The 57,671-nt window shown below is 53.0% G+C and carries 55 protein-coding genes and 4 tRNA genes (1 of these 59 running past the window's edge); 43 read left to right on the top strand and 16 right to left on the bottom strand.

The annotated features are described in order from the left end of the window. The 10 genes from rffA to OGX66_RS05195 all read left to right on the top strand — a co-directional run. Positions 1-441 carry the end of a dTDP-4-amino-4,6-dideoxygalactose transaminase gene (gene rffA / locus OGX66_RS05240; protein WP_044714765.1) on the top strand. The gene continues 690 nt to the left of window position 1, outside the view, so only the last 441 of its 1,131 coding nucleotides appear in the window; the start codon falls outside the window, past its left edge; it ends in the stop codon at positions 439-441. A gap of 1 nt (position 442) precedes the next feature. After that, positions 443-1,693, top strand: coding sequence for a lipid III flippase WzxE (gene wzxE, locus OGX66_RS05235; protein WP_044714764.1), 1,251 nt, complete (start codon positions 443-445; stop codon positions 1,691-1,693). Beyond that, positions 1,690-2,769 (top strand): TDP-N-acetylfucosamine:lipid II N-acetylfucosaminyltransferase, encoded by a 1,080-nt coding sequence (locus OGX66_RS05230; RefSeq protein ID WP_044714762.1) that lies wholly within the window; start codon positions 1,690-1,692, stop codon positions 2,767-2,769. Before wzxE ends, OGX66_RS05230 begins: the two co-directional genes overlap by 4 nt. Continuing rightward, complete coding sequence (gene wzyE, locus OGX66_RS05225; protein ID WP_044702225.1) at positions 2,766-4,121, top strand: ECA oligosaccharide polymerase; 1,356 nt, start codon at positions 2,766-2,768, stop codon at positions 4,119-4,121. The genes OGX66_RS05230 and wzyE overlap by 4 nt, the downstream gene beginning before the upstream one ends. Then, a complete protein-coding gene (gene wecG, locus OGX66_RS05220; RefSeq protein WP_088902905.1) occupies positions 4,121-4,861 on the top strand; it encodes a lipopolysaccharide N-acetylmannosaminouronosyltransferase in 741 nt (246 codons plus the stop codon). Before wzyE ends, wecG begins: the two co-directional genes overlap by 1 nt. Positions 4,862-5,138: 277 nt before the next feature. Then, positions 5,139-6,524: a bifunctional threonine/serine APC transporter ThrP gene (gene thrP / locus OGX66_RS05215; RefSeq protein ID WP_003017961.1), complete on the top strand. Its 1,386-nt coding sequence runs from the start codon at positions 5,139-5,141 to the stop codon at positions 6,522-6,524. A 102-nt stretch (positions 6,525-6,626) separates the two neighbouring features. After that, a tRNA-Arg gene (locus OGX66_RS05210) sits at positions 6,627-6,703 on the top strand. A gap of 56 nt (positions 6,704-6,759) precedes the next feature. Beyond that, positions 6,760-6,835, top strand: a tRNA-His gene (locus OGX66_RS05205). Positions 6,836-6,855: 20 nt separating this feature from the next. After that, positions 6,856-6,941 (top strand) — tRNA-Leu (locus tag OGX66_RS05200). Positions 6,942-6,982: 41 nt separating this feature from the next. Beyond that, positions 6,983-7,059 (top strand) — tRNA-Pro (locus tag OGX66_RS05195). 455 nt (positions 7,060-7,514) lie between these two features. Here OGX66_RS05195 and hemY read toward each other — a convergent pair. From hemY to hemC, 4 genes are read right to left on the bottom strand one after another with little or no spacing between them, the layout of a single operon-like run. Further along, on the bottom strand, positions 7,515-8,714 hold the full coding sequence (gene hemY / locus OGX66_RS05190) for a protoheme IX biogenesis protein HemY (RefSeq protein ID WP_088902904.1): 1,200 nt from the start codon (positions 8,712-8,714) through the stop codon (positions 7,515-7,517). Positions 8,715-8,716: 2 nt separating this feature from the next. Further along, positions 8,717-9,892: a uroporphyrinogen-III C-methyltransferase gene (hemX, locus tag OGX66_RS05185; protein WP_088902903.1), complete on the bottom strand. Its 1,176-nt coding sequence runs from the start codon at positions 9,890-9,892 to the stop codon at positions 8,717-8,719. Between the two features lie 21 nt (positions 9,893-9,913). Beyond that, on the bottom strand, positions 9,914-10,654 hold the full coding sequence (gene hemD / locus OGX66_RS05180) for a uroporphyrinogen-III synthase (protein ID WP_044714757.1): 741 nt from the start codon (positions 10,652-10,654) through the stop codon (positions 9,914-9,916). Next, the gene (hemC, locus tag OGX66_RS05175) at positions 10,651-11,592 is read right to left on the bottom strand and encodes a hydroxymethylbilane synthase (RefSeq protein ID WP_136346122.1); all 942 of its coding nucleotides are present in this window, start codon (positions 11,590-11,592) and stop codon (positions 10,651-10,653) included. Before hemC ends, hemD begins: the two co-directional genes overlap by 4 nt. Positions 11,593-11,983: 391 nt before the next feature. Here hemC and cyaA point away from each other — a divergent pair, with 391 nt between their 5' ends. Further along, a complete protein-coding gene (cyaA, locus tag OGX66_RS05170; RefSeq protein WP_286510982.1) occupies positions 11,984-14,530 on the top strand; it encodes a class I adenylate cyclase in 2,547 nt (848 codons plus the stop codon). Positions 14,531-14,624: 94 nt separating this feature from the next. Here cyaA and cyaY read toward each other — a convergent pair whose 3' ends face one another. Then, positions 14,625-14,945 (bottom strand): iron donor protein CyaY, encoded by a 321-nt coding sequence (gene cyaY, locus OGX66_RS05165; protein WP_003828967.1) that lies wholly within the window; start codon positions 14,943-14,945, stop codon positions 14,625-14,627. Between the two features lie 138 nt (positions 14,946-15,083). On the opposite strand from cyaY, the gene lptM reads away from it, so the two are divergent. From lptM to corA, 8 genes are all read left to right on the top strand, one after another. After that, positions 15,084-15,287: an LPS translocon maturation chaperone LptM gene (gene lptM / locus OGX66_RS05160; RefSeq protein ID WP_003017937.1), complete on the top strand. Its 204-nt coding sequence runs from the start codon at positions 15,084-15,086 to the stop codon at positions 15,285-15,287. Positions 15,288-15,336: 49 nt separating this feature from the next. Continuing rightward, entirely contained in the window at positions 15,337-16,161 is an 825-nt protein-coding gene (gene dapF, locus OGX66_RS05155; RefSeq protein WP_003841207.1) for a diaminopimelate epimerase, read from the top strand. Further along, positions 16,158-16,865 carry a DUF484 domain-containing protein gene (locus OGX66_RS05150; protein ID WP_003841208.1) on the top strand — a complete coding sequence of 236 codons (708 nt, stop codon included), beginning with the start codon at positions 16,158-16,160 and terminating at the stop codon, positions 16,863-16,865. Before dapF ends, OGX66_RS05150 begins: the two co-directional genes overlap by 4 nt. Then, positions 16,862-17,764 carry a tyrosine recombinase XerC gene (xerC, locus tag OGX66_RS05145; protein ID WP_003841210.1) on the top strand — a complete coding sequence of 301 codons (903 nt, stop codon included), beginning with the start codon at positions 16,862-16,864 and terminating at the stop codon, positions 17,762-17,764. The genes OGX66_RS05150 and xerC overlap by 4 nt, the downstream gene beginning before the upstream one ends. Next, a complete protein-coding gene (yigB, locus tag OGX66_RS05140) occupies positions 17,764-18,480 on the top strand; it encodes a 5-amino-6-(5-phospho-D-ribitylamino)uracil phosphatase YigB (RefSeq protein WP_003017925.1) in 717 nt (238 codons plus the stop codon). Before xerC ends, yigB begins: the two co-directional genes overlap by 1 nt. A 64-nt stretch (positions 18,481-18,544) precedes the next feature. Next, positions 18,545-20,707, top strand: a complete 2,163-nt coding sequence (uvrD, locus tag OGX66_RS05135; RefSeq protein WP_003017922.1) for a DNA helicase II — start codon at positions 18,545-18,547, stop codon at positions 20,705-20,707. A gap of 148 nt (positions 20,708-20,855) precedes the next feature. Then, a complete protein-coding gene (ysgD, locus tag OGX66_RS05130; protein ID WP_212723238.1) occupies positions 20,856-20,912 on the top strand; it encodes a YsgD/CorL family protein in 57 nt (18 codons plus the stop codon). Between the two features lie 153 nt (positions 20,913-21,065). Continuing rightward, positions 21,066-22,016 carry a magnesium/cobalt transporter CorA gene (gene corA / locus OGX66_RS05125; RefSeq protein ID WP_003017920.1) on the top strand — a complete coding sequence of 317 codons (951 nt, stop codon included), beginning with the start codon at positions 21,066-21,068 and terminating at the stop codon, positions 22,014-22,016. Between the two features lie 73 nt (positions 22,017-22,089). Here corA and rarD read toward each other — a convergent pair whose 3' ends face one another. Next, positions 22,090-22,983, bottom strand: coding sequence for an EamA family transporter RarD (rarD, locus tag OGX66_RS05120; protein ID WP_003841213.1), 894 nt, complete (start codon positions 22,981-22,983; stop codon positions 22,090-22,092). Positions 22,984-23,034: 51 nt separating this feature from the next. Beyond that, positions 23,035-23,502, bottom strand: a complete 468-nt coding sequence (yigI, locus tag OGX66_RS05115) for an acyl-CoA thioesterase YigI (RefSeq protein WP_003017917.1) — start codon at positions 23,500-23,502, stop codon at positions 23,035-23,037. Positions 23,503-23,667: 165 nt separating this feature from the next. Here yigI and pldA point away from each other — a divergent pair, with 165 nt between their 5' ends. The 3 genes from pldA (at position 23,668) to rhtC (ending at position 27,139) form a co-directional block, all read left to right on the top strand. Beyond that, complete coding sequence (gene pldA, locus OGX66_RS05110) at positions 23,668-24,537, top strand: phospholipase A (RefSeq protein ID WP_003017916.1); 870 nt, start codon at positions 23,668-23,670, stop codon at positions 24,535-24,537. Positions 24,538-24,625: 88 nt separating this feature from the next. Continuing rightward, positions 24,626-26,455 carry an ATP-dependent DNA helicase RecQ gene (gene recQ, locus OGX66_RS05105; protein WP_061549309.1) on the top strand — a complete coding sequence of 610 codons (1,830 nt, stop codon included), beginning with the start codon at positions 24,626-24,628 and terminating at the stop codon, positions 26,453-26,455. Positions 26,456-26,518: 63 nt separating this feature from the next. Continuing rightward, a complete protein-coding gene (gene rhtC, locus OGX66_RS05100) occupies positions 26,519-27,139 on the top strand; it encodes a threonine export protein RhtC (RefSeq protein ID WP_003828942.1) in 621 nt (206 codons plus the stop codon). A gap of 44 nt (positions 27,140-27,183) precedes the next feature. Here the strand turns inward: rhtC and rhtB are convergent, their stop codons facing one another. Further along, a complete protein-coding gene (rhtB, locus tag OGX66_RS05095) occupies positions 27,184-27,804 on the bottom strand; it encodes a homoserine/homoserine lactone efflux protein (protein ID WP_003828938.1) in 621 nt (206 codons plus the stop codon). A gap of 110 nt (positions 27,805-27,914) precedes the next feature. Here rhtB and pldB point away from each other — a divergent pair, with 110 nt between their 5' ends. The 3 genes from pldB (at position 27,915) to OGX66_RS05080 (ending at position 30,722) form a co-directional block, all read left to right on the top strand. Next, complete coding sequence (gene pldB / locus OGX66_RS05090) at positions 27,915-28,931, top strand: lysophospholipase L2 (protein WP_003017911.1); 1,017 nt, start codon at positions 27,915-27,917, stop codon at positions 28,929-28,931. Between the two features lie 15 nt (positions 28,932-28,946). Then, positions 28,947-29,747, top strand: a complete 801-nt coding sequence (gene yigL / locus OGX66_RS05085) for a sugar/pyridoxal phosphate phosphatase YigL (protein WP_003017910.1) — start codon at positions 28,947-28,949, stop codon at positions 29,745-29,747. Between the two features lie 75 nt (positions 29,748-29,822). Beyond that, the gene (locus OGX66_RS05080; RefSeq protein ID WP_003844634.1) at positions 29,823-30,722 is read left to right on the top strand and encodes a carboxylate/amino acid/amine transporter; all 900 of its coding nucleotides are present in this window, start codon (positions 29,823-29,825) and stop codon (positions 30,720-30,722) included. On the opposite strand, the gene metR is transcribed toward OGX66_RS05080, so the two are convergent. Further along, a complete protein-coding gene (gene metR / locus OGX66_RS05075; RefSeq protein WP_003841224.1) occupies positions 30,610-31,563 on the bottom strand; it encodes an HTH-type transcriptional regulator MetR in 954 nt (317 codons plus the stop codon). The two genes, OGX66_RS05080 and metR, sit on opposite strands and share 113 nt — an antisense overlap. Positions 31,564-31,680: 117 nt before the next feature. Between metR and metE the strand changes: the two genes are divergently transcribed. Further along, positions 31,681-33,942: a 5-methyltetrahydropteroyltriglutamate--homocysteine S-methyltransferase gene (metE, locus tag OGX66_RS05070; RefSeq protein ID WP_270939452.1), complete on the top strand. Its 2,262-nt coding sequence runs from the start codon at positions 31,681-31,683 to the stop codon at positions 33,940-33,942. Between the two features lie 37 nt (positions 33,943-33,979). Here the strand turns inward: metE and OGX66_RS05065 are convergent, their stop codons facing one another. The 4 genes from OGX66_RS05065 to OGX66_RS05050 all read right to left on the bottom strand — a co-directional run bounded on the left by OGX66_RS05065 (position 33,980) and on the right by OGX66_RS05050 (position 36,565). Beyond that, positions 33,980-34,351 carry a hypothetical protein gene (locus OGX66_RS05065; protein ID WP_088902900.1) on the bottom strand — a complete coding sequence of 124 codons (372 nt, stop codon included), beginning with the start codon at positions 34,349-34,351 and terminating at the stop codon, positions 33,980-33,982. Positions 34,352-34,353: 2 nt separating this feature from the next. Next, positions 34,354-34,995: a hypothetical protein gene (locus OGX66_RS05060; protein WP_223232911.1), complete on the bottom strand. Its 642-nt coding sequence runs from the start codon at positions 34,993-34,995 to the stop codon at positions 34,354-34,356. Continuing rightward, positions 34,959-35,540, bottom strand: coding sequence for a hypothetical protein (locus OGX66_RS05055; protein WP_223232912.1), 582 nt, complete (start codon positions 35,538-35,540; stop codon positions 34,959-34,961). The genes OGX66_RS05060 and OGX66_RS05055 overlap by 37 nt, the downstream gene beginning before the upstream one ends. Before the next feature lie 215 nt (positions 35,541-35,755). After that, a complete protein-coding gene (locus tag OGX66_RS05050; protein ID WP_049002230.1) occupies positions 35,756-36,565 on the bottom strand; it encodes a dienelactone hydrolase family protein in 810 nt (269 codons plus the stop codon). Positions 36,566-36,830: 265 nt separating this feature from the next. Here OGX66_RS05050 and udp point away from each other — a divergent pair, with 265 nt between their 5' ends. From udp to tatD, 9 genes are all read left to right on the top strand, one after another. Next, on the top strand, positions 36,831-37,592 hold the full coding sequence (udp, locus tag OGX66_RS05045; protein WP_003017903.1) for a uridine phosphorylase: 762 nt from the start codon (positions 36,831-36,833) through the stop codon (positions 37,590-37,592). Positions 37,593-37,732: 140 nt separating this feature from the next. Then, positions 37,733-39,163, top strand: a complete 1,431-nt coding sequence (rmuC, locus tag OGX66_RS05040) for a DNA recombination protein RmuC (protein WP_003017901.1) — start codon at positions 37,733-37,735, stop codon at positions 39,161-39,163. Between the two features lie 94 nt (positions 39,164-39,257). Next, positions 39,258-40,013 carry a bifunctional demethylmenaquinone methyltransferase/2-methoxy-6-polyprenyl-1,4-benzoquinol methylase UbiE gene (ubiE, locus tag OGX66_RS05035; protein ID WP_003017897.1) on the top strand — a complete coding sequence of 252 codons (756 nt, stop codon included), beginning with the start codon at positions 39,258-39,260 and terminating at the stop codon, positions 40,011-40,013. Between the two features lie 13 nt (positions 40,014-40,026). Further along, positions 40,027-40,632, top strand: a complete 606-nt coding sequence (ubiJ, locus tag OGX66_RS05030; protein WP_088902899.1) for a ubiquinone biosynthesis protein UbiJ — start codon at positions 40,027-40,029, stop codon at positions 40,630-40,632. Beyond that, a complete protein-coding gene (gene ubiB / locus OGX66_RS05025; protein WP_088902898.1) occupies positions 40,629-42,269 on the top strand; it encodes a ubiquinone biosynthesis regulatory protein kinase UbiB in 1,641 nt (546 codons plus the stop codon). Before ubiJ ends, ubiB begins: the two co-directional genes overlap by 4 nt. Before the next feature lie 78 nt (positions 42,270-42,347). After that, positions 42,348-42,602, top strand: coding sequence for a Sec-independent protein translocase subunit TatA (gene tatA / locus OGX66_RS05020; protein ID WP_088902897.1), 255 nt, complete (start codon positions 42,348-42,350; stop codon positions 42,600-42,602). A gap of 3 nt (positions 42,603-42,605) precedes the next feature. Beyond that, complete coding sequence (gene tatB, locus OGX66_RS05015; RefSeq protein WP_003841235.1) at positions 42,606-43,154, top strand: Sec-independent protein translocase protein TatB; 549 nt, start codon at positions 42,606-42,608, stop codon at positions 43,152-43,154. Between the two features lie 2 nt (positions 43,155-43,156). Beyond that, positions 43,157-43,948, top strand: coding sequence for a Sec-independent protein translocase subunit TatC (gene tatC / locus OGX66_RS05010; RefSeq protein ID WP_003017884.1), 792 nt, complete (start codon positions 43,157-43,159; stop codon positions 43,946-43,948). Between the two features lie 41 nt (positions 43,949-43,989). Continuing rightward, positions 43,990-44,772: a 3'-5' ssDNA/RNA exonuclease TatD gene (gene tatD, locus OGX66_RS05005; RefSeq protein ID WP_088902896.1), complete on the top strand. Its 783-nt coding sequence runs from the start codon at positions 43,990-43,992 to the stop codon at positions 44,770-44,772. A gap of 5 nt (positions 44,773-44,777) precedes the next feature. Here tatD and rfaH read toward each other — a convergent pair whose 3' ends face one another. Further along, a complete protein-coding gene (gene rfaH, locus OGX66_RS05000; RefSeq protein WP_003017881.1) occupies positions 44,778-45,266 on the bottom strand; it encodes a transcription/translation regulatory transformer protein RfaH in 489 nt (162 codons plus the stop codon). Positions 45,267-45,470: 204 nt separating this feature from the next. Between rfaH and ubiD the strand changes: the two genes are divergently transcribed. The 4 genes from ubiD to OGX66_RS04980 all read left to right on the top strand — a co-directional run bounded on the left by ubiD (position 45,471) and on the right by OGX66_RS04980 (position 49,836). Then, on the top strand, positions 45,471-46,964 hold the full coding sequence (gene ubiD, locus OGX66_RS04995; protein WP_003841240.1) for a 4-hydroxy-3-polyprenylbenzoate decarboxylase: 1,494 nt from the start codon (positions 45,471-45,473) through the stop codon (positions 46,962-46,964). 40 nt (positions 46,965-47,004) lie between these two features. Continuing rightward, complete coding sequence (fre, locus tag OGX66_RS04990; protein WP_003017873.1) at positions 47,005-47,706, top strand: NAD(P)H-flavin reductase; 702 nt, start codon at positions 47,005-47,007, stop codon at positions 47,704-47,706. A 227-nt stretch (positions 47,707-47,933) separates the two neighbouring features. Next, on the top strand, positions 47,934-48,848 hold the full coding sequence (locus tag OGX66_RS04985; RefSeq protein WP_088902895.1) for an ROK family protein: 915 nt from the start codon (positions 47,934-47,936) through the stop codon (positions 48,846-48,848). Positions 48,849-48,855: 7 nt separating this feature from the next. Next, the gene (locus OGX66_RS04980) at positions 48,856-49,836 is read left to right on the top strand and encodes a LacI family DNA-binding transcriptional regulator (RefSeq protein ID WP_103798250.1); all 981 of its coding nucleotides are present in this window, start codon (positions 48,856-48,858) and stop codon (positions 49,834-49,836) included. Between the two features lie 178 nt (positions 49,837-50,014). Here OGX66_RS04980 and fadA read toward each other — a convergent pair whose 3' ends face one another. After that, positions 50,015-51,178 (bottom strand): acetyl-CoA C-acyltransferase FadA, encoded by a 1,164-nt coding sequence (fadA, locus tag OGX66_RS04975; RefSeq protein ID WP_088902893.1) that lies wholly within the window; start codon positions 51,176-51,178, stop codon positions 50,015-50,017. A gap of 9 nt (positions 51,179-51,187) precedes the next feature. Continuing rightward, positions 51,188-53,377, bottom strand: a complete 2,190-nt coding sequence (gene fadB / locus OGX66_RS04970; RefSeq protein ID WP_003017855.1) for a fatty acid oxidation complex subunit alpha FadB — start codon at positions 53,375-53,377, stop codon at positions 51,188-51,190. 189 nt (positions 53,378-53,566) lie between these two features. On the opposite strand from fadB, the gene pepQ reads away from it, so the two are divergent. The 4 genes from pepQ to hemG are packed head-to-tail and all read left to right on the top strand — an operon-like array spanning position 53,567 to position 57,559. Further along, positions 53,567-54,898 (top strand): Xaa-Pro dipeptidase, encoded by a 1,332-nt coding sequence (gene pepQ, locus OGX66_RS04965; protein WP_003841250.1) that lies wholly within the window; start codon positions 53,567-53,569, stop codon positions 54,896-54,898. After that, the gene (locus tag OGX66_RS04960) at positions 54,898-55,512 is read left to right on the top strand and encodes an IMPACT family protein (RefSeq protein ID WP_003841252.1); all 615 of its coding nucleotides are present in this window, start codon (positions 54,898-54,900) and stop codon (positions 55,510-55,512) included. Before pepQ ends, OGX66_RS04960 begins: the two co-directional genes overlap by 1 nt. A 38-nt stretch (positions 55,513-55,550) precedes the next feature. Further along, positions 55,551-57,002: a Trk system potassium transporter TrkH gene (gene trkH, locus OGX66_RS04955; protein ID WP_003017848.1), complete on the top strand. Its 1,452-nt coding sequence runs from the start codon at positions 55,551-55,553 to the stop codon at positions 57,000-57,002. Between the two features lie 11 nt (positions 57,003-57,013). After that, positions 57,014-57,559, top strand: a complete 546-nt coding sequence (gene hemG / locus OGX66_RS04950) for a menaquinone-dependent protoporphyrinogen IX dehydrogenase (protein WP_003017846.1) — start codon at positions 57,014-57,016, stop codon at positions 57,557-57,559. The last annotated feature ends 112 nt before the right edge of the window (positions 57,560-57,671 follow it).

The following is a 57,671-nucleotide window of genomic DNA, read 5'->3' as shown; positions in this document are numbered from 1 at the left end:
TCCAGCTATTTGATGTCCGATCTACAGGCCGCCTATCTGTGGGCGCAACTGGAAGCGGCGGACCGCATTAACCAGCAGCGTCTGGCGCTGTGGCAGAACTACTATGATGCTCTTGAACCGCTGGCGCGTGCCGGACGTATCGAGCTGCCTTCTGTACCGGAAGACTGCGTGCAAAACGCCCATATGTTTTACATCAAGCTGCGCGATATCGACGATCGCACGGCGTTGATTAACTTCCTGAAAGAAGCCGAAATTATGGCGGTGTTCCACTATATCCCGCTGCATGATTGCCCGGCTGGCGACAAATTCGGCGTATTTGCCGGTGTTGATCGTTACACCACCAAAGAGAGCGAGCGTTTGCTGCGTTTACCGCTGTTCTACAACCTGTCGCCGGTCAACCAGCGAACGGTAATTTCGACCTTACTCAACTACTTCGCCTGAAATGTCGCTTGCTAAAGCGTCCTTATGGACGGCAGCCAGTACGCTGGTAAAAATTGGTGCGGGTTTGCTGGTCGTGAAGCTGCTGGCGGTGTCGTTTGGCCCGGCAGGCGTGGGGCAGGCGGGTAACTTCCGCCAGATGGTCACCGTGCTTGGTGTCCTGGCGGGGGCCGGCATTTTCAACGGCGTCACGAAATATGTTGCGCAGCACCATGACGATCCGAACCGGCTCCGCAAGGTCGTCGGTACATCTTCCGCGATGGTGCTGGGATTCTCTACGCTGATGGCGGTGATTTTTCTGCTGGCGGCCGCACCAATCAGTCAGGGATTGTTTGGTCATACTCATTATCAGGGGCTGGTAAGACTGGTTGCGCTGGTGCAGATGGGCATTGCCTGGGCGAATCTGCTGCTGGCGTTGATGAAGGGGTTTCGCGATGCGGCGGGTAACGCGCTGGCGCTGATTGTGGGTAGTCTGGTGGGCGTAGTGGCTTATTATGGCTGTTATCGCCTGGGAGGGTATGAAGGCGCTTTGCTGGGTCTGGCGTTAGTGCCCGCGTTGGTCGTTATCCCCGCCGCTATTATGCTGATTAAGCGTGGGGCGATTCCGCTGCATTACCTGAAACCCTCGTGGGATAACGGTCTGGCTGGACAGCTAAGCAAGTTTACGCTGATGGCGCTGATTACCTCCGTAACGTTGCCTGTGGCATACGTGATGATGCGAAACCTGCTGGCGGCGCAGTACAGTTGGGATGATGTGGGGATTTGGCAGGGGGTAAGCAGTATCTCTGATGCTTATCTGCAATTCATTACCGCTTCATTCAGTGTTTACTTGCTGCCGACGTTGTCGCGACTGACTGAAAAGCGCGACATTACGCGCGAGGTGGTTAAGTCGCTGAAGTTCGTGTTACCAGCAGTTGCCGCCGCGAGCTTTACCGTTTGGCTACTGCGTGACTTTGCTATCTGGCTGCTTTTCTCCGCAAAATTCACCGCCATGCGCGATCTGTTTGCCTGGCAACTGGTTGGCGATGTACTAAAAGTTGGGGCGTATGTCTTTGGGTATCTGGTGATCGCGAAAGCGTCGCTGCGGTTTTATATTTTGGCTGAAATTAGCCAGTTCATGTTATTGACGATGTTTGCTCACTGGCTGATCCCTGCACATGGTGCGCTGGGAGCGGCACAGGCTTATATGGCAACGTACATCGTCTATTTTTCACTTTGTTGTGGCGTGTTTTTACTCTGGCGTAGGCGGGCATGACTGTACTGATTCACGTTCTGGGATCGGATATCCCTCACCATAACCAAACCGTGTTGCGGTTTTTCAACGACTCGCTTGCCGCGACGAGCGAGCACGCGCGCACGTTTATGGTTGCCGGTCAGGATGCGGGATTCAGTGAGAGCTGCCCGGCGTTATCGCTGAGTTTTTACAGCGGGAAAAAAGCGTTAGCCGAAGCAGTTATCGCGAAAGCAAAAGCGAATCGCCAACAGCGATTCTTCTTCCACGGTCAGTTCAACACCAGCCTGTGGTTGGCGCTGCTGGGCGGGGGAATTAAACCGACGCAGTTTTACTGGCATATCTGGGGTGCTGATTTATACGAAGTCTCCAGTGGGCTGAAATTCCGCCTGTTTTACCCGATTCGCCGCATGGCGCAGAATCGCGTGGGCTGCGTGTTTGCCACACGGGGCGATTTACGTTATTTCGCCGAGCAACATCCGCATGTACGGGGTGAGTTGCTCTATTTCCCAACGCGAATGGATCCTTCACTCAATAACATGAGCAATGATTGTCAGCGCAGCGGCAAGATGACGGTGCTGGTTGGCAACTCTGGCGATCGCAGCAATGAGCATGTTGCCGCGCTGCGTGCTGTCCATCAGCAGTTCGGCGACACGGTGAACGTGATTGTGCCGATGGGTTATCCCGCCAATAATGAGGCCTATATCGACGAGGTTCGCCAGGCCGGTATGGCATTATTTAGCGCTGATAATCTGCAAATTTTAAGTGAAAAGCTGGAATTTGATGCCTATCTAACATTATTGCGGCAATGCGATTTGGGTTACTTTATTTTTGCCCGACAGCAGGGGATCGGTACCCTGTGTTTGCTGATCCAGGCGGGTATCCCGTGCGTGCTCAACCGTGAAAATCCCTTCTGGCAGGATATGGTGGAACAGAATCTTCCGGTGTTATTTACCACGGATGATCTCAATGAAGGCGTCGTACGTGAAGCGCAGCGCCAGTTGGCATCGGTAGATAAAAACACGATTACCTTCTTTAGCCCGAATTATCTGCAGCCGTGGTATAACGCGCTGCGCATTGCTTCAGGAGAAACCGTATGAGCCTGATGCAATTCAGCGGTCTGCTGGTAGTCTGGCTGCTCTCCACCTTGTTTATCGCCACGCTGACCTGGTTTGAGTTCCGCCGCGTACGTTTTAACTTCAATGTTTTCTTCTCATTGTTGTTCTTGCTGACGTTCTTCTTCGGATTCCCGTTAACCAGCATCCTGGTGTTCCGCTTTGATGTGGCAGTGGCTCCGCCGGAGATCCTGCTGCAGGCCTTGCTGTCAGCAGCCTGTTTCTATGCCGTCTACTACGTGACGTATAAAACGCGATTGCGTAAGCGAGTAGAGGGTAAGCCGCGTAGGCCGCTGTTTACCATCAATCGCGTTGAAGCCCATTTGACCTGGGTTATCCTGATGGCGATTGCGCTGGTGAGCGTGGGCGTCTTCTTTATGCACAACGGATTCCTGCTGTTCAGACTGCAATCCTATAGCCAGATTTTTTCCAGCGAAGTCTCTGGGGTCGCTCTGAAGCGTTTCTTCTACTTCTTCATTCCGGCCATGCTGGTGGTTTATTTCCTGCGTCAGGACAGCAGAGCGTGGTTGTTCTTCCTGGTGAGCACCGTCGCGTTTGGTTTGCTGACCTATATGATTGTGGGCGGGACGCGCGCCAATATCATCATTGCGTTTGCCATTTTCTTGTTTATCGGCATTATTCGCGGCTGGATTTCGCTGTGGATGTTGGTCGCCGCAGGCGTGCTGGGTATTGTCGGGATGTTCTGGCTGGCCTTGAAGCGCTACGGAATGAGCGTTAGCGGCGATGAGGCGTTCTATACGTTCCTGTACCTTACGCGCGACACCTTCTCGCCGTGGGAGAACCTGGCGCTGTTGCTGCAGAATTACCACAATATTGAGTTCCAGGGGCTGGCGCCGATTGTTCGTGACTTCTATGTCTTTATCCCTTCCTGGCTGTGGCCTGGGCGGCCGAGTATTGTACTCAACTCAGCGAACTACTTTACCTGGGAAGTGTTGAACAACCACTCGGGACTGGCGATTTCGCCGACGTTAATTGGTTCACTGGTGGTGATGGGCGGGGCGCTTTTTATACCATTAGGCGCGATTGTCGTTGGACTCATTATCAAGTGGTTCGACTGGCTGTATGAGCTAGGTAACCAAGAAACCAACCGCTATAAGGCGGCGATTTTGCACAGTTTCTGTTTTGGCGCCATTTTCAATATGATCGTGTTGGCACGTGAAGGGCTGGATTCGTTTGTCTCGCGAGTGGTCTTTTTCCTCGTGATTTTTGGCGTTTGCCTACTGATGGCAAAACTGCTGTTTTGGCTATTCGATAGCGCAGGACTCATCCATAAACGAATCAAGTCGCTGCCCCGGACACAAATTGAAGGATCGTAATGACAGATAACACAACTGCGCCGCTTTATTCGCTGCGCGGATTACAACTGATTGGCTGGCGCGATATGCAACATGCGCTGAATTACCTGTTTGCCGAAGGACACCTCAGGTCAGGAACGCTGGTGGCTATCAACGCTGAGAAAATGCTGACAGCAGAAGATAATCCTGAAGTGAGGGAGCTGATCAACGCCGCGGAGTTCAAATATGCGGATGGGATTAGCGTGGTGCGTTCGGTGCGCAAAAAATTCCCACAGGCGCAGGTTTCACGTGTGGCCGGTGCTGACCTTTGGGAAGCGCTGATGGCGCGAGCCGGGCAAAACGGAACGCCTGTTTTCCTGGTTGGTGGCAAGCCTGAAGTTCTGGCGCAAACAGAGGCAAAACTACGTGCAAAGTGGCGTGTGAACATTGTGGGTAGCCAGGATGGTTATTTTACCTCAGAGCAGCGTCAGGCGTTATTTGAGCGTATTCACGCCAGCGGCGCGCAAATTGTGACGGTGGCGATGGGTTCGCCGAAACAAGAGATCTTTATGCGTGATTGCCGCAAGACTCACCCCGACGCGCTGTATATGGGCGTGGGTGGCACCTACGACGTCTTTACCGGTCACGTTAAGCGTGCGCCTAAAATCTGGCAAAATCTGGGGCTGGAGTGGCTGTATCGCTTATTGTCGCAACCGAGCCGTATTACTCGACAACTTCGCTTATTACGCTATCTACGCTGGCACTATACCGGCAACCTCTGACGCCCTCTCTCCTCTGATAAGTAGCGTGATCTGCTAATTACGCTACTTATTCACAACATAATCGCTGCTTTCTCGCACAATATATTCATTTTTTGAATGCTTTAATTGCCATTTAAGCGATTTTAGGAAACCATTCGCAACAATCATTTCAGTGCCGTGGAGTTTTGACGCCAACTGCTAAGCGGTCGGTGTCGTATAGCCTGTTATGACATAACAAGATGTACCCATAACGAGAACCGGTAATACCGGACAGCATGCAAACACAACAAGAGGATTTATGGCCGAGAACAAACCTGAGCTACAGCGTGGGCTGGAGGCTCGTCACATCGAATTAATTGCCCTCGGGGGCACTATTGGCGTCGGGCTGTTTATGGGGGCCGCCAGTACCCTGAAATGGGCGGGACCTTCGGTTCTGCTGGCGTATATCGTCGCCGGGCTGTTCGTATTTTTCATTATGCGTTCTATGGGGGAGATGTTATTCCTCGAGCCGGTTGCCGGTTCATTCGCTGTTTACGCTCACCGTTATATGAGCCCCTTCTTTGGCTATCTCACCGCCTGGTCATACTGGTTTATGTGGATGGCGGTGGGGATCTCAGAGATTACCGCCATCGGGGTGTACGTCCAGTTCTGGTTCCCGGAAATGGCGCAATGGATACCCGCACTGATCGCGGTCGGACTGGTTGCATTGGCGAACCTCGCCGCAGTTCGCTTGTATGGTGAAATTGAGTTCTGGTTTGCCATGATCAAAGTGACCACCATCATTGTGATGATCGTCATTGGGTTAGGGGTGATTTTCTTCGGTTTTGGTAATGGCGGTCAGGCGATCGGCTTTGGCAACCTGACCGAACACGGCGGTTTCTTTGCCGGTGGTTGGAAGGGCTTCCTGACAGCATTGTGTATTGTCGTGGCTTCTTACCAGGGCGTGGAGCTGATTGGCATTACTGCAGGTGAAGCGAAGAACCCACAGGTCACGCTGCGTAGCGCGGTAGGTAAAGTGCTGTGGCGTATCCTGATTTTCTACGTTGGCGCAATTTTTGTTATCGTCACTATTTTCCCGTGGAACGAGATTGGCAGCAACGGCAGTCCGTTTGTTCTCACCTTTGCCAAGATTGGTATTACCGCCGCGGCGGGGATTATTAACTTTGTGGTCCTGACGGCGGCGCTGTCGGGTTGTAACAGTGGCATGTACAGCTGTGGGCGTATGCTCTACGCGCTGGCCAAGAATCGCCAGCTCCCCGCCGCTGTTGGGAAAGTTTCTCGCCATGGCGTACCGGTTGCCGGCGTGGCCATTTCTATCGCGATCCTGCTGATTGGTTCGTGCCTGAACTACATCATTCCCAATCCGCAGCGCGTGTTTGTTTATGTCTATAGCGCCAGCGTGTTGCCGGGGATGGTGCCGTGGTTTGTGATCCTGATAAGTCAGCTGCGTTTCCGTCAGGCGCATAAAGCGGCGATTGCCAGTCATCCATTCCGCTCCATTCTGTTCCCGTGGGCGAATTATTTGACGATGGCGTTCCTGATTTGCGTATTAATTGGCATGTACTTTAATGAAGATACCCGAATGTCGCTTTTTGTTGGCATGGGTTTCTTGTTGGCCGTGACGTTCATTTATAAGGTTTTTGGTCTGAATCGTCATGGCACAGCCCATAAATTGCGGGAATAAGCGACAAAACGCACAAACCATGACCAAACGATAATTTATTTTAAAAAAGCACTAGACAGAAGACCGAGACCTCCGTAATATCCAGCCCCGCAACGGCGCTAAGCGCCCGTAGCTCAGCTGGATAGAGCGCTGCCCTCCGGAGGCAGAGGTCTCAGGTTCGAATCCTGTCGGGCGCACCATTTAGTAGGGTGCCAGAGCTGCGGTGGTTTTAATACCGCGTAAAAGATTTGCAGTGGTGGCTATAGCTCAGTTGGTAGAGCCCTGGATTGTGATTCCAGTTGTCGTGGGTTCGAATCCCATTAGCCACCCCATTAATTTAAAGTTGTGAAATGCGAAGGTGGCGGAATTGGTAGACGCGCTAGCTTCAGGTGTTAGTGTCCTTAGGATGTGGGGGTTCGAGTCCCCCCCCTCGCACCACGACTTAAAGAATTGAACTAAAAATTCAAAAAGCAGTAAAACGGCGAGTAGCGCAGCTTGGTAGCGCAACTGGTTTGGGACCAGTGGGTCGGAGGTTCGAATCCTCTCTCGCCGACCAATTTTGAACCCCGCTTCGGCGGGGTTTTTTGTTTTCTGATTTTCCCTTCTCAGCCTTTATTCCCGCGAATTACCTGATGTCTTAAAAAGTCCGAATACCTGGTTTTTGCAGTGCAATCGTGGCATGCCTTGTGCAATAATATGCGGGTAGATGCTCATTCCATCTCTTATGTTCGCCCTCTGGCCTCATAAACTCAGGAATGATGCAGAGCCATTTACGGTGCTTATCGTCCACAGACAGATGTCGCGTAGCCTCATCAAACACCATGGACATAACGTTGAGTGAAGCACCCATTTATGTTGTCATACAGACCTGTTTAACGCCTGCTCCTTACCGAGCGGGCGTTTTTTTATGCATACACAAAATCCTTCGAGCTGCTTCTCGAATGATTTTGTGTATACGAGATGAAAAATATGTAGGCCCGGTAAGCGAAAGCGCCACCGGGCATTCAGGAGTTACTGCGGGGGATTGTTGTTCTGCAACGTCAACATCAGGCCATCACGACGCATGGTGGCGGCTTCTTCCGGTTGATGCAGTCTGTCCAGCGCGTCAGCAAGCCAGGCGTAGTCATAGGCATCCGGGCGCTGTTTGAGAGCGGCACGGAAGGCGAGCGTGGCTTCCTGCCATTCCCCATGCTTCATTAACGACTGACCCAGCGTACTCCACAGCAACGGGCGATCGCCCACGGCTTTAATCTGCTGGCGCAACACTTTCTCTATCTGCTCCGGATTATTGGTTTTCAGACGCGGGATCGGTAGCACCAGGCGGTCATCGTACTGACGTTTCAAACCATCAATGATGACCTGCTGCGCCGTATCGTGATCGTCACACTCAATCAGATGTTCAGCCATTGCTACCTGCAAAGCAACCTGATGACGAGTTTTACGGTTCTGGTTTTTCCACCATGCACGCAGCCCCTCGCTGCCCTGATCGGCGCGGACCTGATCCATCAAGCCAACCCATGCCTGTTGTTCCAGCATAGCGTGGTGCTCGTCATCACCCACATGCGCTTTTGCCATGGATGGGATGATATCCAGCAAGGAACTCCATGCGCCGGTGCGAATGTAGGCCTGCTCAGCCAGACGCAGCACCTCCGGATGACGTGGCGTTACTTCCAGCAGTTTGTCTACGCTGTGGCGTGCGGCGTGATTTTCATTACGCGCCAGTTGCAGGCGAACGCGAGCGATTTCTACCGGGATCGTATCATTTCCCGCCAGTTCGGCAGCACGCTCAAGGTGTTGGTTGGCGCGAGCTTCGTCACCGCGCTGCTGAGCCGCTTCTGCCGCCAGCAGGTAATTCACTACTGGCTGTTCTGCATGATCGGCATTTTTCGACATCAGCTTCTCAACCTGCTGATAGTCACCTTCTGCCAGTTTGAGCAGCGCCTGTTCGGTCTGCTTACGGGCGCGACGACGTTTACGACCCACAAACCACCCACGGGTATGTGCGCCAGTGCGGAAAATTCGGCGCAACAGCCATTCAATCGCAAACAGGACGACCATGGCGACGATCAGTATGATCACCAGGCCCGTCACACTGGTTTCGATATTGTAGTTATCCGTCTGGATCAACACGTAGCCCTGATGACCGGCTATCATCGGACCGACGACGATCCCGGCGATCAACAGCACAAAGAGCAACAATACTTTTAGCATCATTATTCTCCTTGCGGCGCGGTTGCCGGAGCGTCTGTCGAAGGCGCTGGCGCTGCTGCTACCGGTGCTGTGGCAGGTTGCGCCAGTAAATTACGTACGCGGGTCTGCATTAACTTGTCGAGAATAGCCTGACTCTGCAGCGTTTCCGGGACATCCATACTGATGCTTTGCTGGCTCAGTTGGTCTACTTCTTCAAGGAACGCTTTGGTCGCTGCATCGTCGGTGTCGTAGTAAGCACGCACCCATGTGGAGACATTTTCCAGCGCCTGGCGGTATGTCTCTTCCTGATGACGCGGCACGGCCTGTGCAGCTACTAACAGGCGGGAACGGATATTTTCACGTAAGTAAACGTCCTGGTTCGGTGCCAGCAGCGGTACGGCAGTTTCATCACGACGGCGCACGGTGATAAAGCTGTCCATAAAGTTCTGCCAGCTTTTTTGCAGATTGACGCGCCATTCGCTAATTGAGCTGGAAAGCTCGCTGCTGTCCGAGTCCATCGGTGAATCGTCGGTGTCGTTGTCGGCCAAACGCAGGTTATCGATCTGATTAGAGAGTTGATTCACTTTCAGGATAATGCCGTCATAGTCGACCTGAGTCACCGCGGAGAGGCTCGCGATATCGTCAGTAATCGCACGTCGCGCGGTAATTAAGCTCGGGTCGTTCATATCTGCCAGACTGGCATCGGCGCTTTTCAGCAGCGCCGCGGCGGTAGTGACGTCCTGATCGCTCCATAATTTGCGACCAGCCAGTTTCACCAGGAAATCAGCCTGCGCCAGCAGCCATGTTCCAGCATCGCTGCCGGAGATGGTGGCGACTTTTTGCTGGACTTCATCAAGCTGTTTGACCAGCGCGGCCTGCTGGCGAGTGGCTTCATCCAGCTGCGTTGCCTGCTGTTTAATAATACCTTCCAGCTCAGCTTTCTGGCTTTCCTGCGCTTTTTGCAGTGCCGTCAGCTGGTTCGCCAGCGCATCGCTGGTTGCCATTTGTGTTGTTGCCTGTTGTTTCCCCCAGCCGTACAGCCCAACGCCTGCTGCCAGCGCAATAGCAATCGCCACAGCGCTCAGAATCAGCGCCGTGCTGTTCTTACTCTTTTTTTCAGTATTAACTGGCTGTGACGTGGTTTCCACGGCCTCCCTGGTCTCTTCAACCACGGCGGAGGATTTTTCTTGTTCCGTCATTATGGCATCCCATTATGAGAGTTATTGTAATGCGCGTAGTAGCGCATCGTTGTCGGCGTTATCAGCGACCTTAATATCTTGCCAGCCCAGTTCCCGGGCGAGGTGCGCCAGACGCTCACTGACGACCAGCAGCCGACAGCGTAGTAACCAGTGCTCACGATACCACTGTGGAATAAGCGTCCAGAGCTGTTGTAGCATCTCTCCGCTAGTGACGACCACCGTGGTTACGCCACGGGATTGCCAGCGCATCGCTTCTTCTGCACCATCGTAATATTTTGCACTGCGTTGATAACATTCACAAAAATCGACATCGGCTCCGCGTGCCGTCAGGGTTTCACCTATCAGCTCACGGCCACCGTTGCCGCGTAATATAAGCGCGCGTTTTCCCGCAATATTTTGTAATTCAGGTAATTGTAGCAAGACTTCGCTAATTTCCCGATCCAGAGGGTAGTGAATATTGAAGCCGCTAACAGTATGCAGCGCCAGCGCCGTTGTACGGCCAATGGCAAAATATCGCGGAAGGGATGGCCAGCTTTTCTCTTGCTGCTGAAGCTCGGCATCTGCAAAGGTAACGGCGTGCTGCGAGAGGACGAAGACCAGATCGTTCTCCGTCAGCGCCGACAGTCGGGAAGCAAGCGTTGCCAGTTCCCGACCAGGTGAAAACTCGATGAGCGGAAAACTCCAGGCCACCTGCCCCAGTGTGCGCAGACGGCTCACTAACTCTTCCCCTGCGGGAGACGGGCGGGTGACCAGAATACTCATGCGGGTGCTTCTCCGTTATAAACTTCAGCCAGAATGGCGCGCGCACCGTTCTCCAGCAGTTCTTCTGCCAGAGAGATGCCCATCTGTTCGGCATCCTGTGTGGCGCCGCGACGTTCTCCGCATACCATCTGTGAACCGTCTGGCGCGCCGACCAGCGCACGTAGCCAAATCTCACCGTCGATGATTTCGGCATAGCTACCAATAGGTACCTGACATCCCCCTTCCAGGCGGGTGTTCATGGCGCGTTCTGCTTTGACGCGTAGCGCCGTCTCTTCATGGTTGAGCGGCGCTAACAGCGCCTGAGTGCGCATATCATCCAGTCGACATTCTATGCCTACTGCGCCTTGTCCGACAGCGGGCAGGGAGACTTCCGGCGGCAGAGCGGTACGGACTCGCGACTCAAGACCTAAACGTTTTAATCCAGCGACCGCCAGAATAATGGCGTCATAATCGTCGTTATCCAGTTTGCTGAGGCGCGTGCCTACGTTGCCGCGCAGCGAACGGATGACGAGATCCGGGCGACGCTTCGCCAACTGGCACTGGCGACGCAAACTGGATGTCCCAACGATGCTGCCTGCGGGGAGTTCATCCAGCGTGTTGTACTTATTTGAGACGAAAGCATCACGCGGATCCTCTCGCTCGCAAATGGTGACCAGTCCAAGACCGTCAGGGAATTCAACCGGCACATCCTTCATGGAATGCACGGCGATATCGGCGCGTTTTTCCAGCAGCGCGACTTCCAGCTCTTTAACAAACAACCCTTTCCCTCCGACTTTCGCCAGCGGGGTATCAAGGATCACATCGCCACGGGTTACCATAGGAACCAGTTCCACGATCAGACCTGGGTGGTTTGCCATTAAGGCGTCTTTGACATAATGTGCCTGCCAGAGCGCAAGGGGGCTTTGGCGTGTGGCAATTCTCAAAACATTGTCTAACATGCTTGTTACCGTCATTATCAATCATTGACCATCCTAACATCCTTATCAAAGGGATGTCAGCGTTACGCTCAAACGTAAGTGAGAGGAAAAGGCGCTGCATCATCACTGTCAGTGAATAATGACGAGAAAAACCTCCCGACCGTATGAAGGAATTTACACGTAACGAACGGTGCTACACTGGTATGTAGCGCATCTTTCTTTACGGTCAATGAGCAAGGTGTTAAATTGATCACGTTTTAGACCATTTTTTCATCTGTAACTAATAAAAGTGCAGGGGAAAAAGGTAACGGTAATTTTTGACATACGGTTTATCCGGACTGATGACGAGGGTGGTAAGCGTTTGCGCCGCCGCTATCGACGCCATGACGGATGCAACATCAGGCGATACGTCTTGTACCTCTATATTGAGACTCTGAAACAGAGACTGGATGCCATAAATCAACTGCGTGTGGATCGCGCGCTTGCTGCCATGGGACCTGCTTTCCAGCAGGTATACAGTCTGCTGCCGACATTATTGCACTACCATCATCCGCTGATGCCGGGTTACCTTGATGGTAACGTTCCCAAAGGCATATGCCTTTACACGCCTGATGAAACCCAACGCCACTACCTGAACGAACTGGAACTGTACCGCGGTATGTCGCCGCAGGACCCGCCGAAGGGCGAACTGCCGATCACCGGCGTTTACTCGATGGGCAGTACCTCTTCGGTAGGGCAAAGTTGTTCGTCTGACCTTGATATCTGGGTCTGCCATCAATCCTGGCTGGATAGCGAAGAGCGCCAACTGCTGCAGCGTAAATGTAGCCTGCTGGAAAGCTGGGCGGCCTCGTTGGGCGTGGAAGTCAGTTTCTTCCTGATTGACGAAAACCGTTTCCGTCACAATGAAAGCGGCAGTCTTGGTGGTGAAGACTGTGGCTCGACGCAGCATATCCTGTTGCTGGATGAATTCTATCGCACCGCTGTGCGCCTCGCGGGTAAACGTATTCTGTGGAATATGGTGCCGGGCGACGAAGAAGAGCACTACGACGATTACGTCATGACGCTCTACGCACAGGGGGTGTTAACGCCAAACGAATGGCTGGATCTCGGCGGACTCAGTTCGCTTTCCGCCGAAGAGTACTTTGGCGCCAGCCTCTGGCAGTTGTACAAGAGTATCGACTCCCCGTACAAAGCGGTGCTGAAAACGCTGTTGCTGGAAGCCTATTCCTGGGAATATCCCAACCCACGCCTGTTGGCGAAAGACATTAAACAGCGCTTGCATGATGGCCAGATCGTCTCTTTTGGTCTCGACCCTTACTGCATGATGCTGGAGCGCGTTACTGAGTACCTCACGGCGATCGAAGATCCGACGCGCCTGGATTTAGTACGTCGATGTTTCTACTTAAAAGTGTGCGAGAAACTGAGCCGTGAGCGCGCCTGCGTGGGCTGGCGTCGTGAAGTATTAAGTCAGTTAGTGAAAGAGTGGGGCTGGGATGACACTCGTCTGACCATGCTGGATAACCGCGCTAACTGGAAGATTGACCAGGTACGTGAAGCGCATAACGAACTGCTCGATGCGATGATGCAGAGCTATCGTAACCTGATCCGCTTTGCGCGGCGCAATAACCTCAGCGTCAGCGCCAGTCCGCAGGATATCGGTGTGCTGACCCGTAAGCTGTATGCTGCGTTTGAAGCGTTGCCGGGTAAGGTCACGCTGGTGAACCCGCAGATATCTCCGGATCTCTCGGAACCGAATCTGACCTTTATCCATGTACCGCCGGGTCGTGCCAACCGTTCGGGTTGGTATCTCTACAACCGCGCGCCTAACATGGACTCGATCATCAGCCATCAGCCGCTGGAATATAACCGCTATCTCAACAAGCTGGTGGCGTGGGCCTGGTTCAATGGCCTGCTGACCTCGCGTACGCATTTGTTTATTAAGGGCAACGGCATTGTTGATTTGCCGAAGCTGCAGGAAATGGTCGCCGACGTGTCGCACCACTTCCCTCTTCGACTGCCTGCGCCAACGCCGAAAGCGCTCTATAGCCCATGCGAAATTCGCCATCTGGCGATTATCGTTAACCTCGAATATGACCCGACGGCAGCGTTTCGCAATCAGGTGGTGCATTTTGATTTCCGTAAGCTGGACGTCTTCAGTTTTGGTGAGGAGCAAAAATGCCTGGTGGGTAGCGTAGACCTGCTGTACCGCAACTCGTGGAATGAAGTGCGTACGCTGCACTTCAACGGCGAGCAGGCGATGATTGAAGCGTTAAAAACGATTCTGGGCAAAATGCACCAGGATGCCGCGCCGCCAGATAGCGTCGAGGTCTTCTGCTATAGCCAGCATCTGCGCGGTTTAATTCGCACCCGCGTTCAGCAACTGGTGTCTGAGTGCATCGAATTACGTCTGTCCAGTACCCGTCAGGAAACCGGACGTTTCAAAGCGCTGCGTGTTTCCGGCCAGACGTGGGGGCTGTTCTTCGAACGTCTGAAGGTCTCGGTGCAGAAGCTGGAAAACGCGATTGAATTCTATGGCGCGATTTCACATAACAAACTGCACGGGCTTTCCGTCCAGGTTGAGACCAACCATGTGAAACTGCCGTCGGTGGTAGACGGTTTTGCCAGTGAAGGGATTATTCAGTTCTTTTTCGAAGAAACGGGTGATGAGCAGGGCTTTAATATCTACATTCTGGACGAAAGCAATCGGGCTGAGGTGTATCACCACTGCGAAGGTAGTAAAGAGGAACTGGTACGCGACGTCAGCCGTTTCTACTCATCGTCGCACGATCGTTTTACCTACGGCTCCAGTTTCATCAACTTTAACCTGCCGCAGTTCTATCAGATTGTGAAAACCGACGGGCGCGCGCAGGTGATTCCGTTCCGCACCCAGCCGATTAGCGCTGTTCCGCCCGTTAATCAGGACAACGACGCGCCGCAGTTGCAGCAGTATTTCTCTTAAGCATAGTGCCGGATGGCGGTGTAAACACCTTATCCGGCCTCCAAATGCGCGAGATACCCAGGCCGGATAAGCGAAGCGCATCCGGCAATCACACTTAGCGGAAGCTCACCTCTTCACCTGCCTGTTGCGTTGCCGCCTGTTCCAGCAGATCCCAGAACGTTTCGCCGCTTCGGTCGCAGATCCACTCGTCGCCTTTCAGGTCAAAGTGGTAGCCGCCCTGTTTGGTCGCCAGCCATACCTGGTGCAGCGGCTCCTGGCGGTTAATGATAATTTTGCTGCCGTTTTCGAAACTGATGGTCAGAACGCCGCCGTTGATCTCACAATCAATATCGCTGTCGCCATCCCAGTCATCCAGACGTTCTTCAATGGTCATCCACAGGGTGTCAGCAAGGCGATGAAATTCACTGTCGTTCATTTTCTTATCCTATTTTTCGTGATGCCCGCAGTATAACGTGGAATAAATCGCGATGCAGTTTTTAGCCAAACTCTTGCTTTTACGCCTTCTCCTGCGATGATAGAAAACAGAAAGCATGAACTTTACAGGCAATCGATAATGAAAAACGTGTTAAAGCCACTCGCTGTCATTTTTACTCTGTTCAGCCTGACGGGCTGTGGGCTCAAAGGCCCGCTCTATTTCCCACCAGCTGATAAAACCGCGCCGCCTCCGACCAAGAGCGTTCAGCCGCAATCGCAATCCACCACGCCTGAGAAAAACGATCGTGGGATTAGTGATGGGCCTTCTCAGGTGAATTACTAACGGCAGGAATAGATTTTACATTTCTGTACCCGCGTGAACGGAGTGAATGATGCAATTCTCTAAAATGCATGGCCTTGGCAACGATTTTATGGTCGTCGACGCGGTAACGCAGAATGTCTTTTTCTCACCAGAGCTGATCCGCCGCCTGGCCGACAGACATCTCGGCGTTGGATTTGATCAACTGCTGGTGGTTGAACCTCCGTATGATCCGGAGCTGGATTTCCACTACCGTATTTTTAATGCCGACGGCAGTGAAGTGTCACAGTGCGGCAATGGCGCCCGCTGTTTTGCCCGTTTTGTTCGCCTGAAAGGGCTGACCAATAAGCGCGATATTCGCGTCAGTACCGCGAATGGTCGTATGGTATTAACCGTAACCGACGACGAGCTGGTGCGGGTGAATATGGGCGAACCCAATTTTGAACCCTCGCAGGTTCCTTTTCGCGCTAATAAAGCAGAGAAGACCTATATTATGCGCGTGGCCGAACAGACAGTATTGTGCGGCGTGGTTTCAATGGGGAACCCGCACTGCGTGATTCAGGTTGATGATGTTGATACGGCCACGGTAGAAACACTGGGACCGGTTCTGGAAAGCCATGAACGCTTCCCTGAACGCGCCAACATCGGATTTATGCAGGTGGTAAAACGCGAGCATATCCGACTGCGCGTCTATGAGCGCGGCGCGGGTGAAACGCAGGCCTGCGGCAGCGGTGCATGCGCCGCCGTTGCAGTCGGTATCCAGCAGGGGCTGCTGGCAGAAGAAGTGAGGGTGGAATTACCGGGCGGTCGACTTGATATCGCCTGGAAAGGTCCGGGTCATCCGCTGTATATGACTGGCCCGGCGGCACATGTCTACGACGGATTTATTCACTTATGAAGCAACCAGGGGAAGAACTACAGGAAACGCTCATGGAGCTCGACGATCGGGCGGTCGTCGATTATCTGCAACGTAATCCTGAGTTTTTTATCCGTAATGCCCAGGCTGTTGAAGCGATGCGAGTTCCGCACCCAGTGCGGGGCACGGTCTCTTTAGTGGAATGGCATATGGCGCGGGCGCGTAATCATATTAACGTGCTGGAAGAGAACATGGCGTTGTTGATGGAACAGGCCAACGCCAATGAAAGCCTGTTCTATCGTCTGTTAAATCTGCAAGGACGTCTGGTGGCGGCCAGCAGCCTTGACGATATGCTGATGCGATTTCATCGCTGGGCGCGTGAGTTAGGGCTTGCAGGAGCGACGGTTCGTCTGTTCCCGGATCGCTGGCGACTAGGCGCGCCCTCAAAATTCACCCATCTGGCATTAAGCCGTCAGGCTTTTGAACCGTTGCGTATCCAGCGTTTGGGCCAGTCGCAGCACTATCTTGGGCCGCTCAATGGTCCTGAATTGCTGGTCATGATGCCGGAGGCGAAAGCCATAGGCTCAGTCGCGATGTCGATGCTCGGGCAGGATGGATCCCTTGGCGTGATGCTGTTTAGCAGTCGTGATGTTAATCATTACCAGCAGGGGCAAGGCACGCAATTGCTGCAGGAAATCTCGCTGATGTTGCCGGAGCTGCTGGAGCGCTGGATTGAACGCGTATGACCGATTCACCCCTTTCTCAGGATGTGGCGCGCTTTTTGCGCTATCTGGGCGTTGAGCGTCAGCTTAGCCCGATCACCTTGCTTAATTATCAGCGTCAGCTTGATGCCATCATTGCGTTAGCCGGAGAGACCGGTCTGCAAAGCTGGCAACAATGTGATGCGCTCATGGTCCGCAGTTTTGCTGTTCGCAGCCGTCGTAAAGGACTGGGGCCGGCGAGTCTGGCACTGCGTCTCTCCGCGTTACGCAGTTTCTTCGACTGGCTGGTTAATCAGGGCGAACTGAAAGCCAATCCGGCAAAAAGCGTTTCCGCGCCGAAAGCACCGCGTCATCTGCCTAAAAATATCGATGTCGACGACGTTAATCGTCTGCTGGATATCGATCTCAACGACCCCCTTGCCGTGCGTGATAGAGCGATGCTGGAAGTGATGTACGGCGCGGGTCTGCGTTTATCTGAACTGGTTGGGCTGGATATTAAACATCTCGATCTCGACACCGGCGAAGTGTGGGTGATGGGTAAGGGCAGTAAAGAGCGTCGCCTGCCGATTGGCCGCAATGCGGTGGCGTGGATTGAGCACTGGCTGGATCTACGCGGACTCTTTGGCTGCGATGACGATGCGCTATTTCTGTCAAAACTGGGCAAACGCATCTCGGCGCGTAACGTGCAGAAACGCTTTGCTGAATGGGGTATCAAGCAGGGGCTGAACAGCCACGTACATCCCCACAAATTACGCCACTCCTTTGCGACGCATATGCTGGAGTCGAGCGGCGATCTGCGCGGAGTGCAGGAGTTATTGGGTCATGCCAATCTCTCCACAACTCAAATCTATACCCATCTTGATTTTCAACACCTGGCTTCAGTGTACGATGCGGCGCATCCGCGCGCCAAACGGGGGAAATAATGCGTTTTTACCGGCCTTTGGGGCGCATTTCTGCGCTCACCTTTGACCTTGATGACACCCTTTACGATAACCGTCCCGTTATCACACGCACCGAGCAGGAAGCGCTCGCGTTTGTACAGAATTACCATCCGGCGTTGAATTCGCTGCAAAATAGCGACCTACAGCGCTTGCGTCAGGCCGTTCGTGACGCCGAGCCGGAAATCTATCACGATGTTACCCAATGGCGTCACCGGGCCGTAGAACGCGCTATGCTGGAGGCGGGTTTGTCAGCGGCAGAAGCCAGAATGGGGGCGAATGCGGCGATGATGAATTTTGCCAAATGGCGTAGCCGCATTGAAGTCCCACAGACGACGCATGACACGCTGAAAGCGCTGGCTCGCAAATGGCCGCTGGTGGCGATCACCAACGGTAACGCGCAGCCGGAACTGTTTGGCCTGGGTGATTACTTTGAGTTTGTGCTGCGCGCCGGTCCCGACGGACGATCAAAACCGTTCAGCGACATGTACACGCTGGCGGCGGAAAAACTGAAAATGCCTGTAGGTGAGATCCTGCATGTGGGTGATGACCTGACGACAGACGTCGCGGGCGCTATCCGTTGTGGTATGCAGGCCTGCTGGATCAAACCGGAAAATGCCGACCTGATGCACACCGCTGACAGCCGTTTGCTGCCGCATATCGAAATTTCACAGTTGGCATCTCTGACCTCGCTGATATAATCACCAACAACTCTGTATAAATTCCCAGGGGTCCGGCTGGGCCCTGTTGATTCCGGCGGTGCCAATGGACGTTTCTTACCTGCTCGATAGCCTCAATGACGAACAGCGCCAGGCTGTGGCCGCGCCACGCAGCAACATGTTGGTTCTGGCAGGTGCGGGGAGTGGTAAAACGCGCGTGCTGGTACACCGTATCGCCTGGTTACTGACGGTAGAGAACAACTCGCCGTATTCGATTATGGCGGTAACCTTTACCAACAAAGCGGCGGCGGAAATGCGCCACCGTATTGGTCAGATCATGGGAACCAGCCAGGGTGGTATGTGGGTGGGGACGTTCCACGGTCTGGCGCACCGTCTGCTGCGCGCGCACCATATGGATGCCAACCTGCCGCAGGATTTCCAGATCCTCGACAGCGAAGACCAATTGCGTCTGCTTAAGCGCCTGATCAAGGCGATGAACCTGGATGAGAAGCAGTGGCCGCCGCGTCAGGCGATGTGGTTTATCAATAGTCAGAAAGACGAAGGGCTGCGCCCGCACCATCTACAGAGCTATGGCAACCCGGTTGAGCAAACCTGGCAGAAAGTGTATCAGGCTTACCAGGAAGCGTGTGACCGCGCCGGGCTGGTGGATTTCGCCGAGCTGCTGCTGCGCGCCCATGAACTGTGGCTCAACAAGCCGCATATCCTGCAGCACTATCGCGAACGCTTTACCAATATCCTGGTGGACGAATTTCAGGATACCAACAACATTCAATACGCTTGGATCCGCCTGCTGGCGGGCGATACCGGTAAAGTGATGATCGTGGGTGATGACGACCAGTCGATCTACGGCTGGCGCGGGGCGCAGGTGGAAAACATCCAGCGCTTCCTCACCGATTTCCCGGGCGCAGAAACCATTCGTCTGGAGCAGAATTACCGCTCGACCAACAATATCCTCAGCGCGGCGAACGCCCTGATTGAGAACAACAACGGGCGTCTGGGTAAAAAGCTGTGGACCGACGGTGTCGACGGTGAACCGATCTCGCTTTACTGCGCGTTCAACGAACTTGATGAAGCGCGTTTTGTGGTTAACCGCATCAAGACCTGGCAGGACAACGGCGGCGCGCTTGAACAATGCGCTATTCTGTACCGCAGCAACGCCCAGTCGCGCGTACTGGAAGAGGCGTTGTTACAGGCCAGCATGCCGTATCGGATTTATGGCGGGATGCGCTTCTTCGAACGCCAGGAAATCAAAGATGCGCTCTCTTACCTGCGCCTGATCGCTAATCGCAATGACGACGCCGCATTTGAGCGCGTGGTGAATACACCGACCCGCGGGATTGGCGATCGTACTTTAGATGTGGTGCGTCAGACCTCCCGTGACCGCCAGCTAACGTTGTGGCAGGCTTGTCGTGAGCTGTTGCAGGAAAAAGCCCTCGCGGGGCGCGCTGCCAGCGCCTTACAGCGTTTTATGGAGCTGATTGACGCCCTGGCCCAGGAGACCGCCGATATGCCGCTGCACGTGCAAACTGACCGGGTGATTAAAGACTCCGGCCTGCGCATGATGTACGAGCAGGAAAAAGGCGAGAAGGGCCAGACGCGTATCGAAAACTTAGACGAACTGGTGACGGCAACGCGCCAGTTTAGCTACAACGAGGAAGATGAAGACTTAATGCCGTTGCAGGCGTTCCTGTCTCACGCCGCGCTGGAGGCGGGCGAAGGGCAGGCGGATACCTGGCAGGATGCGGTTCAGCTGATGACCCTGCACTCGGCGAAAGGTCTGGAGTTCCCGCAGGTGTTTATCGTCGGCATGGAAGAAGGCATGTTCCCCAGCCAGATGTCGCTGGACGAAGGCGGACGTCTCGAAGAGGAACGCCGCCTGGCCTACGTCGGCGTGACCCGCGCGATGCAAAAGCTGACGCTGACCTACGCCGAAACGCGTCGTCTGTACGGCAAAGAGGTTTACCATCGCCCGTCGCGCTTTATTGGTGAACTGCCGGAAGCGTGTGTTGAAGAGGTACGTCTGCGCGCCACGGTCAGCCGCCCGGTAAGCCATCAGCGAATGGGCACGCCAATGGCGGAAAACGATACCGGCTATAAGCTTGGCCAGCGCGTACGCCATGCCAAGTTTGGCGAGGGCACCATTGTCAATCTGGAAGGCAGCGGCGAGCACAGTCGTTTGCAGGTCGCGTTCCAGGGGCAGGGGATCAAATGGCTGGTGGCGGCCTATGCCCGACTGGAAACGGTATAACTTTCAGAAAAATATCATTATTTTGTAACGATCTGCTAGCCTTACTGATGAGCAGGTAATTTATCCAGGCTAGCGTTTCGTTGCGTGTTGACGTCAAAATTTTGCTGGCGTAACATGCGCGCACGATTACGCTAAGAGGACATTCGCCTTGGACACACCCAGTAGATACTGGCTCATTATCCTGTCATCCAGGATCAACTCCTAAGGCTATCCCTTTTTGCTGATAGCCTTCGCGGTTGTCAGCGACCTTCTGTTTTTCCCGTCGCGCTGAGTCAGGCTGTTTAATGGTCTGAAACCCAATTTGTTTCTGTGTGCCCTCCGAACTGTCCGATAATTTTTTGCATTGGGAGTCCCGGTCATGCTGAGCGCATTTCAACTGGAAAACAATCGTTTAACTCGCCTTGAGGCAGACGAGATCGAGCACCTGGCCAGTTCGGTTTGGGTCGATTTAGTCGAGCCGGATGACGAAGAACGAAACCGTGTGCAAAAGGACTTGGGCCAGAATCTGGCTACGCGCCCTGAGCTGGAAGACATCGAAGCATCCGCGCGTTTTTTTGAAGACGAAGACGGTCTGCACATTCACTCCTTCTTCTTTTATGAAGATGCCGACGATCACGCGGGTAACTCAACCGTCGCATTTACTATTCGCGAAGGCCGTCTGTTTACCCTGCGTGAGCGCGAATTGCCGGCCTTTCGCCTGTACCGCATGCGTGCGCGTAACCAGGCTATGGTGGATGGCAATGCCTACGAGCTGTTGCTCGACCTGTTCGAAACCAAAATTGAACAGCTGGCGGATGAGATCGAAAATATCTACAGCGACCTGGAAAAACTCAGCCGTGTGATCATGGAAGGGCGCCAGGGCGATGAATATGACGAAGCGCTGTCGACGCTGGCGGAACTGGAAGATATCGGCTGGAAGGTACGCTTGTGTCTGATGGATACCCAACGTGCACTGAACTTCCTGGTGCGTAAAGCGCGGTTGCCGGGCAGTCAGCTGGAACAGGCGCGTGAGATCCTGCGCGATATCGAATCTCTGCTGCCGCACAATGAATCGCTGTTCCAGAAGGTTAACTTCCTGATGCAGGCGGCGATGGGTTTTATCAACATCGAGCAGAACCGCATCATCAAGATCTTCTCGGTGGTTTCTGTGGTGTTCCTGCCGCCGACGCTGGTGGCGTCCAGCTATGGGATGAACTTTGAGTTCATGCCGGAACTGCACTGGAGCTTTGGTTATCCTGGGGCGATTGTCTTTATGATGCTCGCCGGTCTGGCGCCGTATCTGTACTTTAAGCGCAAGAACTGGCTGTAATGGCGGTGACTTATCCGGCCTACGGTGATGTGCTTTTGTAGGCCGGATAAGCGAAGCGCCATCCGGCAATCCCCTAGCTCCGACGAACCCGTCGTTGCGTATAAATCGCATCCATCACGAAAATCGCCAGCGCGACCCAGATAAACGCGAAAGTGACCATCTTGTCCGCACCCGGTACTTCACCGTAGAACGTTACCGCCAGCAGGAACATCAGCGTAGGGCCAATGTACTGGAAAAAACCCAGCGTCGACAGACGCAGGCGGGTTGCCGCGCCGGTAAAGCACAGCAGCGGAATGGTGGTCACGACACCCGCAGCAATCAGCAGCAGATTGAGCGACATCGGGTTTTGCCCCATATGGCTGGTTGGGCTGTCGGCAATGCCAAACAGATAGATGGCTGCAACGGGTAAAAGCCACAGGGTTTCGATCAGCATGCCGGTTTGCGCTTCGACCGCAATCTTCTTGCGCACCAGGCCATAGAACGCAAAGCTGAACGCCAGTCCCAGCGCGATGATTGGCAGCGATCCGAAGGTCCACAGCTGTACCAGCACGCCGCAGGCGGCTAACAGTACCGCCAGCCACTGCATGCGACGAAAGCGTTCGCCGAGGAAAAGCATTCCCAGCACAATATTCACCAGCGGGTTAATAAAATAGCCGAGGCTGGCTTCCAGCATATGGTGATTATTGACCGCCCAAATGAACAGCAGCCAGTTTCCGCCGATGAGCACCGCCGAGAGCGCCAGCAGGAAGATCTTCTTTGGCGTTTGGAGCAGCGTTTTGACACCCGACCATTGGCGGCTGATGCTCATCAGCACCACCATGAAGAAAAATGACCAGATGACACGGTGCGTCAAGATCTCATCCGCCGGGACATAGTAAATCAGCTTGAAGTAGGCAGGTGCGATACCCCAAATAAAATAAGCAGCAAGAGCGAGTAACACGCCCTGCCGCGTTTGTTTAGCATCCATCGGGAAAACTCATTGCAGAAATGTAACAGCAGTTTACCTTTTTTTGGCTGCTTACCCCACCATATAAGTGGCGGTTGCGCTGGCAATATAAAGCTGTTCTTCGTTATGCAGTTCCACGCGTGCCACGGCGACTTTATTACCCGCCCGCAGCAGGCTGCTGGTGGCGGTAAAGCGATTCCCTCTCCCTGGACGCAGGTAATCAACGCGCAAATCGATGGTTCCCATGCGTGACATCCGCTGACGCAGTTCGTCCTCACTGATCGTCTCATGGCGGGTTAGCGTACTGCCAACGCACACCAGTCCGGCGGCGACGTCCAGCGCCGAGGCGATCACGCCGCCATGCAAAATGCTTTGCGCCCAGTTGCCGACCATCATCGGTTGATTATTAAAGGCTAATTGAGCAAATTCTTTCTCATAGCGTTCAAGCTCCAGTCCCAGCGCCCGGTTAAACGGCATATGATAGACAAACATTTCACCCACTAACTTCAGCGCTTCCTCAGCAGTAAGTACGGCAGACATATGATCCCTACATCTTAATAGTTAATGAAATGTTGATATTATGCTTATTATTTGTTGTTTTCTACTTTAGGACGGGATAACTAACGAGGAACTCGCTAAGTATGTAGAATACTTGCCAGATAATTATACAATTCATCAATATTTTGGTTCAGGAGAACAGTACCGATGCGGGCGATTTTGGGATGGTTACTACCAGCAGTCATGCTGCCGTTGACCGCGTATGCGCAGGAAGCGACAGTGAAAGAGATTCATGATGCACCGGCGGTTCGTGGCAGTATTATCGCCAACATGCTGCAGGAACATGACAACCCTTTCACGCTTTATCCTTATGACACTAACTATCTTATCTACACCAATACCAGCGACATGAACAAAGAGGCGATCAGCAGCTATAGCTGGTCCGAAAATGCGCGCAAAGATGAGGTTAAGTTTCAGCTAAGCCTGGCGTTTCCGCTGTGGCGCGGGATATTAGGCCCAAATTCGGTACTCGGCGGCTCCTATACCCAGAAATCCTGGTGGCAGCTTTCTAACAGTGAAGAGTCTTCACCGTTTCGCGAAACCAACTACGAACCGCAATTGTTCCTCGGTTTCGCCACCGACTACCGTTTTGCCGGTTGGACGCTTCGTGATGTCGAAATGGGTTATAACCATGATTCCAACGGCCGCTCCGATCCCACTTCACGTAGCTGGAACCGTCTTTATACTCGCCTGATGGCTGAAAACGGTAACTGGCTGGTGGAAGTTAAGCCGTGGTACGTCATCGGCAGCACTGATGATAACCCGGATATCACAAAATATATGGGCTACTATCAGCTCAAACTGGGTTATCACCTCGGTGACGCCGTCTTAAGTGCGAAAGGTCAGTACAACTGGAATACCGGTTACGGCGGCGCTGAGTTGGGTGTCAGTTACCCCATTACGAAGCATGTGCGTCTTTACACCCAGGTTTACAGCGGTTACGGCGAATCGCTGATTGACTATAACTTCAATCAGACCCGTGTTGGTGTGGGCGTGATGCTCAACGATATCTTCTGATAAGTATTGAGAGTATTTTAATCATTGCAGTTTCTCTCTCAGGCGCTGAAAATAGCGCCTGTTTTTATTTCAGGCTAATGGGGTTAATGTGGCGCAGGCGGAAGTGTTGAATCTGGAAATGGGCGCTAAACAGGTTTTGCAAGAAACCTTTGGCTACCAACAGTTTCGCCCTGGTCAGGAAGAAATCATTGATACCGTGCTCTCTGGTCGCGACTGCCTGGTCGTTATGCCGACCGGCGGCGGTAAATCCCTGTGCTATCAAATTCCCGCATTATTGCTAAACGGACTCACCGTTGTTGTTTCTCCGCTGATTTCCTTGATGAAGGATCAGGTCGATCAACTGCTGGCCAACGGCGTGGCTGCGGCGTGCCTCAACTCCACTCAAAGTCGTGAGCAGCAGCTTGAGGTGATGGCAGCCTGTCGTACAGGACAGATTCGCTTACTGTACATTGCGCCCGAACGCCTGATGCTGGATAACTTCCTTGAGCATCTGGCGCACTGGAATCCGATGCTGCTGGCGGTTGATGAAGCGCACTGTATTTCGCAGTGGGGGCATGATTTCCGCCCCGAATACGCGGCGCTGGGACAGTTGCGCCAACGTTTCCCAACCCTGCCGTTTGTGGCGCTGACCGCGACCGCGGATGAGACAACCCGGCTGGATATTGTGCGTCTGCTGGGACTCAACGACCCGTTAATTCAGATCAGCAGCTTTGACCGCCCGAACATTCGCTACATGTTGATGGAGAAGTTTAAGCCGCTCGATCAGCTGATGCGCTACGTGCAAGAGCAGCGCGGTAAGTCTGGCATTATCTACTGTAACAGTCGCGCTAAAGTCGAGGACACCGCCGCGCGTCTGCAAAGCCGTGGCATCAGCGCCGGGGCTTATCATGCCGGGCTGGAAAATGCCGTACGCGCCGAGGTGCAGGAGAAATTCCAGCGCGACGACCTGCAAATCGTGGTGGCGACCGTGGCGTTCGGTATGGGGATCAACAAACCTAACGTACGCTTCGTGGTGCATTTCGACATTCCGCGCAATATCGAATCCTATTACCAGGAAACCGGCCGCGCCGGGCGTGATGGTCTACCGGCGGAAGCGATGCTGTTTTACGATCCGGCTGATATGGCATGGCTACGCCGTTGCCTCGAAGAGAAACCCGCTGGGCAACTGCTGGATATCGAACGGCATAAACTCAATGCGATGGGGGCGTTTGCCGAGGCACAAACCTGTCGTCGCCTGGTGCTGCTGAATTATTTTGGCGAAGGGCGTCAGGAGCCGTGTGGTAACTGCGACATCTGCCTCGATCCACCAAAGCAGTACGACGGACTCATGGATGCGCGTAAAGCGCTGTCGACGATTTACCGTGTTAACCAACGCTTCGGCATGGGGTACGTCGTGGAAGTGCTGCGCGGAGCGAATAACCAGCGTATTCGCGAGCTGGCCCATGACAAACTGCCGGTCTATGGCATTGGACGTGAGCAAAGCCACGAACACTGGGTGAGCGTTATTCGCCAGCTTATTCACCTGGGCCTGGTGACGCAGAATATTGCTCATCACTCCGCGTTACAGTTAACCGAAGCCGCGCGTCCGGTGCTGCGCGGTGAAGTTCCACTACAGCTTGCGGTACCGCGTATTGTGGCGCTGAAACCGCGCGCGATGCAGAAATCCTTCGGCGGCAACTATGACCGCAAACTGTTCGCCAAATTGCGTAAGCTGCGTAAAGCCATTGCTGATGAAGAGAACATCCCGCCGTACGTGGTGTTCAACGATGCTACGTTGATTGAAATGGCCGAACAAATGCCGGTTTCACCGAGTGAAATGCTGAGCGTCAACGGCGTGGGAATGCGTAAACTTGAGCGTTTCGGTAAAGAGTTTATGGCGCTTATTCGCGCACATGTTGATGGTGACGACGAAGAGTAGTCAGCCGGGCAAAAAAGTGCCAGGATGGTGACTCACTGAACTATTCCCCCGCGAGTCATTTTTATGTTAACGCTATTTTTCACCGTTGCGTTGGTGCACATCGTTGCGCTGATGAGTCCCGGTCCCGATTTCTTTTTTGTTTCTCAAACTGCGGTTAGCCGTTCGCGCAAAGAAGCGATGATGGGCGTGCTGGGTATTACCTGCGGCGTCATGGTCTGGGCTGGCGTGGCACTGCTCGGCCTGCATCTGATTATCGAAAAAATGGCCTGGCTGCACACCATTATTATGGTCGGTGGGGGTCTGTATCTGTGCTGGATGGGCTACCAGATGCTGCGCGGCGCGTTTAAAAAACAGGATGTTGCAGCTCCCACTCCGCAGGTGGAGCTGGCGCAGAGCGGACGCAGCTTCTTGAAAGGTCTGCTGACCAATCTGGCGAACCCTAAAGCCATTATCTATTTTGGCTCCGTCTTCTCGTTATTTGTTGGCGACAACGTCGGAACGGGCGCGCGTTGGGGGATTTTTGCCCTGATTATTGTGGAAACGCTGGCGTGGTTTACCGTGGTCGCCAGCCTGTTTGCGCTGCCGAAAATGCGTCGTGGCTATCAGCGCCTGGCGAAGTGGATTGATGGTTTTGCTGGCGCGCTGTTCGCGGGTTTCGGCATCCACCTGATTATTTCGCGCTAAGTTTGTTCCAGACCGGATAAGCGTTAGCGCGTCCGGCCCTGTTATCAGGCATGCCTTGCCGATGCCAGCAGGGCGCCTATCAGCATAAACAGCGAGCCGAACACTTTGTTCAGCGCCTTCATTTGCTTTGGCCCTTTAATCCAGCCAGCAATGCGCGTGGCCAGCGTCGCGTAACCGATCATCACAATGATATCGACCACGATGGTCGTAACGCCAAGCACCACGTACTGCATCAGTTGCGGTTCCTGCGGCAGGATAAACTGCGGGAACAGGGCGGCAAGAAAAACAATGCTTTTGGGGTTGGTCAGATTCACAAAGACCGCGCGTTTGAACAGGCGGCTGCGTGATTGTGTATTCGCCATGGTGTTCAGATCGATAGCGCCCGCAGCCCGCCATTGTTGAATACCCAGCCAAATCAGATAGGCCGCTCCCGCCCACTTCAGCACCTCAAATGCGATCACCGAACGTGAAAATAGTGTTCCCAGCCCCACGCCTACCAAAACGATATGAATGCCCAGCCCGGTCTGTAAACCCGCAATCGACGCGCTGGCACCGCGATAACCATGGCTGATGGCGGTGGTCATAGTGTTGATTGCGCCAGAGCCTGGAGACAAGCTCAAAATAATAGAGGTCAGCAGGTAGGCGAACCACCATTCAAAGGTCATGAGAAACTCCCGGATTGTCTATTTTTATGCCACAATACGCTACTGCCGTTAGGTTGTATCAACGACGGCGAAAAAAACGATTTTACTTGGTCAGCGAGGCTGGATACCCGATGTTTCAGCAGCAAAAAGACTGGGAAACAAGAGAAAACGCGTTTGCTGCTTTTTCCATGGGGCCACTGACAGATTTCTGGCGTCAGCGGGAAGAAGCGGAATTTACGGGCGTGGATGATATCCCCGTACATTTTGTGCGTTTTCATGCAGAAAAAAACGATCGCGTCATCGTCGTCTGTCCTGGACGCATTGAAAGCTATGTGAAATACGCTGAACTGGCGTATGACCTGTTTCATTCTGGTTTTGACGTGCTCATTATCGATCACCGTGGTCAGGGGCGTTCCGGGCGAATGCTTTCGGATCCACATCGCGGTCATGTCGATAACTTTAATGACTATGTCGACGATCTAACCGCCTTCTGGCAGCAGGAGGTGCTACCCGGCCCGTGGAGAAAACGCTATATCCTGGCGCATTCAATGGGCGGGGCGATTGCCACGTTATTCCTGCAGCGCCACCCGAATCAGTGTGATGCCATCGCGCTTTGTGCACCGATGTTTGGTATTGTGATGCGCTTTCCCGACTGGATGGTGCGCCACATTCTGGACTGGGCTGAAGGGCATCCGCGGATCCGCGAAGGCTATGCGATGGGAACCGGGCGCTGGCGGGCGCTGCCGTTCGGTATGAATGCGTTAACCCATAGTCGACAGCGCTATCGGCGCAATCTACGCTTCTATGCTGATGAGCCGCGGTTGCGCGTTGGTGGTCCCACCTATCACTGGGTACGCGAAGGGATTCTGGCTGGTGAACAGGTTTTGGCTGGCGCTGGGGATGATGCGACGCCGACGCTGCTGATTCAGGCTGAAGAAGAACGTGTAGTGGATAACCGCATGCACGATCGTTTTTGTGAACTCCGCGCCGCAGCGGGCCATCCTGTAGAAGGAGGTCAGCCGCTTGTCATAAAAGGCGCGTACCATGAGATCCTTTTTGAAAAGGACGCCATGCGCTCAGTCGCGCTTAACGCTATTGTCGAATTTTTCGACAAACATAACTCATCCAGCGGAACCCGCTTTGCCTAGAGGTTTAATTTTCTTATGTATCAGGTTGTTGCGTCTGATTTAGACGGTACGCTGCTTTCCCCCGACCATACTCTGTCCCCCTATGCCAAAGAGACGCTGAAGTTATTGACCGCTCGCGGCGTTAACTTCGTGTTTGCGACTGGCCGTCATCATGTTGATGTGGGGCAAATTCGCGATAACCTCGGCATTAAAACCTACATGATCACGTCCAACGGCGCGCGGGTGCATGATTCTGACGGGAATCTGGTTTTTTCCCATAACCTGGATCGCGACATTGCCAGCGACCTGTTTGGCGTAGTGAATGCAAATCCGGACATCGTGACCAACGTTTATCGCGATGATGAATGGTTTATGAATCGCCATCGTCCGGACGAAATGCGATTCTTCAAAGAAGCAGTGTTTAACTATTCCCTGTTTGAACCTGCATTACTGGAGCCTGAAGGTGTCAGCAAAGTGTTCTTCACCACCGACTCTCACGAAAGACTGCTACCGCTGGAGCAGGCGATTAACGCCCGCTGGGGCGATCGCGTCAACGTCAGCTTCTCTACGCTTACCTGTCTGGAAGTCATGGCGGGCGGCGTGTCGAAAGGTCATGCGCTGGAAGCGGTAGCGAAAGCGATGGGCTACAGCCTGAAAGACTGTATCGCTTTTGGCGACGGGATGAACGACGCGGAAATGCTCTCCATGGCGGGCAAAGGCTGCATCATGGGCAATGCCCACCAGCGCCTGAAGGATCTGCATCCGGAGCTGGAAGTCATCGGACTCAACGCCGACGATGCCGTGCCGCACTACCTGCGCGATCTCTTTTTAAAGTAATTGTTCTTTAGTTGACCAGTTGTCAACTAAACTCTCCGCTACAATGGATGTTCCCTGTTCTAAGAGACATCCATTGTGGCGCTACTCATCATTACCACTATTTTGTGGGCCTTTTCCTTCAGCCTGTTTGGCGAGTACCTTGCCGGTCATGTCGATAGCTATTTTGCGGTGCTGGTGCGCGTTGGACTCGCGGCGCTGGTGTTCCTGCCGTTCTTACGTACCCGCGGGCACAGCGTAAAAACGATCGCGCTATATATGCTGGTGGGGGCCATGCAGCTTGGCATTATGTATATGCTGAGTTTTCACGCCTACCTGTACCTGACGGTTTCAGAGCTGTTGCTTTTCACCGTGCTGACGCCGCTCTACATCACGCTGATTTATGACCTGATGAGCGGGCGCCGTTTGCGTTGGAGCTACGCTTTCAGTGCGTTACTGGCGGTGATTGGCGCGGGGATTATTCGTTACGATCAGGTAACCAGCCACTTCTGGACTGGCCTGCTGCTGGTGCAGCTTTCCAACATTAGTTTTGCCATCGGTATGGTGGGCTACAAGCGTCTGATGGAAACCCGCCCAATGCCACAGCATAACGCTTTTGCCTGGTTTTATATGGGGGCCTTTATGGTGGCTGTCGTGGCCTGGTTCATGCTGGGCAATGCGCAGAAAATGCCTACCACTACGCTACAGTGGGGTATCCTGGTCTTTCTTGGCGTGGCAGCGTCCGGCATTGGTTACTTTATGTGGAACTACGGCGCGACCCAGGTGGATGCCGGTACGCTGGGCATCATGAACAATATGCATGTGCCGGCCGGGCTGTTGGTCAACCTGGCTATCTGGCATCAACAGCCTCACTGGCCAAGCTTCATCATTGGCGCGGCTGTGATAGTGGCCTCACTGTGGGTACATCGAAAGTGGGTCGTTCCGCACTCCGCACAAACGGCAGATGATCGCAGGCGTGATTCCGCGCTGAGCGAATAAACGCTTCAGTGACCGGCTGTCGCTGCTCGCCATCACGCACGGCGGCGTACAGTCGGCTCCACAATCCATCACCCAGGGTTTTAGTCACTACTAAACCCTGGCGTTCAAAACTCTCCACCACCCAGTGCGGTAACGCCGCGATACCCATTCTGGCTGCAACCATCTGAATCAGCAGCAGGGTGTTATCCACGCTCTTCAGCGACGGACTCACGCCCGCAGGCTGCAGGAAATGCCGCCATACATCCAGTCGACTCCGTTGCACTGGGTAAATGAGCAGCGTCTCGCTGGCCAAATCTTCCGGCGTGATTTGCGTTTTGCTGGCCAACGGATGGTCCGGCGCCAGTACCAGGCGGACTTCAAAATCAAACATCGGTGAGTAGTGCAATCCGCTGCGCGGCAGAATGTCGGAGGTTAACACCAGATCCAGCTCATCCTGCTGTAGCGCTGGTTGTGGATCGAACGTCACGCCGGATTTAAAGTCCATCTCCACCTGCGGCCAGTTGGCACGAAAATTCTCCAGCGCGGGCGTCAGCCATTGAATACAACTGTGACATTCAATTGCGATTCGCAGCCGGGTTTGCTGCGGTTCGTTGCAAGCCTGCAGCGCACGACCAATTTGCGGCAACACCTGATTAGCTAACTGCAGCAGGATTTCTCCCTGCGGCGTAAAGCGCAGAGGCTGGCTTTTACGGATAAAAAGTCGAAAGCCAAGGCGCTGCTCCAGATCGCTGAACTGGTGAGAAAGAGCGGATTGGGTCTGATGCAACGTCGCCGCGGCGGCTGCCAGCGAACCGCTATTCCGCAACGCCTGGAGCGTTTTCAGGTGTTTAATCTCGATCATGAAAGTCCTTCACTTCGGCATGAACAAATTGCGCTTGAGGAATATACAGTACTTGCGAAATATAGCGGTGTAAACATCTGGACGGCTAAAACCTGCAAATTAAATAAGAGGCATATAATGACAATACTTAATCACACCCTCGGTTTCCCTCGCGTTGGCCTGCGTCGCGAGTTGAAGAAAGCGCAAGAAAGCTACTGGGCGGGAAATTCCTCCCGTGAAGAATTGCTGGCCGTTGGCCGTGAGCTGCGTGCCCGCCATTGGGAGCAGCAGAAGCAGGCGGGTGTTGACCTGCTGCCGGTAGGTGATTTTGCCTGGTACGATCACGTGCTGACTACCAGCCTGCTGCTCGGCAACGTTCCGGCTCGTCATCAGAATAAAGACGGCTCGGTCGATATCGATACCTTATTCCGTATTGGCCGTGGCCGCGCACCGACCGGTGAGCCAGCGGCGGCGGCAGAAATGACCAAATGGTTTAATACCAACTATCACTACATGGTGCCAGAGTTCACCAAAGGTCAGCAGTTCAAACTGACCTGGACGCAACTGCTGGATGAAGTAGACGAAGCGCTGGCGCTTGGGCACAAGGTGAAACCTGTGCTGCTGGGGCCGGTAACTTACCTGTGGCTGGGGAAAGTGAAGGGCGAACAGTTTGACCGCCTGAGTCTGTTGAACGACATTCTGCCGGTTTACCAGCAGGTGCTGGCGGAGCTGGCAAAACGGGGTATTGAGTGGGTGCAGATTGACGAACCTGCTCTGGTGCTGGAATTGCCGCAAGCGTGGCTGGACGCCTTCAAACCAGCTTATGATGCCCTGCAGGGCCAGGTGAAGCTGTTACTGACCACCTACTTCGAAGGCGTAACGCCAAACCTGGATACCATTACCGCGCTGCCGGTGCAGGGACTGCACGTCGACTTCGTGCACGGTAAAGATGATGTCGCCGAGCTGCACAAACGTCTGCCTGCCGACTGGCTGCTGTCAGCGGGCCTGGTGAACGGGCGCAACGTCTGGCGCGCCGATCTCAGCGAAAAATATGCGCAAATTAAAGATATCGTCGGGAAACGTGACCTGTGGGTGGCTTCTTCCTGCTCCCTGCTGCACAGCCCCATTGATCTCAGCGTGGAAACCCGCCTTGATGCAGAGGTGAAGAGCTGGTTTTCTTTCGCCCTGCAAAAATGCGGCGAGCTGGCGCTGCTGCGTGATGCGTTGAACAGCGGTGATACGGCGGCAATTGTCGAATGGAGCGCACCGATTCAGGCTCGTCGTCACTCTACTCGTGTCCACAACGCCGCAGTGGAAAAGCGTCTGGCGGCAATCACCGCCCAGGACAGCCAGCGCGCCAACGCTTACCCGGTTCGCGCCGAGGCGCAACGTGCCCGCTTTAATCTGCCGGCATGGCCGACCACGACTATCGGCTCATTCCCGCAAACCACCGAAATTCGCGGTCTGCGTCTGGACTTCAAAAAGGGCAACCTGGATGCCGGTAACTACCGCACCGGTATTGCGGAACATATCAAACAGGCGATCGCTGAACAGGAGCGTCTGGGGCTCGACGTGCTGGTACACGGTGAAGCCGAACGTAACGACATGGTGGAATACTTTGGTGAGCATCTGGACGGGTTCGTCTTTACCCAGAACGGTTGGGTGCAGAGCTATGGCTCCCGTTGCGTGAAGCCACCGGTAGTCATTGGCGACGTCAGCCGCCCGGAAGCGATCACCGTGGAGTGGGCGAAGTATGCCCAGTCACTGACCGACAAACCGGTAAAAGGTATGCTGACCGGTCCGGTGACCATTCTTTGCTGGTCATTCCCGCGTGAAGACGTGACGCGTGAAACCATCGCGAAGCAGATTGCGCTGGCGTTGCGTGATGAAGTTGCGGATCTGGAAGCAGCGGGGATCGGCATTATCCAGATTGATGAGCCGGCACTGCGTGAAGGTTTACCGCTGCGTCGCAGCGACTGGGCGGCGTATCTGGAATGGGGCGTGGAGGCTTTCCGCATTAACGCGGCAGTGGCGAAGGATGAAACCCAGATCCACACCCACATGTGTTACTGCGAGTTCAACGACATCATGGACTCCATTGCGGCGCTGGACGCAGACGTGATCACTATTGAGACTTCACGTTCTGATATGGAGCTGCTGGAGTCGTTCGAAGAGTTCGACTATCCGAACGAAATCGGGCCGGGCGTCTACGACATTCACTCGCCGAACGTCCCGAGCGTGGAGTGGATTGAAGCTCTGCTGAAGAAAGCCGAGCAGCGTATTCCGGCTGAGCGTCTGTGGGTGAACCCGGACTGCGGTCTGAAAACGCGCGGTTGGCCGGAAACCCGCGCCGCGCTGGCAAACATGGTTAAAGCGGCGCAGAATCTGCGTCAGGCGTAAAAAATAAGGCGATCGCATAAATGTGATCGCTTTTTATTTATGGGCTAATAACATTCATCGTGTACTCTTTATGGAATCCGGCTGAGCTTACAATCATGCTTCCGTACAGGCCCCCTGAGATTTTAATGGTGACAGAACCCGGTTTTTTCGGAATCCCTTCTACAAGTATGCAATTATTCTGCGCAACGGAAAGAGGATCGCAAGGCTTGAGATAAAGTCCAGTATTTTCTGGGAAGAGACGCATACTGAATGACGGCTTTATCACTCTCCCTCCAAAGATATATATTTTTGCTGAATATGGTGTGCCGGTAATCGCATCTTTAAGGGTATCTCCGCTGGGGGTGTACTCAGCATATTGACTACAAGATGAAACTAAAATAGGTAAAATAAAAGTTAACTTTTTCAACATGGTTAAATCAATGGTTTGAAAACCATCCCTCCAAAAAATCTATTGATGAAGAAATTAATGTTCTTTTCTCTCTTTATTTGCTCACCCACCTCTCCCCAGGAAAATAGGCGCAAACTTACTTTCCTGTTAGCATCTTCCGTTACCTCTCCATCCCATACAATCCAGTGTGATGGAACAGTTAGACTCGATTCACTGGATGTCAAAAGCCCATCAGCGATTAACGTGATAACTTTATATCCTTGTTTGAAGTAGGCGTTTAGCTTTCTTATATCTTGGATATTCCCTCTGGTAATCCCAACGTTATCAAATATTTTCACATAGCCCGCCTTTTCAAACCATCCGGCTACGGTATCCCACATCGAAATACCTGATATTTCGTAATTTATACTATCATAACTGAGCACTGTATTTTCAGAGTCTCTAAGACTTGCGAGGGTTAACCAGTCGAGTCCAGAAATAAGAGGGACGGCTGGTTGAGATGATTCATCGTAAAATTTTCCTGAGGGATTACGGCAGTTCTCACTGGGTGTAATTTGCAGGGAGCCAATTTTTGTTCGACCATAGAGCCATAAGTCGTTTGCTGCCTGTATATAAATATCTGGCCTATCTATTTGCAGGCAGTAAAAAAAACTGCAGGACCGCATAAACTACTCCTGCTTTGGTTGGGGAAATTCATATGATGAAACCGAAGGAAGGCGTCCTCCTCAAGCTTCTTTTTTGAAAAAGGGTCATTAGCGCTATCTTCTGGATATTCATTTGCAATAAATGCTCTTCCATGATTCGATATAGTTATCGTTTTTATATTTTTCCCTTCACTTTCCAGTTGAGTCCTACCATTCGAAACATAATAACAAGGATTTTCTCTTTTCACCTGTGAAAAAGCTCTGCCGGTACTTAGCTCTTCTAACGTGTACATTTTCCTGAATGGTGTGACAGAAACACATGTTGTTTGTAGCATGTTGGTCCGATATAACGTTATCTCTATAATATATATGGTTGAAACTGGATCGTTTGTGTCTTCAGTATCATGTTTTTGTGTTTCATAGTTGCTCTTTAATTTTTGTCTTTTTACATCGAGCAATATGGTCTTGTTATGGTTTCCATCCATTCGGTAAATTAATAAGTCATAAAGGATATAATCAGGAGGGACATTGGAATTAATTTTTGAACTGACTTTGTATATAGGCATAAATGAGATCCAAAACGTGTATTGAAATATATTTTATATCACAAGGTATTCTTGGTATGTGAGTTTTTTGATGATCTTTTATATTAATTTTTTAATTTATTTTACACGCCAGAGATAATGGAGATACATAATTAATTTGTATCTTATCTGTTTTAGATTTCATTAAAATTATTATTTGTGTATTTATTGCCGCCTAAAAAAGGCGGCAATATTGTTCAGATCTTTTTACCCACGTATTGCGCGAACCACTCCAGCATTCTCTGCCAGCCGTCTTTCGCGGACTCTTCGTGATAGCTCGGGCGATAATCGGCGTTGAAGGCATGTCCGGCATCGGGATAGACCACGATTTCCGCTTTCGCATTGGCGGCGCGTAGCGCCTGACGCATTGTTTCAACGGTATCTTGCGGAATGCTGGTATCCTGGCCGCCATAAAGTCCCAAAACGGGGGCGTTAAGATCGGTTGCGATATCAACGGGATGTTTCGGCGAGTTGAGGGTTTTATCACCCACCAGTTTGCCATACCACGCCACGGCCGCTTTTAACTGCGGATTATGTGCGGCATACAACCAGGTAATGCGTCCACCCCAGCAGAATCCAGTGATCATCAGTTGGTGCGCATCTCCTCCGTTGCGGGAGGCCCAGCTGGCGACGTGGTCCAGATCGGCCAGTACCTGAGAGTCAGGCACTTTGGCGACAAGGCCGCTGAGCAGCGTGGGGATGTCGGCAAAGTCATTGGGATCGCCTTCGCGAAAATAGAGTTCTGGTGCGATAGCCAGATACCCTTCCAGAGCCAGACGGCGGCAAACGTCACGAATGTGCTCATGAATACCAAAAATCTCCTGCACGACAATGACCACGGGAAGCAGGCCATCGGTTTGTTTTGGTCGTGCGTGATACGCTGGCATATCATCGCCTTGTGAAGGTATGGACGTTACACCGGCGATAATTTCGTTATCCGGAGTGTGAACCGTGGTAGACGTCGGTGGAGATACAGCAGGTGCAAAGCCAGATTGTCGTGTTGTCATGGTATTCTCCGTACCCTTAAATATTCAGCCAAAAAGCGCATTGTTAACTATAGACACATGCAACGAACCACATTGCCTTAAACGGGCTATCTTTTGTGCAGGGCTTCCTTACATCGCATCATTTATGTGATATGCATCACTATTTGATGGTAATTGAATGCAATTGATTTACATCAGAGTGATGACTGTCACGAAAATATGTTCATGCCTTCGGTAAAGTGTGTTTTTGCTTCTTCTGACAAAACCGATTCACAGAGGAGTTTTTATGTCTAAGTCTGATGTTTTTCATCTCGGCCTCACTAAGAGCGACTTACAAGGGGCTACGCTTGCTATCGTCCCTGGCGACCCGGAGCGTGTGGAAAAGATCGCCGCGCTGATGGATAAGCCGGTTAAGCTGGCATCTCATCGCGAGTTCACTACCTGGCGTGCTGAGCTGGATGGTAAAGCCGTGATCGTTTGCTCTACCGGTATCGGCGGCCCGTCAACCTCTATTGCCGTTGAAGAACTGGCACAACTGGGCATTCGTACCTTCCTGCGTATCGGTACGACTGGCGCTATCCAGCCGCATATCAATGTAGGTGATGTCCTGGTCACCACGGCGTCTGTCCGTCTGGACGGCGCAAGCCTGCACTTCGCGCCAATGGAGTTCCCGGCCGTTGCGGACTTCGAGTGCACCACTGCGCTGGTGGAAGCGGCGAAATCTATCGGCGCCACTACCCACGTGGGCGTTACCGCATCTTCTGACACCTTCTACCCGGGCCAGGAACGTTACGACACCTTCTCTGGTCGCGTCGTGAGCCGTTTCAAAGGCTCGATGGAAGAGTGGCAGTCTATGGGCGTTATGAACTACGAAATGGAATCTGCCACGCTGCTGACCATGTGCGCAAGCCAGGGTCTGCGTGCCGGTATGGTCGCGGGTGTTATCGTGAACCGTACTCAGCAAGAGATCCCTAATGCGGAAACGATGAAACAAACAGAAAGCCATGCGGTAAAAATCGTGGTGGAAGCTGCGCGTCGTTTACTGTAATTCTCCCGTCTATTCAAAAAGGCCGACGCGTTCGGCCTTTTTATTTTGCGTAGTACCTCGCAGGAAATTCCTTTTAAACTGGACGTTTATACAGCACAATTCTATTTTGTGCGGGTAAGTCGTTGCTGTAAGGGGGCGTTGTGGATATTTCAATTATGATGAGTGCCGTGCTGGCGTTAGCCGCAGGGCTGCTGGTTGGGTGGCTGGCAACAAAAGCGCACGCCGACAGGATCCGTGCCGATCTCATCGAAGAACGACGTGAACTGGATATCGCGCTAAGTGCCGCCCGGCAACAACTCTCACAGGAAGCCCACTGGCGTGATGAGTGCGAACTGCTTAATAACGAATTGCGCAGCCTGCACAGTATCAACACCTCTCTGGAAGCTGATCTCCGTGAAGTCACTACCCGGCTGGAAGCAACGCAACAGCATGCGGAAGATAAGATCCGTCAGATGATCAACAGCGAACAGCGCCTGAGCGAGCAATTTGAAAATCTGGCGAACCGTATATTCGAGCACAGCAATCGCCGCGTAGATGAGCAAAATCGCCAAAGCCTGAACAGCCTGCTGGCACCGCTTCGCGAACAACTGGACGGTTTTCGACGCCAGGTTCAGGATAGCTTTGGTAAAGAGGCACAGGAACGTCATACTCTGGCGCACGAAATTCGTAATCTCCAGCAACTGAATGCGCAGATGGCACAGGAAGCGGTAAACCTGACGCGGGCATTAAAAGGCGATAACAAAACGCAGGGTAACTGGGGCGAGGTCGTACTCACGCGGGTGCTTGAGGCTTCCGGTCTGCGCGAAGGCTATGAATACGAAACCCAGGTCAGCATCGAAAACGACGCCCGTTCGCGGATGCAGCCGGATGTTATTGTCCGATTACCGCAGGGCAAAGATGTGGTGATTGATGCGAAAATGACGCTGGTCGCCTATGAACGCTATTTTAACGCTGAAGATGAATTCACCCGCGAGAGCGCGTTGCAGGAGCACATCGCCTCGGTGCGCAACCACATTCGTCTGCTGGGCCGCAAAGACTATCAGCAGCTTCCGGGGCTGCGTACGCTTGACTATGTGCTGATGTTTATCCCCGTTGAGCCCGCTTTTTTGCTGGCGCTCGACAGACAGCCCGAACTGATTACCGAAGCGCTTAGAAATAACATTATGCTGGTGAGCCCTACCACGCTGTTGGTGGCATTGCGCACGATTGCCAACCTGTGGCGCTACGAGCATCAGAGTCGTAATGCGCAACAAATTGCCGATCGGGCCAGCAAACTTTATGACAAGATGCGGTTGTTTGTGGATGATATGTCGGCAATAGGTCAAAGCCTGGACAAAGCCCAGGATAATTACCGACAAGCGATGAAAAAACTCTCTTCCGGTCGTGGAAACGTCCTGTCGCAGGCAGAAGCGTTTCGCAGTTTAGGTGTAGAAATTAAGCGCGAGATTAATCCTGAGCTGGCTGAGCAAGCCACTACGCAGGATGAAGAATACCGCTTGCGCTCGGTCCCTGAGACGCAACAAGATGCGTCTTACCCCGATGGTGAAGCGGTAAATCAGCAATCAAACTAGTCCATTTGGGGTAGTTGAACCCGGCAGAAGGGTAGGGCAGATTGGCCCAATCTGTTACACTTCTCGAACATTTTTTGGATGAGCAGGCACTGAGATGGTGGATAATTCACAAGAAACGACGCACTTTGGCTTTCAGACCGTCGCTAAAGAGCAGAAAGCTGACATGGTGGCCCACGTTTTTCATTCTGTGGCCTCTAAATATGACGTTATGAATGACTTAATGTCATTTGGCATTCATCGTTTGTGGAAGCGCTTCACCATTGACTGCAGTGGCGTGCGTCGCGGGCAAACCGTTCTCGATTTAGCAGGCGGTACCGGCGATCTGACGGCGAAATTCTCTCGCATGGTAGGCGAAACCGGCAAAGTTGTGCTGGCGGATATCAATGACTCAATGCTCAAAATGGGTCGCGAAAAGCTGCGCAATATTGGTGTGGTGGGTAACGTTGAGTACGTTCAGGCGAATGCTGAAGCACTACCTTTCCCTGACAACACGTTTGACTGCATCACCATCTCTTTCGGTCTGCGCAACGTTACGGATAAAGACAAAGCATTACGCTCCATGTACCGCGTATTGAAGCCGGGCGGACGTTTACTGGTGCTGGAATTCTCCAAGCCGATTATCGAACCGTTGAGCAAAGCCTACGACGCGTACTCTTTCCATGTTCTGCCGCGTATAGGTTCAATGGTAGCAAGCGATGCGGACAGCTATCGCTATCTGGCGGAATCCATCCGCATGCATCCCGATCAGGACACCTTAAAAGCAATGATGCAAGATGCCGGGTTCGAAAGCGTTGATTACTACAACCTGACAGCAGGTGTCGTTGCGCTGCATCGTGGATACAAGTTCTGACAGGAGAGTGGGGATGCCTTTAAAACCCTTAGTGACCGCAGGCGTTGAAAATCTGCTCAACACCTTTCTGTACCGCTCTCCTGCGCTCAAGTCAGCCAGAACGCGTTTACAGGGCAAAGTGCTACGTGTTGATCTCAAAGGATTTTCAACATCGTTAGTCCTGGTGTTTAGTGAGCGCCAGGTCGATGTGCTGGGGGCGTGGGAAGGCGAAGCCGATTGCACCGTAATTACATATGCCAGTGTGTTACCGAAATTGCGTGACAGACAGCAACTCACCACGCTTATCCGCAGCGGTGAACTGGAAGTCCAGGGTGATATCCAGGTAGTACAGAACTTTGTTGCGCTGGCCGATCTGGCCGAGTTGGATCCTGCAGAACTGTTAGCACCCTATACCGGCGATATCGTCGCGGAAGGGGTCAGCAAAGTCTTGCGTGGTGGAGCGAAGTTCCTGTGCCATAACTTTCAGCGCCAGCAGCGCTATGTCGCCGAAGCGATCACCGAAGAGTGGCGCATGGCTCCTGGCCCACTAGAGGTTGCATGGCTTGCTGAAGAAACGGCAGCCGTTGAGCGCGCGGTTGAATCTCTGGCCAAACGGCTGGAAAAACTGGAGGCCAAATGACGCCAGGTGAAGTACGGCGCCTTTATTTCATCATTCGCACTTTTTTAAGCTACGGTCTTGATGAACTCATCCCCAAAATGCGAATCACGCTGCCGCTTAGGTTGTGGCGTTACTCGTTGTTCTGGATGCCCAACCGACATAAAGACAAACCGCTGGGAGAAAGGCTGAGACTGGCTTTACAGGAACTCGGCCCGGTGTGGATCAAGTTTGGGCAGATGCTATCCACCCGTCGTGACCTTTTCCCTCCGCACATCGCCGATCAGCTTGCGCTATTGCAGGATCGTGTTGCCCCGTTTGATGGGCTTAAAGCGAAAAAGCAAATCGAAGAGGCCATGGGCGGGCTGCCCGTCGAGGAATGGTTTGATGATTTTGAAATCACGCCGCTGGCATCTGCGTCTGTTGCTCAGGTTCACACTGCGCGATTGAAATCGAATGGCAAAGAGGTGGTGATCAAAGTTATTCGCCCGGACATACTGCCGGTCATCAAAGCGGATTTAAAACTGATCTACCGCCTGGCTCGTTGGGTTCCTCGTCTGCTGCCAGATGGACGTCGCCTGCGACCAACAGAAGTCGTCCGTGAATATGAAAAAACGTTGATTGATGAGCTAAATCTGCTGCGCGAATCGGCGAACGCCATTCAGCTACGACGTAATTTTGAAGATAGCCCGATGCTGTACATCCCGGAAGTGTATTCCGACTATTGCAGTCAGAACATGATGGTGATGGAGCGCATTTACGGTATCCCGGTTTCTGATGTCACCACGCTTGAGAAGAACGGCACCAATATGAAGTTGCTGGCTGAACGTGGTGTTCAGGTCTTCTTTACTCAGGTATTCCGCGACAGCTTTTTCCATGCGGATATGCACCCTGGGAACATTTTTGTCAGTTATGAGCACCCTGAAAACCCGAAATACATTGGTATTGATTGTGGGATTGTGGGCTCTTTAAACAAAGAAGATAAGCGTTACCTGGCTGAAAACTTCATTGCGTTCTTTAACCGCGATTACCGCAAAGTTGCTGAACTGCACGTGGATTCTGGTTGGGTTCCACCGGATACCAACGTAGAAGAGTTTGAATTTGCCATTCGTACCGTGTGCGAGCCGATTTTTGAAAAACCGCTGGCGGAGATTTCCTTTGGTCATGTGCTGTTGAATTTGTTCAACACTGCGCGCCGCTTCAATATGGAAGTCCAGCCTCAACTGGTATTGCTACAGAAGACGCTGCTGTACGTTGAGGGTGTCGGACGACAGCTCTACCCGCAATTAGATTTGTGGAAAACGGCTAAGCCATTCCTCGAATCCTGGATTAAAGATCAGGTTGGTATTCCGGCGCTCGTTAGGGCATTTAAAGAAAAAGCACCGTTCTGGGTCGAAAAAATGCCAGAAATACCTGAACTGGTGTATGACAGTTTGCGCCAGGGCAAATATTTACAGCACAGTGTTGATAAGATTGCCCGCGAGCTTCACGCGAATCATGTACGCCAGGGACAATCCCGTTATTTATTGGGCATTGGCGCAACATTGTTGCTAAGTGGAACATTCCTGCTGGTAAGCCGCCCTGAGTGGGGGCTTATGCCGGGCTGGTTGATGGCAGGCGGTGTCTTAGCCTGGTTAATCGGCTGGCGCAAAATGCGCTGAATTTTTCATCGCCCAAGGCAGGCCGTGTAACGTATACTACGGCCTTATTAATTCATCATCTATGACAGAGGAACATGTATGGGTGGTATCAGTATTTGGCAGTTGTTGATCATTGCCGTCATCGTTGTACTGCTATTTGGCACCAAGAAACTCGGCTCCATCGGTTCCGATCTTGGCGCATCGATTAAAGGCTTCAAAAAAGCGATGGGTGATGATGAGCCTAAGCAAGATAAAACCAGCCAGGACGCTGATTTTACAGCTAAATCCATCACCGATAAGCAGGGCGAAGTGAAAAAGGAAGACACCAAAAGCCAAGATAAAGAGCAGGTATAATCCGTGTTTGATATCGGTTTTAGCGAACTGTTATTGGTGTTCGTGATCGGCCTCATTGTCCTGGGGCCGCAACGATTACCCGTAGCGGTAAAAACGGTTGCTGGCTGGGTTCGCGCTTTGCGTTCCCTTGCAACTACTGTTCAGAATGAACTGACCCAGGAGCTTAAGCTTCAGGAGTTTCAGGACAGCCTGAAGAAAGTAGAGAAAGCGAGCCTGACAAATCTAACCCCGGAGCTGAAAGCGTCAATGGATGAGCTGCGTGAAGCGGCGGAATCGATGAAGCGTTCTTACAGCGTGCACGATCCTGAGAAAGCGAGCGATGAAGCGCACACTATCCATAATCCGGTGGTGAAAGAAGGTGAAGCGCAGCGAGAAGGGGTCACCCCTGCCGCCGCTGAAAATCAGGCCAGTTCGCCGGAGCAAAAACCGGAATCCACGGGTGCTAAAACGCCAGAGCCGACGGAAAACACTTCCGCTACGTTGATGGATGCAGAAAAGAAAGCTGCCGCACCTGTTGTCGAATCCTCACCCTCGTCGAGTGATAAACCGTAAACATGTCTGTAGAAGATACCCAACCGCTCATCACGCATCTTATTGAGCTGCGTAAGCGACTCCTGAACTGCATTATTGCGGTAATCGTGATCTTTCTGGCGTTGGTTTATTTTGCCAACGACATTTACCATATGGTTGCAGCGCCTCTGATTAAACAGATGCCGCAGGGTGCAACGATGATCGCCACCGATGTGGCTTCGCCGTTCTTTACGCCAATCAAGTTGACCTTCATGGTGTCGCTGATCCTGTCAGCGCCAGTGATCCTCTACCAGGTATGGGCATTCATTGCGCCTGCTTTGTACAAACATGAACGTCGCCTGGTTGTGCCGCTGCTGGTCTCCAGTTCGTTGCTGTTCTACATCGGCATGGCATTCGCCTATTTTGTTGTCTTCCCGTTGGCGTTTGGTTTTCTGGCCAACACGGCTCCGCAAGGCGTACAGGTATCAACGGACATTGCCAGCTATCTCAGTTTCGTCATGGCTCTGTTTATGGCTTTCGGGGTCTCTTTTGAGGTCCCTGTCGCCATTGTGCTGCTATGCTGGATGGGCATTACGACGCCAGACGATTTACGCAAGAAGCGTCCTTACGTTGTGGTAGGGGCATTTGTCGTCGGGATGTTACTGACCCCGCCAGATGTCTTCTCGCAAACGTTGTTGGCGATACCGATGTACTGCCTGTTTGAAGTGGGCGTTTTCTTCTCTCGTTTCTATGTCGGCAAGCGACGTACGCGAGATGAGGACAACGAGGCTGAAGAAGCAAAAGAAGCCGAAGCCACCGAGAAAACAGAAGAGTAAATTCAACCGCCCGTCAGGGCGGTTGTCATATGGGAGGTAGCATGTTTGACATTGGCGTTAATTTAACCAGTTCACAATTTGCAAAAGACAGGGATGATGTTGTGGCGCGCGCTTTTGCTGCGGGCGTAAACGGTATGCTTCTGACCGGAACAAACCTGCACGAAAGCCAGCAGGCGCTAAAGTTGGCACAGCATTATCCGCATTGCTGGTCCACGGCTGGCGTGCACCCGCATGACAGCAGCCAATGGCAATCCTCAACGGAAGACGAGATTATCGCGCTGGCAAACCAGTCTGAGGTGGTCGCTATTGGCGAGTGCGGTCTGGATTTCAATCGCAATTTCTCCACGCCGCAGGAGCAGGAACGTGCTTTTGAGGCGCAGCTGCGCATTGCTGCTGAACTGCAGATGCCGATTTTCATGCATTGTCGGGATGCCCATGGGCGTTTTCTGACGTTGCTGGAGCCGTGGCTGGATAGCCTCCCAGGCGCGGTGCTGCACTGTTTTACCGGAACGCGGCAGGAGATGCAGGATTGCGTGGACCGGGGACTCTATATCGGTATCACCGGCTGGGTCTGTGATGAGCGCCGGGGGATGGAACTGCGGGAACTGCTGCCGTTTATTCCGGTGGAAAGGCTGCTGATTGAAACCGATGCGCCTTACCTACTCCCTCGCGACTTAACGCCTAAACCGACGTCACGGCGCAATGAACCGGCGCACCTGCCACATATTCTTGAGCGTATTGCCCACTGGCGCGGGGAAAATCCTCAATGGCTGTCAGCAACCATTGATGCTAACGTCCGAACACTGTTCGAAGTGACCTTCTAAACGGCTTAAATTTTACGAAAGCCGGTATTTTTCACGCTCTGCTTAACCTCTTTATTCAACAGGTTAAGCAGTAGCATGGAACGTGCTTCGCCATCCGGTTCGGTGAAGATCGCTTTTAGCCCCTCAAACGCCCCTTCAGTAATAATCACGCTGTCCCCTGGCTGAGGAGTTTGCGGGTCAACAATTCCTTCAGGCTTGTAGATAGAAAGCTGGTGAATAACGGGAGAAGGAACTGTCGCAGGCGTCGCGCCAAAACGGACGAAATGGCTGACACCACGCGTGGCATTGATAGTGGTGGTGTGGATCACTTCCGGGTCGAACTCGACAAACATGTAATTAGGGAATAGTGGTTCACTGACTGTGGTACGTTTACCGCGCACTATTTTTTCCAGGGTGATCATAGGCGTCAGGCAGTTCACCGCCTGCCTTTCCAGGTGTTCCTGGGCTCGCTGAAGTTGCCCACGTTTGCAGTACAGTAAATACCAGGATTGCATAATAACTCTTATCCGCTTGTTCTGAGCGCCAGCATAGCAAAAGCCATGCGTTAAGTTAATTATACCCGCCTCAACGCAGGCTGAAACCCAATGGGTATATACTCCCAGGGCTTATATGTATCGCCAGAGTTCACGCTAATTTAACAAAAATACAGCATCACAATGATGAACGCCGTATAATGAAGCGCTTACGAAGAGGCCACAATGGACGCCATGAAATATCACGATTTACGCGACTTCCTGACGCTGCTTGAACAGCAGGGCGAACTCAAACGCATTTCGCTTGAGGTGGATCCCCACCTGGAAATTACTGAAATTGCCGATCGCACTCTGCGTGCCGGTGGGCCTGCGTTACTGTTTGAGAATCCGAAAGGCTATTCAATGCCGGTGCTGTGTAACCTGTTTGGCACACCAAAGCGTGTTGCGATGGGAATGGGACAAGAAGATGTCTCGGCGCTACGAGAAGTCGGTAAACTGTTGGCGTTTTTGAAAGAGCCAGAGCCACCGAAAGGATTCCGCGATCTGTTTGATAAGCTGCCGCAGTTTAAGCAGGTGTTGAACATGCCGACTAAGCGGTTGCGCGGTGCGCCTTGTCAGCAAAAAATCTACTCCGGCGATGACGTTGATTTAAACCGCATTCCGATTATGACCTGCTGGCCGGAAGATGCCGCGCCGCTGATTACCTGGGGACTCACCGTCACGCGTGGTCCGCATAAAGAGCGGCAGAATCTGGGCATCTATCGCCAGCAGCTGATTGGTAAAAACAAGCTTATTATGCGCTGGTTGTCCCATCGCGGCGGCGCGCTTGATTATCAGGAGTGGTGCGCGGCGCATCCTGGTGAACGTTTCCCGGTTTCAGTGGCGTTGGGGGCCGATCCTGCGACCATTCTGGGGGCTGTGACACCCGTTCCTGATACATTATCCGAGTACGCATTTGCCGGGCTGTTGCGCGGTACCAAGACCGAAGTGGTCAAATGTATTTCCAACGACCTGGAAGTGCCTGCCAGCGCAGAAATCGTACTGGAAGGGTACATCGAACCGGGCGAGCTGGCTCCAGAAGGGCCCTATGGCGATCATACCGGCTACTACAACGAAGTAGATAATTTCCCGGTCTTTACCGTCACCCACATTACCCAGCGTGAAGATGCTATTTATCACTCTACCTATACCGGACGTCCGCCTGATGAGCCAGCAGTGCTCGGCGTGGCGCTGAACGAAGTATTCGTTCCTATTCTGCAAAAGCAGTTCCCGGAAATCGTCGATTTTTACCTGCCTCCGGAAGGCTGTTCATATCGTCTGGCCGTGGTGACGATGAAAAAACAGTACGCAGGCCATGCCAAACGCGTCATGATGGGTGTTTGGTCGTTTTTGCGTCAGTTCATGTACACCAAATTTGTTATTGTCTGCGATGATGACGTTAACGCGCGCGACTGGAATGATGTAATTTGGGCTATTACTACCCGTATGGACCCCGCCCGGGATACGGTACTGGTAGAGAATACGCCAATTGATTACCTGGACTTTGCTTCGCCGGTTTCCGGCCTTGGTTCAAAAATGGGGCTGGATGCCACAAATAAATGGCCGGGCGAAACCCAACGCGAATGGGGACGTCCGATTAAAAAAGATCCTGAAGTGATTGCGCGTATTGACGCAATTTGGGATGAACTGGCCATCTTTAATGACGGCAAAAGCGCCTGAGGCGCGATCGTTTTGCCTATTGATCCGACAGAGAGAGCGCATGACAACCTTAAGCTGTAAAGTGACCTCGGTAGAAGCTATAACTGACACCGTATATCGCGTTCGTTTAGTGCCAGACGCGGCGTTTTCCTTTCGTGCTGGCCAGTATTTAATGGTCGTGATGGACGAAAGGGATAAGCGTCCGTTCTCCATGGCATCAACGCCGGACGAGCAAGGATTCATTGAGCTGCACGTTGGCGCCTCTGAGCTAAATCTTTACGCCATGGCCGTGATGGACCGTATTCTGAAAGACCGGGAAATCAAGGTCGATATTCCGCATGGCGAAGCCTGGCTGCGTGATGAAGACGAGCGCCCGCTGATCCTGATTGCCGGAGGTACAGGGTTCTCTTACGTGCGTTCTATTCTGCTTACCGCGCTGGCACGCAATCCCAACCGCGATATCACTATTTACTGGGGCGGGCGCGAAGAGAAGCATCTCTACGATCTCTCAGAGCTGGAAGCATTGTCGGTGAATCACCCGAACCTGCGTGTTGAGCCGGTGGTAGAGCAGCCTGAAGACGGCTGGCGTGGTCGTACGGGAACCGTGTTAACGGCAGTATTGCAGGATTACGGTACTCTGGCGGAACACGATATCTACATTGCCGGTCGTTTTGAGATGGCAAAAATCGCGCGCGACCTGTTCTGTAATGAGCGTCAGGCACGTGAAGATCGCCTGTTTGGCGACGCGTTCGCGTTCATTTAAGCGCTGTGCGCCGGAGTCCTTCCGGCGCATCCATCACCAACCTTACTTCTTCTAACAGGGTGCAAGCCCGGTCTCACTGCTCCTCTTTTCAGAACATTTTTAGTAAACATGTTTTTCCTATCTATTAACCATAAAACTGATTTTTTGTGACGGGTCTCATTTTGTTTAGTAAACAAAATGGGCAAGCTGTATCGCATCACATTGCTGGACATCAACGAGGGAAAACCATGAGGCTCGGACTGGATATCGGCGGGACTAAAATTGAAGCGGTGGTGATTGATAACGCGGGTGAAATTGTTTACCGCGAGCGATGTGCGACACCAAAGCAGAGTTACGGTGATTTTTTCCAGGCCGTGACGGAGATGATTTCTAAGGCCAAACTGGCCGTTAATCAGTCTTTATCGGTTGGTGTTGGAGTTCCTGGCGCGGTGGATAGCGAAGGTTTGATTAAGAATTCGAACATCCTGGTGTTGAATCAGCAGGCTTTTGCTCAAGACCTTGAGCGAGCGTTAGGAATACCCGTGCCTGTTACTAATGATGCCAACTGCTTTACCCTGTCGGAAGCGATGGACGGTAGCGGACACGGGCATAGCGTGGTATTTGGTGTGATCCTCGGTACCGGTTGCGGCGGTGGACTATGCATCGATAACCGTTTGATCTCCGGACCTAACGCCTGTGCAGGAGAGTGGGGCCATAATGCATTGCCGCGCTACCACGAATCTCGGGATGGGGCTGAAGTGACATGCTATTGCGGACAGGTGAACTGTATTGAGAGCTTTATTTCCGGCAGCGGCATGGAGCGTCAGTATATGAATCACACCGCACAACATGCAGATGTGCCACATATTATGCAGCGGGTAGAATCGGGTGATGCAGATGCCTGTTTGTTATGGGAACGCTATTGCGATCAGCTGGCGCGCGCGTTGGCGGGGGTGGTGAATACGCTCGATCCCGATGTTATCGTGCTGGGCGGTGGGGTATCCAATATCACTTTACTGTACTCAGGCTTGCAGGCGCGAGTGGCGCATTACGTATTTGGTAAACAGTGCCGTACGCCGATCGTTCAGGCCCGACACGGTGACAGCAGCGGCGTACGCGGCGCGGCCTGGCTGGGGGCACAAAAGGCCAGCGTAAATCAATGAGAGTGACATGACTAAACCTGTACGTATCAGGGACATTGCCGAAGCTTGTGGTGTCTCGGTTGGCGCGGTTTCCCGCGCCCTGAAAGGGCAGCCAGGGCTACGTGAAGATACCCGGCTGCGCATTATTTCTGTGGCGCAGCAGCAGGGTTATGATTTTTCTCGCCTGCGCGCAGACAAGATCAAACGAATCCTGTTTTTGCTGCACCGCCAGCACAATATCAGCCGGGCATTGCCGTTTTATTCTCAACTGCTGCTGGGGATAGAAGATAACTGTCGTGACCATGGTATTGCGCTGAGCTTTCTCTCCATTGGTCCAGGCGATGCAGTGAGTGAGCAGGTGATGTTGCACCAGCCTGATGCGCTGATCTGCGCGGGATTTTTTGAGCCTGAATTACTTGGCTTGCTGCAACAGATGAAACTGCCGTTGGTGCTGGTGGATCTCTGGGCGCCGGACCTGCCTTGCGTGAACCCGGACAATACCCAGGGCGGTTATCTGGCCACGCAACATCTGATTGCGCAAGGGCGCAGCCGTATCGCTTTTCTTGCCAGTTCGCTTGCGCACTACAGCATCCGTCAGCGCGAGAAGGGCTACCGTCAGGCATTGTATGAAGCCCGCTTGCTGATGCCGCCAGAGTATGAAGCCATTGCGCCGCCACTGCTGGATACCGAGCAATCTTTGGTGGAGGCGGTTAATGAATTGCTCAGTCTGCCAGAGCCGCCCGACGCCATTTTTGCCTATAACGACGCGGCAGCGCTGGTTGTTCAACGGGTGTGTGCGCAGCAGGGTATACGTATCCCGGAAGATCTTGCGTTGGTGGGGTTTGATGATATTGATGCTGCGGCCTGGTCACATCCACCACTCACCACCATTGCGGTTGATAAACAACAATTGGGGCGTGAAGCGCTGCGTTTATTGCTGGAAGAAAATCAGGAAGAGAATCTGCTGTTGCCGGTGCAGTTAGTGGTGCGTGGTAGTTCAGGGAAATAAAAAACCCGCCCCTGACAGGCGGGAAGAACGGCAACTAAACCTTTCCCCGTCATAATTCACTCTGCCTCTTTGTTGGCTGCCTTTGCTCACCCCGGTCACATAGTTATCTATGCTCCCGGGGATTCGCTCAGTTGCCGCCGCGATGCAGCGCGAATTATTTAGGGGAATTTATCTTTGATTAAACTCGCTCAAATACCGTTGCGATGCCCTGGCCTAACCCGATACACATCGTCGCCAGGCCAAACTGTACGTCTTTGCGTTCCATCAGGTTGAGCAGGGTGGTGCTGATACGCGCCCCGGAGCATCCCAGTGGGTGGCCCAGAGCGATCGCGCCGCCGTTGAGGTTGATCTTCTCGTCTATCTGCTCCATCAGTCCCAGATCTTTAATGCACGGCAGGATCTGAGCGGCAAAGGCTTCGTTCATCTCAAACAAGCCGATGTCGCTGGTGGAGAGTCCCGCTTTTTTCAGCGCCAGCTTTGAGGCCGGAACCGGACCGTAACCCATGATTGACGGGTCGCAGCCAACAACAGCCATCGAACGAATACGGGCACGCGGCGTCAGACCCAGTTCACGGGCGCGACTTTCACTCATGACCAGCATCGCCGCTGCGCCGTCGGAGAGCGCGGAGGAGGTACCGGCAGTGACCGTTCCACTAACCGGATCGAACGCTGGGCGCAGGGTGGAGAGCGCTTCAACGGTTGTCTCCGGGCGGATAACCTCATCGTAGTTAAACTGCTTCAGCACGCCGTCGGCATCATGACCGCCGGTCGGGATGATTTCGTTTTTAAATGCGCCAGACTGTGTTGCAGCCCAGGCGCGAGCATGTGAACGTGCGGCGAAAGCATCCTGCATTTCACGGCTGATGCCGTGCATGCGGGAGAGCATTTCTGCGGTCAGACCCATCATCCCCGCCGCTTTTGCTACGTTGCGGCTCATGCCCGGATGGAAATCAACGCCGTGGCTCATTGGTACATGGCCCATATGCTCCACGCCACCAATCAGGCACGCCTGAGCATCGCCGGTGATGATCATACGTGCCGCGTCGTGCAGCGCCTGCATTGATGAACCGCACAGGCGGTTCACGGTGACCGCCGGAACGGAGTGCGGGATTTCCGCCAGCAGCGCGGCGTTACGGGCGATGTTGAAACCCTGCTCCAGCGTTTGCTGCACACAGCCCCAGTAAATGTCATCCAGCGCAGTTGGATCCAGCGCCGGATTACGCGCCAGCAGGCTACGCATTAAGTGTGCGGAGAGATCTTCTGCACGCACGTTACGAAACGCCCCCCCTTTTGAACGGCCCATCGGGGTACGGATCGCATCAACAATTACAACCTGTTCCATTGTGACTCCTTAAGCCGTTTTCAGGCTGCCAACCGGGCGGGCAGGCTCAACCTGGGGATAATACGGTTCGTTATGGCGCGCCTTATCACGCAGACCAGCCGGAACTTCATACAGCGCTCCGAGGTGCTGATATTGCTGGGCCATATCGAGATACTTCGCGCTGCCGAGCGTATCCAGCCAGCGGAACGCGCCGCCGTGGAACGGAGGGAAGCCCAGGCCATACACCAGCGCCATATCGGCTTCTGCCGGGCTGGCGATAATGCCTTCTTCCAGGCACCGTACCACTTCGTTGACCATCGGGATCATCATGCGAGCGATAATCTCTTCATCACTGAATTCGCGTTTCGGCTGGCTGACTTCTGCCAGCAGATCATCAACGGTGGCATCCTCTTCTTTTTTCGGCTTGCCCTTGTTGTCTTCTTTATAACGCCAGAATCCAAGACCGTTTTTCTGTCCGAAACGGTTTGCATCAAACAGGGCGTCTATCGCGTCGCGATAATCTTTCTGCATACGCTGAGGGAAGCCTGCGGACATCACTGCCTGCGCGTGATGTGCGGTATCAATTCCCACCACGTCCAGCAGATAAGCCGGGCCCATCGGCCAGCCAAACTGTTTTTCCATGACTTTATCGACTTTGCGGAAATCTGCCCCATCGCGCAGCAGCTGGCTGAAACCGGCAAAATACGGGAACAGCACGCGGTTCACGAAGAAACCGGGGCAGTCGTTGACCACAATTGGCGTTTTGCCCATCTGGCTTGCCCATGCGACAACTTTGGCGATGGTTTCATCCGAGCTTTTCTCGCCGCGAATGATCTCAACCAGTGGCATGCGGTGTACTGGGTTAAAGAAGTGCATCCCACAGAAGTTTTCCGGGCGCTTGAGCGCGCTGGCCAGCTCGTTGATTGGGATGGTCGAGGTATTCGACGCCAGTACGGTGTCCGGGCGTACCTGATCTTCGGTTTCCGCCAGTACCGCTTTTTTCACTTTCGGGTTTTCCACGACCGCTTCAACCACCACGTCCACACGCTCAAAACCGCTATAGTCGAGGGTTGGATGAATAGTGGAAATCACGCCCGCCATTTTCAGACCGTCAATTTTGCCGCGCTCAAGCTGTTTGTTCAGCAGTTTGGCCGCTTCGGTCATGCCTAGCGTTAATGATTTGTCGTTGATATCTTTCATGACAACCGGCACGCCTTTCCAGGCTGACTGGTAAGCGATGCCGCCGCCCATAATGCCTGCACCCAGCACTGCCGCTTGCTTTGGTGCTTCAATATTTTTGGTGAGCTTTTTGGCTTTGGCTTTCACGAACTGATCGTTAAGGAAGATCCCAACCAGCGCGCGAGCTTCACTGGTGTGCGCCAGTGGCACAAAGCTTTTATTTTCCAGATTCAGCGCTTCTTCACGGCCAAAACGAGCCGCTGCTTCAATGGTTTTTACCGCGGTAATCGGTGCGGGGTAATGCTTACCTGCCGTCTGCGCCACCATGCCTTTGGCGATGGTAAAGCTCATAGCAGCTTCAATTTTGCTGAGTTTCAACGGCTCCAGCTTAGGCTGACGTTTGGCTTTCCAGTCGAGGTCGCCGTTAATCGCCTGACGTAATACCGCGATCGCGCCATCAAGCAGTTTGTCTTGCTTCACTACGCCATCGACCAGACCGATTTTTAGCGCCTGCTCAGCACCAACGTCTTTACCTGCCGCAATAATTTCCAGCGCGCTGTCCGCACCCAGCATACGTGGCATACGCACAGAGCCGCCAAAGCCCGGCATAATGCCCAGCTTGGTTTCCGGCAGACCAATGCGCAAGTCCGGCGTTGCCAGACGATAATCGGTTGCCAGGACACACTCGCAGCCACCGCCCAACGCATAGCCATTTACCGCTGAGAGGGTCGGAACAGGTAGATCTTCGAGGCGGTTAAAGACGCTGTTGGCAAAATGCAGCCACTGGCTCAGTTGCTCTTCAGGCACGAGGAACAGTGAAAGGAATTCGGTGATATCGGCACCAACAATAAAGGCTGCTTTGTTAGAGCGCAGCAGCAGCCCTTTTAAATTCGGTTGTTTTTCCAGCACATCAAGCGCATGGCCCAGGCTGGCAACGGTGGCCGTGTCGAGTTTATTGACCGAACCAGGGGCATCGAACACCAGTTCGGCGATGCCATCTTCCAGCCAGTCGAGGTACAGGGTGTCGCCTTTGTAAAGCATGTCAGTCTCCTGAATCCGCAAGGTGATCTGGTCATACCAGATGAATCGAAGTGTGTGTTTTATGTTAATAAAATGCAAATGAATGATTAAAGAAATGACGATTCGATCACGCTCGGCAGAAATCACGCACTCACAAAGCGATGTGCTAAGATGCGGAGACTTGAGGTCAAAAAAACAGAAGGGTAGAAAATGGAATCACTGGCCGCACTCTATAAAAATCATATCGTTACCTTACAAGAACGGACGCGCGACGCGCTGGAGCGCTTCAAGCTGGATGCGTTACTTATTCACTCAGGCGAACTTGTTAACGTCTTTCTCGACGATCATCCGTACCCGTTTAAGGTCAATCCGCAATTCAAAGCCTGGGTGCCTGTCACGCAGGTTCCTAACTGCTGGTTGCTGGTGGATGGCGTAAACAAGCCGAAACTGTGGTTCTACCTGCCGGTCGATTACTGGCACAACGTTGAGCCGCTGCCTACCTCTTTCTGGACGGAAGAAATCGAGATCATCGCGCTGCCGAAAGCGGATGGTATCGGTAGCCAACTGCCTGCTGCTCGCGGCAATATCGGTTACATTGGCCCGGTTCCGGAACGTGCCCTGCAATTGGACATTGCGGCCAGCAACATCAACCCGAAAGGGGTGATCGACTACCTGCATTATTACCGTGCCTATAAAACGGACTACGAACTGGCCTGTATGCGCGAAGCGCAGAAAATGGCGGTAAATGGACACCGTGCAGCAGAAGAAGCGTTCCGTTCCGGAATGAGCGAGTTTGACATCAACCTCGCTTACCTGACTGCCACCGGTCACCGCGACACCGACGTGCCATACAGCAACATCGTGGCGCTTAACGAGCATGCTTCGGTTCTTCATTACACCAAGCTGGATCATCAGGCGCCGTCTGAAATCCGCAGCTTCCTGCTCGACGCTGGCGCAGAATACAACGGCTATGCGGCAGACCTGACGCGTACCTGGTCGGCGAAAAACGACAACGACTATGCGCATCTGGTGAAAGACGTTAACGACGAAGAGCTGGCGCTGATTGCCACCATGAAAGCAGGTGCCAGCTACGTGGATTACCACATTCAGTTCCACCAGCGCATCGCGAAGCTGCTGCGTAAGCATCAAATCATCACCGATATGAGTGAAGAGGCGATGGTAGAAAACGATCTTACCGGGCCGTTTATGCCACACGGCATTGGTCACCAGTTGGGCCTGCAGGTACATGATGTCGCTGGCTTTATGCAGGATGACAGTGGTACCCATCTGGCCGCGCCGTCGAAGTATCCTTACCTGCGTTGCACCCGCGTATTGCAACCGGGCATGGTTCTGACCATCGAACCGGGCATTTACTTCATTGAATCTCTGCTGGCGCCGTGGCGTGAAGGGCAGTTCAGCAAACACTTCAACTGGCAGAAAATTGAAGCCCTGAAACCGTTCGGCGGTATTCGTATTGAAGACAACGTGGTGGTCCACGAAAACAATATCGAAAACATGACTCGGGATTTGAAACTGGCGTAATGGACAGTTGGTTAATCCCTGCGGGGCCGGTTAGCGTCGTCGAAGAGATCAAAAAAAGCCGCTTCATTACGCTGCTCGCCCATACGGACGGCGTAGAAGCGGCAAAAGCGTTTGTTGAATCAGTCAAAGCGGAACACCCGGACGCCCGCCACCATTGCGTGGCGTGGGTGGCGGGTGCGCCCAATGACTCGCAGCAGCTAGGATTTTCAGACGATGGCGAACCGGCGGGTACGGCAGGTAAACCGATGCTCGCACAGCTGATGGGGAGCGGTGTCGGTGAGATTACCGCTGTAGTCGTGCGCTACTACGGCGGTATCCTTCTCGGTACTGGAGGATTGGTAAAAGCCTACGGCGGCGGTGTGAATCAGGCGTTGCGCCAGTTAACGACACAGCGCAAGACGCCATTAACCGAATATACTTTGCAGTGTGAGTACGGTCAGCTGGCAGGCATTGAAGCTTTGCTGGGGCAGTTTGACGGTAAAGTCGTTGCCAGTGATTACCAGGCTTTTGTTCGACTCAGGGTGGCGCTTCCTTTTGCCAAAGTGGATGAGTTTTCGGCAAAACTGGCGGATTTTAGTCGTGGTTCATTGCAATTGTTAGCGATTGAAGAATAATCCCCACCTCATTTTAAAGAACTAAGGAAGCGGCAGAGATGCATTTTCGCGCCATCACCCGAATCGTTGGACTACTGGTCATCTTATTCTCGGGGACAATGATTATCCCTGGACTGGTAGCGCTCATCTACCGTGACGGGGCAGGGCGTGCATTCACCCAAACTTTCTTCGTTGCTTTGGCGATCGGCTCCATGCTGTGGTGGCCAAACCGTAAGGAGAAGGGCGAGCTGAAATCGCGCGAAGGATTTCTGATTGTCGTTTTGTTCTGGACCGTTCTGGGCAGCGTGGGTGCGCTACCGTTCATCTTTGCGGAAAGCCCCAACCTGACGATAACCGACGCTTTTTTTGAATCCTTTTCCGGATTGACCACCACCGGTGCAACGACGCTGGTGGGGCTGGATTCATTGCCACACGCGATTCTCTTTTATCGCCAGATGCTGCAATGGTTCGGCGGGATGGGGATCATCGTGCTGGCGGTGGCTATTCTGCCTATTCTTGGCGTGGGTGGGATGCAGCTCTATCGGGCAGAAATGCCGGGGCCGCTGAAAGATAATAAGATGCGCCCGCGTATTGCCGAAACGGCGAAAACGCTGTGGCTTATCTATGTATTACTGACGGTGGCGTGCGCGCTGGCGCTATGGTTTGCCGGGATGCCCGCGTTTGACGCCATTGGGCACAGTTTTGCCACGATTGCCATCGGTGGTTTTTCCACACACGATGCCAGCGTGGGGTATTTCGACAGTCCCACGATTAATACGATTATTGCTATCTTCTTGCTGATCTCCGGTTGTAACTACGGTCTGCACTTCTCTTTATTAAGCGGGCGTAGTCTGAAGGTTTACTGGCGCGATCCGGAATTCCGCATGTTCATCGGCGTGCAGTTGACGCTGGTGGCTGTCTGTACGTTGGTGCTGTGGATACACAATACCTATGGCTCGGCGCTCACGACGATTAACCAGGCCTTTTTCCAGGTGGTATCGATGGCGACGACTGCCGGATTTACCACGGACAGTATTGCCCGCTGGCCGCTGTTCCTGCCGGTGCTGCTGCTGTGTTCTGCTTTTATCGGCGGCTGTGCCGGGTCGACGGGGGGGGGCTTGAAGGTGATTCGTATCCTGCTGCTGTTTAAGCAAGGCAACCGCGAATTGAAACGACTGGTTCATCCGAATGCGGTTTACAGTATCAAACTGGGTAACCGTGCGTTGCCGGAGCGAATTCTTGAAGCCGTATGGGGATTCTTCTCTGCCTATGCGTTGGTCTTTATTATCAGTATGCTGGCGATTATTGCGACCGGCGTTGATGACTTCTCCGCGTTTGCCTCTGTTGTGGCAACGTTGAATAACCTGGGGCCTGGACTGGGGGTTGTTGCCGACAACTTTGCCAGTATGAACCCTGTGGCGAAGTGGATCCTGATTGCCAATATGCTGTTTGGTCGTCTGGAGGTCTTTACTCTGCTGGTGCTCTTTACCCCTACCTTCTGGCGTGAATAATGGAGTAACACGTGAAAACACTGATTCTTTTTTCTTCCCGGGACGGACAAACGCGTGAAATCGCTGAATATCTGGCTTCTGAACTCAAAGAGCTGGGCGTTTGGGCAGATGTTGTTAATTTGCATCGTACCGCGGAGCCGGACTGGCAAAATTATGACAGCGTGGTGATTGGCGCCTCGATTCGCTATGGTCATTACCATGCTGCTTTTCAGGAGTTTGTGAAAAAGCATGCCACACGGCTGAATTCGATGCCGAGTGCGTTCTACTCCGTAAACCTCGTTGCCCGTAAACCGGAGAAACGTACGCCGCAAACCAACAGCTATGCGCGTAAGTTCCTGATGAGTTCGCCGTGGCGACCAGATCACAGTGCAGTCATTGCGGGTGCTTTGCTGTATCCCCGCTATCGCTGGTATGACCGAGTTATGATCCAACTGATAATGAAGATGTCAGGCGGTGAAACGGATACGAATAAAGAAGTGGTGTATACCGATTGGGAACAGGTTGCGAGATTCGCGCGGGAAATAGCCCAATTAACCAACAAAACGTCGTTAAAATAAACGTAAAGAATAAAAAATACGCACTCGGAAGATTATTTTAAATTTCCCCTTGTCAGCCTGAAATAACTCCCTATAATGCGCCTCCACTGACACGGAACAACGGATTACAAGC

Source organism: Citrobacter sp. Cf072, assembly GCF_030334485.1.
GTDB lineage: Bacteria > Pseudomonadota > Gammaproteobacteria > Enterobacterales > Enterobacteriaceae > Citrobacter > Citrobacter freundii.
Note: the sequence above shows the minus strand (reverse complement) of the source record. Positions and strands in the feature narration are given on the sequence as shown.

Bases quoted from the DNA above. Each gene is read 5' to 3' on its own strand.
- xerC (WP_003841210.1), top strand. From the start codon at position 16,862: ATGACCGATTCACCCCTTTCTCAGGATGTGGCGCGCTTTTTGCGCTAT.
- tatA (WP_088902897.1), top strand. From the start codon at position 42,348: ATGGGTGGTATCAGTATTTGGCAGTTGTTGATCATTGCCGTCATCGTT.
- yigI (WP_003017917.1), bottom strand. From the start codon at position 23,502: ATGTCTGCCGTACTTACTGCTGAGGAAGCGCTGAAGTTAGTGGGTGAA.
- yigL (WP_003017910.1), top strand. From the start codon at position 28,947: ATGTATCAGGTTGTTGCGTCTGATTTAGACGGTACGCTGCTTTCCCCC.
- rhtC (WP_003828942.1), top strand. From the start codon at position 26,519: ATGTTAACGCTATTTTTCACCGTTGCGTTGGTGCACATCGTTGCGCTG.
- lptM (WP_003017937.1), top strand. From the start codon at position 15,084: ATGAAAAACGTGTTAAAGCCACTCGCTGTCATTTTTACTCTGTTCAGC.
- ubiB (WP_088902898.1), top strand. From the start codon at position 40,629: ATGACGCCAGGTGAAGTACGGCGCCTTTATTTCATCATTCGCACTTTT.
- yigB (WP_003017925.1), top strand. From the start codon at position 17,764: ATGCGTTTTTACCGGCCTTTGGGGCGCATTTCTGCGCTCACCTTTGAC.
- pldB (WP_003017911.1), top strand. From the start codon at position 27,915: ATGTTTCAGCAGCAAAAAGACTGGGAAACAAGAGAAAACGCGTTTGCT.
- corA (WP_003017920.1), top strand. From the start codon at position 21,066: ATGCTGAGCGCATTTCAACTGGAAAACAATCGTTTAACTCGCCTTGAG.
- OGX66_RS04980 (WP_103798250.1), top strand. From the start codon at position 48,856: ATGACTAAACCTGTACGTATCAGGGACATTGCCGAAGCTTGTGGTGTC.
- hemX (WP_088902903.1), bottom strand. From the start codon at position 9,892: ATGACGGAACAAGAAAAATCCTCCGCCGTGGTTGAAGAGACCAGGGAG.
- OGX66_RS05065 (WP_088902900.1), bottom strand. From the start codon at position 34,351: ATGTTGAAAAAGTTAACTTTTATTTTACCTATTTTAGTTTCATCTTGT.
- OGX66_RS05055 (WP_223232912.1), bottom strand. From the start codon at position 35,540: ATGCCTATATACAAAGTCAGTTCAAAAATTAATTCCAATGTCCCTCCT.
- pldA (WP_003017916.1), top strand. From the start codon at position 23,668: ATGCGGGCGATTTTGGGATGGTTACTACCAGCAGTCATGCTGCCGTTG.
- udp (WP_003017903.1), top strand. From the start codon at position 36,831: ATGTCTAAGTCTGATGTTTTTCATCTCGGCCTCACTAAGAGCGACTTA.
- OGX66_RS04985 (WP_088902895.1), top strand. From the start codon at position 47,934: ATGAGGCTCGGACTGGATATCGGCGGGACTAAAATTGAAGCGGTGGTG.
- OGX66_RS04960 (WP_003841252.1), top strand. From the start codon at position 54,898: ATGGACAGTTGGTTAATCCCTGCGGGGCCGGTTAGCGTCGTCGAAGAG.
- rhtB (WP_003828938.1), bottom strand. From the start codon at position 27,804: ATGACCTTTGAATGGTGGTTCGCCTACCTGCTGACCTCTATTATTTTG.
- wzxE (WP_044714764.1), top strand. From the start codon at position 443: ATGTCGCTTGCTAAAGCGTCCTTATGGACGGCAGCCAGTACGCTGGTA.
- hemC (WP_136346122.1), bottom strand. From the start codon at position 11,592: ATGTTAGACAATGTTTTGAGAATTGCCACACGCCAAAGCCCCCTTGCG.
- fadB (WP_003017855.1), bottom strand. From the start codon at position 53,377: ATGCTTTACAAAGGCGACACCCTGTACCTCGACTGGCTGGAAGATGGC.
- tatD (WP_088902896.1), top strand. From the start codon at position 43,990: ATGTTTGACATTGGCGTTAATTTAACCAGTTCACAATTTGCAAAAGAC.
- thrP (WP_003017961.1), top strand. From the start codon at position 5,139: ATGGCCGAGAACAAACCTGAGCTACAGCGTGGGCTGGAGGCTCGTCAC.
- uvrD (WP_003017922.1), top strand. From the start codon at position 18,545: ATGGACGTTTCTTACCTGCTCGATAGCCTCAATGACGAACAGCGCCAG.
- hemD (WP_044714757.1), bottom strand. From the start codon at position 10,654: ATGAGTATTCTGGTCACCCGCCCGTCTCCCGCAGGGGAAGAGTTAGTG.
- ubiJ (WP_088902899.1), top strand. From the start codon at position 40,027: ATGCCTTTAAAACCCTTAGTGACCGCAGGCGTTGAAAATCTGCTCAAC.
- rfaH (WP_003017881.1), bottom strand. From the start codon at position 45,266: ATGCAATCCTGGTATTTACTGTACTGCAAACGTGGGCAACTTCAGCGA.
- hemY (WP_088902904.1), bottom strand. From the start codon at position 8,714: ATGCTAAAAGTATTGTTGCTCTTTGTGCTGTTGATCGCCGGGATCGTC.
- cyaY (WP_003828967.1), bottom strand. From the start codon at position 14,945: ATGAACGACAGTGAATTTCATCGCCTTGCTGACACCCTGTGGATGACC.
- OGX66_RS05060 (WP_223232911.1), bottom strand. From the start codon at position 34,995: ATGCGGTCCTGCAGTTTTTTTTACTGCCTGCAAATAGATAGGCCAGAT.
- ubiE (WP_003017897.1), top strand. From the start codon at position 39,258: ATGGTGGATAATTCACAAGAAACGACGCACTTTGGCTTTCAGACCGTC.
- dapF (WP_003841207.1), top strand. From the start codon at position 15,337: ATGCAATTCTCTAAAATGCATGGCCTTGGCAACGATTTTATGGTCGTC.
- rarD (WP_003841213.1), bottom strand. From the start codon at position 22,983: ATGGATGCTAAACAAACGCGGCAGGGCGTGTTACTCGCTCTTGCTGCT.
- pepQ (WP_003841250.1), top strand. From the start codon at position 53,567: ATGGAATCACTGGCCGCACTCTATAAAAATCATATCGTTACCTTACAA.
- fadA (WP_088902893.1), bottom strand. From the start codon at position 51,178: ATGGAACAGGTTGTAATTGTTGATGCGATCCGTACCCCGATGGGCCGT.
- fre (WP_003017873.1), top strand. From the start codon at position 47,005: ATGACAACCTTAAGCTGTAAAGTGACCTCGGTAGAAGCTATAACTGAC.
- OGX66_RS05230 (WP_044714762.1), top strand. From the start codon at position 1,690: ATGACTGTACTGATTCACGTTCTGGGATCGGATATCCCTCACCATAAC.
- wzyE (WP_044702225.1), top strand. From the start codon at position 2,766: ATGAGCCTGATGCAATTCAGCGGTCTGCTGGTAGTCTGGCTGCTCTCC.
- OGX66_RS05050 (WP_049002230.1), bottom strand. From the start codon at position 36,565: ATGACAACACGACAATCTGGCTTTGCACCTGCTGTATCTCCACCGACG.
- metE (WP_270939452.1), top strand. From the start codon at position 31,681: ATGACAATACTTAATCACACCCTCGGTTTCCCTCGCGTTGGCCTGCGT.
- tatC (WP_003017884.1), top strand. From the start codon at position 43,157: ATGTCTGTAGAAGATACCCAACCGCTCATCACGCATCTTATTGAGCTG.
- OGX66_RS05150 (WP_003841208.1), top strand. From the start codon at position 16,158: ATGAAGCAACCAGGGGAAGAACTACAGGAAACGCTCATGGAGCTCGAC.
- trkH (WP_003017848.1), top strand. From the start codon at position 55,551: ATGCATTTTCGCGCCATCACCCGAATCGTTGGACTACTGGTCATCTTA.
- wecG (WP_088902905.1), top strand. From the start codon at position 4,121: ATGACAGATAACACAACTGCGCCGCTTTATTCGCTGCGCGGATTACAA.
- ubiD (WP_003841240.1), top strand. From the start codon at position 45,471: ATGGACGCCATGAAATATCACGATTTACGCGACTTCCTGACGCTGCTT.
- metR (WP_003841224.1), bottom strand. From the start codon at position 31,563: ATGATCGAGATTAAACACCTGAAAACGCTCCAGGCGTTGCGGAATAGC.